General features: G+C 69.1%; 58 protein-coding genes and 1 pseudogene (2 of these 59 running past the window's edge). 30 read left to right on the top strand and 29 right to left on the bottom strand.

Annotated elements, in window-relative coordinates; all coding sequences use genetic code 11:
* On the top strand, window positions 1-540 hold the 3' portion of the coding sequence (locus OG817_RS17435; RefSeq protein WP_406055911.1) for an AAA family ATPase. 15 nt of this gene lie to the left of the window's left edge; 540 of the gene's 555 nt are visible here — the last part of the coding sequence; its start codon lies beyond the left edge, outside the window; it ends in the stop codon at window positions 538-540.
* A gap of 4 nt (window positions 541-544) precedes the next feature.
* Here the strand turns inward: OG817_RS17435 and def are convergent, their stop codons facing one another.
* Both def and OG817_RS17425 read right to left on the bottom strand, forming a co-directional pair.
* Complete coding sequence (gene def / locus OG817_RS17430; protein ID WP_360439385.1) at window positions 545-1,150, bottom strand: peptide deformylase; 606 nt, start codon at window positions 1,148-1,150, stop codon at window positions 545-547.
* Window positions 1,151-1,217: 67 nt separating this feature from the next.
* Window positions 1,218-2,033, bottom strand: a complete 816-nt coding sequence (locus tag OG817_RS17425) for an LLM class F420-dependent oxidoreductase (RefSeq protein WP_396389997.1) — start codon at window positions 2,031-2,033, stop codon at window positions 1,218-1,220.
* Between the two features lie 94 nt (window positions 2,034-2,127).
* Between OG817_RS17425 and OG817_RS17420 the strand changes: the two genes are divergently transcribed.
* Window positions 2,128-3,531 (top strand): AAA family ATPase, encoded by a 1,404-nt coding sequence (locus OG817_RS17420; RefSeq protein WP_406055908.1) that lies wholly within the window; start codon window positions 2,128-2,130, stop codon window positions 3,529-3,531.
* Between the two features lie 30 nt (window positions 3,532-3,561).
* Here OG817_RS17420 and OG817_RS17415 read toward each other — a convergent pair.
* Both OG817_RS17415 and OG817_RS17410 read right to left on the bottom strand, forming a co-directional pair.
* A pseudogene (locus OG817_RS17415) lies at window positions 3,562-3,930 on the bottom strand (SRPBCC domain-containing protein); the annotation flags it as partial.
* Complete coding sequence (locus OG817_RS17410) at window positions 3,843-4,187, bottom strand: winged helix-turn-helix transcriptional regulator (RefSeq protein WP_406057460.1); 345 nt, start codon at window positions 4,185-4,187, stop codon at window positions 3,843-3,845. The pseudogene OG817_RS17415 and the gene OG817_RS17410, both read right to left, overlap by 88 nt.
* Here OG817_RS17410 and OG817_RS17405 point away from each other — a divergent pair.
* On the top strand, window positions 4,077-4,388 hold the full coding sequence (locus OG817_RS17405) for a hypothetical protein (RefSeq protein WP_406057683.1): 312 nt from the start codon (window positions 4,077-4,079) through the stop codon (window positions 4,386-4,388). The genes OG817_RS17410 and OG817_RS17405 overlap by 111 nt on opposite strands.
* Here the strand turns inward: OG817_RS17405 and OG817_RS17400 are convergent.
* The 7 genes from OG817_RS17400 to tkt are packed head-to-tail and all read right to left on the bottom strand — an operon-like array spanning window position 4,376 to window position 13,604.
* Window positions 4,376-5,185, bottom strand: a complete 810-nt coding sequence (locus OG817_RS17400; RefSeq protein WP_406055906.1) for an oxaloacetate decarboxylase — start codon at window positions 5,183-5,185, stop codon at window positions 4,376-4,378. The two genes, OG817_RS17405 and OG817_RS17400, sit on opposite strands and share 13 nt — an antisense overlap.
* Window positions 5,182-5,925, bottom strand: coding sequence for a 6-phosphogluconolactonase (gene pgl, locus OG817_RS17395; protein ID WP_406055904.1), 744 nt, complete (start codon window positions 5,923-5,925; stop codon window positions 5,182-5,184). Before pgl ends, OG817_RS17400 begins: the two co-directional genes overlap by 4 nt.
* Window positions 5,922-7,127: a glucose-6-phosphate dehydrogenase assembly protein OpcA gene (locus tag OG817_RS17390; protein ID WP_406055902.1), complete on the bottom strand. Its 1,206-nt coding sequence runs from the start codon at window positions 7,125-7,127 to the stop codon at window positions 5,922-5,924. The genes pgl and OG817_RS17390 overlap by 4 nt, the downstream gene beginning before the upstream one ends.
* Window positions 7,124-8,674: a glucose-6-phosphate dehydrogenase gene (gene zwf / locus OG817_RS17385; protein WP_406055900.1), complete on the bottom strand. Its 1,551-nt coding sequence runs from the start codon at window positions 8,672-8,674 to the stop codon at window positions 7,124-7,126. Before zwf ends, OG817_RS17390 begins: the two co-directional genes overlap by 4 nt.
* Before the next feature lie 36 nt (window positions 8,675-8,710).
* A complete protein-coding gene (locus OG817_RS17380) occupies window positions 8,711-10,294 on the bottom strand; it encodes a glucose-6-phosphate isomerase (RefSeq protein WP_406055898.1) in 1,584 nt (527 codons plus the stop codon).
* Window positions 10,291-11,400, bottom strand: a complete 1,110-nt coding sequence (tal, locus tag OG817_RS17375; protein ID WP_406055896.1) for a transaldolase — start codon at window positions 11,398-11,400, stop codon at window positions 10,291-10,293. Before tal ends, OG817_RS17380 begins: the two co-directional genes overlap by 4 nt.
* Window positions 11,401-11,435: 35 nt before the next feature.
* Window positions 11,436-13,604: a transketolase gene (tkt, locus tag OG817_RS17370; RefSeq protein WP_406055894.1), complete on the bottom strand. Its 2,169-nt coding sequence runs from the start codon at window positions 13,602-13,604 to the stop codon at window positions 11,436-11,438.
* Window positions 13,605-13,978: 374 nt separating this feature from the next.
* Between tkt and OG817_RS17365 the strand changes: the two genes are divergently transcribed.
* Together OG817_RS17365 and OG817_RS17360 are read left to right on the top strand one after the other, a co-directional pair.
* Window positions 13,979-14,944 carry a heme o synthase gene (locus OG817_RS17365; RefSeq protein ID WP_396390012.1) on the top strand — a complete coding sequence of 322 codons (966 nt, stop codon included), beginning with the start codon at window positions 13,979-13,981 and terminating at the stop codon, window positions 14,942-14,944.
* Between the two features lie 226 nt (window positions 14,945-15,170).
* Entirely contained in the window at window positions 15,171-16,148 is a 978-nt protein-coding gene (locus OG817_RS17360) for a ScyD/ScyE family protein (RefSeq protein ID WP_406055892.1), read from the top strand.
* 34 nt (window positions 16,149-16,182) lie between these two features.
* On the opposite strand, the gene OG817_RS17355 is transcribed toward OG817_RS17360, so the two are convergent.
* Window positions 16,183-17,112 carry a LysR family transcriptional regulator gene (locus OG817_RS17355; RefSeq protein ID WP_406055890.1) on the bottom strand — a complete coding sequence of 310 codons (930 nt, stop codon included), beginning with the start codon at window positions 17,110-17,112 and terminating at the stop codon, window positions 16,183-16,185.
* Between the two features lie 122 nt (window positions 17,113-17,234).
* Between OG817_RS17355 and OG817_RS17350 the strand changes: the two genes are divergently transcribed.
* Both OG817_RS17350 and OG817_RS17345 read left to right on the top strand, forming a co-directional pair.
* Window positions 17,235-17,609, top strand: coding sequence for a DUF885 family protein (locus tag OG817_RS17350; RefSeq protein WP_406055888.1), 375 nt, complete (start codon window positions 17,235-17,237; stop codon window positions 17,607-17,609).
* Window positions 17,606-18,454 carry an NAD-dependent epimerase/dehydratase family protein gene (locus OG817_RS17345; RefSeq protein ID WP_406055886.1) on the top strand — a complete coding sequence of 283 codons (849 nt, stop codon included), beginning with the start codon at window positions 17,606-17,608 and terminating at the stop codon, window positions 18,452-18,454. The genes OG817_RS17350 and OG817_RS17345 overlap by 4 nt, the downstream gene beginning before the upstream one ends.
* Window positions 18,455-18,464: 10 nt before the next feature.
* Here the strand turns inward: OG817_RS17345 and OG817_RS17340 are convergent, their stop codons facing one another.
* From OG817_RS17340 to OG817_RS17330, 3 genes are read right to left on the bottom strand one after another with little or no spacing between them, the layout of a single operon-like run.
* Window positions 18,465-19,391, bottom strand: coding sequence for a COX15/CtaA family protein (locus tag OG817_RS17340; protein WP_406055884.1), 927 nt, complete (start codon window positions 19,389-19,391; stop codon window positions 18,465-18,467).
* Between the two features lie 28 nt (window positions 19,392-19,419).
* On the bottom strand, window positions 19,420-20,196 hold the full coding sequence (locus OG817_RS17335; RefSeq protein ID WP_406055882.1) for an ABC transporter permease: 777 nt from the start codon (window positions 20,194-20,196) through the stop codon (window positions 19,420-19,422).
* Complete coding sequence (locus OG817_RS17330; RefSeq protein ID WP_396390020.1) at window positions 20,193-20,918, bottom strand: ABC transporter ATP-binding protein; 726 nt, start codon at window positions 20,916-20,918, stop codon at window positions 20,193-20,195. Before OG817_RS17330 ends, OG817_RS17335 begins: the two co-directional genes overlap by 4 nt.
* Before the next feature lie 163 nt (window positions 20,919-21,081).
* Here OG817_RS17330 and OG817_RS17325 point away from each other — a divergent pair, with 163 nt between their 5' ends.
* The 10 genes from OG817_RS17325 to OG817_RS17280 all read left to right on the top strand — a co-directional run bounded on the left by OG817_RS17325 (window position 21,082) and on the right by OG817_RS17280 (window position 28,595).
* Window positions 21,082-21,828, top strand: coding sequence for a helix-turn-helix transcriptional regulator (locus tag OG817_RS17325; protein WP_406055880.1), 747 nt, complete (start codon window positions 21,082-21,084; stop codon window positions 21,826-21,828).
* Window positions 21,825-23,237 (top strand): Fe-S cluster assembly protein SufB, encoded by a 1,413-nt coding sequence (gene sufB, locus OG817_RS17320; RefSeq protein ID WP_396390023.1) that lies wholly within the window; start codon window positions 21,825-21,827, stop codon window positions 23,235-23,237. The genes OG817_RS17325 and sufB overlap by 4 nt, the downstream gene beginning before the upstream one ends.
* A complete protein-coding gene (gene sufD, locus OG817_RS17315) occupies window positions 23,237-24,439 on the top strand; it encodes a Fe-S cluster assembly protein SufD (RefSeq protein WP_406055878.1) in 1,203 nt (400 codons plus the stop codon). Before sufB ends, sufD begins: the two co-directional genes overlap by 1 nt.
* Window positions 24,436-24,774, top strand: coding sequence for a non-heme iron oxygenase ferredoxin subunit (locus OG817_RS17310; RefSeq protein WP_396390026.1), 339 nt, complete (start codon window positions 24,436-24,438; stop codon window positions 24,772-24,774). Before sufD ends, OG817_RS17310 begins: the two co-directional genes overlap by 4 nt.
* A gap of 23 nt (window positions 24,775-24,797) precedes the next feature.
* Window positions 24,798-25,559: a Fe-S cluster assembly ATPase SufC gene (sufC, locus tag OG817_RS17305; protein ID WP_393384706.1), complete on the top strand. Its 762-nt coding sequence runs from the start codon at window positions 24,798-24,800 to the stop codon at window positions 25,557-25,559.
* Window positions 25,556-26,815, top strand: coding sequence for a cysteine desulfurase (locus tag OG817_RS17300; protein WP_406055876.1), 1,260 nt, complete (start codon window positions 25,556-25,558; stop codon window positions 26,813-26,815). Before sufC ends, OG817_RS17300 begins: the two co-directional genes overlap by 4 nt.
* Window positions 26,816-26,821: 6 nt before the next feature.
* Complete coding sequence (gene sufU / locus OG817_RS17295; protein ID WP_406055874.1) at window positions 26,822-27,304, top strand: Fe-S cluster assembly sulfur transfer protein SufU; 483 nt, start codon at window positions 26,822-26,824, stop codon at window positions 27,302-27,304.
* Complete coding sequence (locus tag OG817_RS17290) at window positions 27,297-27,698, top strand: metal-sulfur cluster assembly factor (protein WP_360439300.1); 402 nt, start codon at window positions 27,297-27,299, stop codon at window positions 27,696-27,698. The genes sufU and OG817_RS17290 overlap by 8 nt, the downstream gene beginning before the upstream one ends.
* Window positions 27,695-28,324 carry an acVLRF1 family peptidyl-tRNA hydrolase gene (locus tag OG817_RS17285; protein ID WP_406055872.1) on the top strand — a complete coding sequence of 210 codons (630 nt, stop codon included), beginning with the start codon at window positions 27,695-27,697 and terminating at the stop codon, window positions 28,322-28,324. The genes OG817_RS17290 and OG817_RS17285 overlap by 4 nt, the downstream gene beginning before the upstream one ends.
* Window positions 28,325-28,391: 67 nt before the next feature.
* Complete coding sequence (locus tag OG817_RS17280) at window positions 28,392-28,595, top strand: hypothetical protein (protein ID WP_406055870.1); 204 nt, start codon at window positions 28,392-28,394, stop codon at window positions 28,593-28,595.
* Window positions 28,596-28,730: 135 nt separating this feature from the next.
* Here OG817_RS17280 and OG817_RS17275 read toward each other — a convergent pair whose 3' ends face one another.
* Window positions 28,731-29,633, bottom strand: a complete 903-nt coding sequence (locus tag OG817_RS17275; RefSeq protein WP_406055868.1) for a neutral zinc metallopeptidase — start codon at window positions 29,631-29,633, stop codon at window positions 28,731-28,733.
* 117 nt (window positions 29,634-29,750) lie between these two features.
* Between OG817_RS17275 and abc-f the strand changes: the two genes are divergently transcribed.
* On the top strand, window positions 29,751-31,349 hold the full coding sequence (abc-f, locus tag OG817_RS17270) for a ribosomal protection-like ABC-F family protein (RefSeq protein WP_360439288.1): 1,599 nt from the start codon (window positions 29,751-29,753) through the stop codon (window positions 31,347-31,349).
* A 25-nt stretch (window positions 31,350-31,374) separates the two neighbouring features.
* The gene (locus OG817_RS17265; RefSeq protein WP_406055865.1) at window positions 31,375-32,139 is read left to right on the top strand and encodes an enoyl-CoA hydratase/isomerase family protein; all 765 of its coding nucleotides are present in this window, start codon (window positions 31,375-31,377) and stop codon (window positions 32,137-32,139) included.
* On the opposite strand, the gene OG817_RS17260 is transcribed toward OG817_RS17265, so the two are convergent.
* From OG817_RS17260 to OG817_RS17250, 3 genes are read right to left on the bottom strand one after another with little or no spacing between them, the layout of a single operon-like run.
* On the bottom strand, window positions 32,136-32,582 hold the full coding sequence (locus tag OG817_RS17260) for an SRPBCC domain-containing protein (protein ID WP_406055863.1): 447 nt from the start codon (window positions 32,580-32,582) through the stop codon (window positions 32,136-32,138). The genes OG817_RS17265 and OG817_RS17260 overlap by 4 nt on opposite strands.
* 15 nt (window positions 32,583-32,597) lie before the next feature.
* The gene (locus OG817_RS17255; RefSeq protein WP_360439280.1) at window positions 32,598-32,927 is read right to left on the bottom strand and encodes a metalloregulator ArsR/SmtB family transcription factor; all 330 of its coding nucleotides are present in this window, start codon (window positions 32,925-32,927) and stop codon (window positions 32,598-32,600) included.
* Window positions 32,924-33,364, bottom strand: coding sequence for an SRPBCC domain-containing protein (locus OG817_RS17250; RefSeq protein ID WP_406055860.1), 441 nt, complete (start codon window positions 33,362-33,364; stop codon window positions 32,924-32,926). The genes OG817_RS17255 and OG817_RS17250 overlap by 4 nt, the downstream gene beginning before the upstream one ends.
* Before the next feature lie 153 nt (window positions 33,365-33,517).
* On the opposite strand from OG817_RS17250, the gene OG817_RS17245 reads away from it, so the two are divergent.
* The gene (locus OG817_RS17245) at window positions 33,518-35,407 is read left to right on the top strand and encodes an ABC transporter ATP-binding protein (protein WP_406055858.1); all 1,890 of its coding nucleotides are present in this window, start codon (window positions 33,518-33,520) and stop codon (window positions 35,405-35,407) included.
* Window positions 35,408-35,451: 44 nt separating this feature from the next.
* Entirely contained in the window at window positions 35,452-35,628 is a 177-nt protein-coding gene (locus OG817_RS17240) for a hypothetical protein (RefSeq protein WP_396390042.1), read from the top strand.
* Window positions 35,629-35,632: 4 nt separating this feature from the next.
* Here the strand turns inward: OG817_RS17240 and OG817_RS17235 are convergent, their stop codons facing one another.
* The 3 genes from OG817_RS17235 to OG817_RS17225 form a co-directional block, all read right to left on the bottom strand.
* Window positions 35,633-36,136 (bottom strand): hypothetical protein, encoded by a 504-nt coding sequence (locus OG817_RS17235; protein ID WP_396390044.1) that lies wholly within the window; start codon window positions 36,134-36,136, stop codon window positions 35,633-35,635.
* A gap of 94 nt (window positions 36,137-36,230) precedes the next feature.
* Window positions 36,231-36,995 carry a polyprenyl diphosphate synthase gene (gene uppS / locus OG817_RS17230; protein ID WP_396390046.1) on the bottom strand — a complete coding sequence of 255 codons (765 nt, stop codon included), beginning with the start codon at window positions 36,993-36,995 and terminating at the stop codon, window positions 36,231-36,233.
* Entirely contained in the window at window positions 36,995-38,071 is a 1,077-nt protein-coding gene (locus OG817_RS17225) for an ATP-dependent DNA ligase (protein ID WP_406055855.1), read from the bottom strand. The genes uppS and OG817_RS17225 overlap by 1 nt, the downstream gene beginning before the upstream one ends.
* A gap of 86 nt (window positions 38,072-38,157) precedes the next feature.
* Here OG817_RS17225 and OG817_RS17220 point away from each other — a divergent pair, with 86 nt between their 5' ends.
* From OG817_RS17220 to OG817_RS17205, 4 genes are all read left to right on the top strand, one after another.
* Entirely contained in the window at window positions 38,158-38,886 is a 729-nt protein-coding gene (locus OG817_RS17220) for a hypothetical protein (RefSeq protein ID WP_406055853.1), read from the top strand.
* 65 nt (window positions 38,887-38,951) lie between these two features.
* Window positions 38,952-39,641 carry an FHA domain-containing protein gene (locus tag OG817_RS17215; RefSeq protein WP_406055851.1) on the top strand — a complete coding sequence of 230 codons (690 nt, stop codon included), beginning with the start codon at window positions 38,952-38,954 and terminating at the stop codon, window positions 39,639-39,641.
* A 39-nt stretch (window positions 39,642-39,680) separates the two neighbouring features.
* Entirely contained in the window at window positions 39,681-39,995 is a 315-nt protein-coding gene (locus OG817_RS17210) for a hypothetical protein (RefSeq protein ID WP_406055849.1), read from the top strand.
* Window positions 39,992-40,327: a YnfA family protein gene (locus tag OG817_RS17205; RefSeq protein WP_360439252.1), complete on the top strand. Its 336-nt coding sequence runs from the start codon at window positions 39,992-39,994 to the stop codon at window positions 40,325-40,327. The genes OG817_RS17210 and OG817_RS17205 overlap by 4 nt, the downstream gene beginning before the upstream one ends.
* A gap of 3 nt (window positions 40,328-40,330) precedes the next feature.
* Here OG817_RS17205 and OG817_RS17200 read toward each other — a convergent pair whose 3' ends face one another.
* On the bottom strand, window positions 40,331-41,092 hold the full coding sequence (locus tag OG817_RS17200; protein ID WP_360439249.1) for a phytanoyl-CoA dioxygenase family protein: 762 nt from the start codon (window positions 41,090-41,092) through the stop codon (window positions 40,331-40,333).
* Window positions 41,093-41,207: 115 nt separating this feature from the next.
* Between OG817_RS17200 and OG817_RS17195 the strand changes: the two genes are divergently transcribed.
* Both OG817_RS17195 and OG817_RS17190 read left to right on the top strand, forming a co-directional pair.
* Entirely contained in the window at window positions 41,208-42,002 is a 795-nt protein-coding gene (locus tag OG817_RS17195; protein WP_406055847.1) for an AraC family transcriptional regulator, read from the top strand.
* A 77-nt stretch (window positions 42,003-42,079) separates the two neighbouring features.
* Complete coding sequence (locus tag OG817_RS17190) at window positions 42,080-43,891, top strand: GH39 family glycosyl hydrolase (protein ID WP_406055845.1); 1,812 nt, start codon at window positions 42,080-42,082, stop codon at window positions 43,889-43,891.
* A 21-nt stretch (window positions 43,892-43,912) separates the two neighbouring features.
* Here OG817_RS17190 and OG817_RS17185 read toward each other — a convergent pair whose 3' ends face one another.
* The 5 genes from OG817_RS17185 to OG817_RS17165 form a co-directional block, all read right to left on the bottom strand.
* Entirely contained in the window at window positions 43,913-45,763 is a 1,851-nt protein-coding gene (locus tag OG817_RS17185; protein WP_406055843.1) for an ABC transporter ATP-binding protein, read from the bottom strand.
* Between the two features lies 1 nt (window position 45,764).
* Window positions 45,765-46,679, bottom strand: a complete 915-nt coding sequence (locus tag OG817_RS17180) for an ABC transporter permease (RefSeq protein WP_406055841.1) — start codon at window positions 46,677-46,679, stop codon at window positions 45,765-45,767.
* Window positions 46,676-47,671, bottom strand: coding sequence for an ABC transporter permease (locus OG817_RS17175; RefSeq protein WP_393384755.1), 996 nt, complete (start codon window positions 47,669-47,671; stop codon window positions 46,676-46,678). Before OG817_RS17175 ends, OG817_RS17180 begins: the two co-directional genes overlap by 4 nt.
* 6 nt (window positions 47,672-47,677) lie before the next feature.
* Window positions 47,678-49,348, bottom strand: a complete 1,671-nt coding sequence (locus OG817_RS17170) for an ABC transporter substrate-binding protein (RefSeq protein WP_406055839.1) — start codon at window positions 49,346-49,348, stop codon at window positions 47,678-47,680.
* 93 nt (window positions 49,349-49,441) lie between these two features.
* Complete coding sequence (locus tag OG817_RS17165; RefSeq protein ID WP_406055837.1) at window positions 49,442-50,437, bottom strand: LacI family DNA-binding transcriptional regulator; 996 nt, start codon at window positions 50,435-50,437, stop codon at window positions 49,442-49,444.
* Window positions 50,438-50,567: 130 nt separating this feature from the next.
* On the opposite strand from OG817_RS17165, the gene OG817_RS17160 reads away from it, so the two are divergent.
* Together OG817_RS17160 and OG817_RS17155 are read left to right on the top strand one after the other, a co-directional pair.
* Window positions 50,568-53,030, top strand: coding sequence for a beta-galactosidase (locus OG817_RS17160; RefSeq protein ID WP_406055835.1), 2,463 nt, complete (start codon window positions 50,568-50,570; stop codon window positions 53,028-53,030).
* Window positions 53,031-53,047: 17 nt separating this feature from the next.
* Window positions 53,048-54,151: a Gfo/Idh/MocA family protein gene (locus OG817_RS17155; RefSeq protein WP_406055833.1), complete on the top strand. Its 1,104-nt coding sequence runs from the start codon at window positions 53,048-53,050 to the stop codon at window positions 54,149-54,151.
* Between the two features lie 30 nt (window positions 54,152-54,181).
* On the opposite strand, the gene OG817_RS17150 is transcribed toward OG817_RS17155, so the two are convergent.
* Window positions 54,182-55,156 (bottom strand): zinc-binding dehydrogenase, encoded by a 975-nt coding sequence (locus OG817_RS17150; RefSeq protein ID WP_406055831.1) that lies wholly within the window; start codon window positions 55,154-55,156, stop codon window positions 54,182-54,184.
* Window positions 55,157-55,251: 95 nt separating this feature from the next.
* Between OG817_RS17150 and OG817_RS17145 the strand changes: the two genes are divergently transcribed.
* Window positions 55,252-55,720: the 5' portion of an ROK family protein gene (locus tag OG817_RS17145; RefSeq protein ID WP_406055829.1), read on the top strand. Its footprint extends 752 nt past the window's final position; 469 of the gene's 1,221 nt are visible here — the first part of the coding sequence; its start codon is at window positions 55,252-55,254; its stop codon lies beyond the right edge, outside the window.

The raw sequence follows: 55,720 nt of genomic DNA, 5'->3' as shown, positions 1-55,720 counted from the left end.
CTCATCACGGGGATGCAGGCTGCGGGGAAGTCCACCATCGCGCCGCTGCTCGCCGCGCGGCTCGGGCCGCCGGCGGCGACGCTCGACGGGGATGTCTTCTACAAGGCGGTCGTCGCGGGCGCCGAGGTGATGACGCCGGACCCGTCGGCCGAGGCGGTCCGCCAGCTGGAGCTGCGGTACGACGCCTCGGCACTCGTGGCGCAGCACTACGCCGACGCCGGGTTCGACTTCGTCTGCAGCGACATCGTCATCGGGGAGCATGTCGAGAAGTGGTTCGCCGGGTTGCGTGGCGTGGAGACGTACCTGGTCGTGCTCTACCCGTCGGTGGAGTCGATCGTCGAACGGGAGATCGCGCGAGGAGGCAACAACTCCTACCGCGACTGGCAGGAACCTGGCGGCACCCTCGCGGACGCGGTTCGTGCCCTGCAGAAGGATCTGGACGCGATGCCGCGCCGGGGTCTGTGGCTCGACACCAGCGACCAGACGCCGGAGCAGTCGGTCGACGCGATCCTTGCGGATCTCCCGAAGGCCCGCTGGTAGAACCTCAGGTGGCCTGGGATTCCTGGTGGTGCTCGTCGTGCTCGATCATCGGTGAGACCGGCCAGTCCGACGGGTAGTCCGGCGCGAGCTCCTCGGCCTCGCCGAACAGGCGCTTGCGGTACTTGCGGGACAGCCGGTCGCCGAAAACAGTGCCCTGGGTGTGGTCGGTCTCGTGCTGCAGGCAGCGCGCCAGCAGGCCGTCGCCCTCGAAGCTGACCGGCTCGCCGTGCTGGTCGACGCCGGTGACGCGGGCGAAGTCCGGGCGGGCGCACTTGGTGAAGGCACCCGGCAGCGACAGGCAGCCTTCCTCACCCTCGTCCAGGCTGCGGTCCTTGCCCTCGGGGACCTCGACCACCGGGTTGCACACGACGCCCTGGACGTGGTTGCCGTCCTTGTCCGGGCAGTCGAACACGAACAGTTGCAGATCCACACCGACCTGGTTCGCGGCCAGGCCGACGCCGTCGGCCGCGCGCATCGTCGCGACCATGTCGGCGACGAGTGTCTGCAGGTCGTCACCGAAGTCGGTCACGGGCTGGTTGACCCGGTGCATGACGTCCTCGCCCCACCGGGTGATGGGTCGCACCGAACCGTTCGCAGGCAACGTAGACATGCGGGAAATCCTAGCTGCCTGCTCCGGCGCAGGTGGCCGAGGATGCGACCACCTGCGCCGGCAGGGACTACTTCGCGTTCAGCTCGTCCCGCCAGGCGACCCACTCGCGCAGCAGACCCAGGTCGTAGTCCGGGCCGGAGGTCGAGACGGTGAACAGGCGAGTGCCGACGTCCAGCAGGGACTTGCCGATCTGCTCGGGCGACTTGTCGCCGACAGCAGCCGAGCGCTCGATCTCGCCCGGGTCGCGGCCGATCGTCTTGCAGTGCTCGTCCAGTACGGCGTGCTTGTGCGCGAGCGTCTCGGCGTCGCCGAAGCCGTGCCAGATGTTGGCGTGCTTCGCGACCAGCTTCAGCGTCTTCTTCTCGCCGCCACCGCCGATCAGCACCGGGATGTCGCGGGTCGGCAGCGGGTTCAGCTTGGCCCACCGCTGCTCGATCCGCGGCAGCGCCTCGCCGAGCGCGTCGAGCCGGCCGCCCGCCGTACCGAACTCGTAGCCGTACTCGTCGTAGTCCTTCTCGAACCAGCCCGAGCCGATGCCGAAGATCAGCCGGCCGTCGCTGATGTGGTCGACCGTGCGGGCCATGTCGGCGAGCAGGTCGGGGTTGCGGTAGGAGTTGCAGGTGACCAGGGCACCGAACTGGATCCGCTCGGTCGCCTCGGCCCAGGCGGCCAGCATGGTCCAGCACTCGAAGTGCAGACCCTCCGGCTCACCCGACAGCGGGTAGAAGTGGTCCCAGTTGAACGCCACGTCGACGCCGATCTCCTCCGCCGCCGCGACAGTCCGCCGGATGTCGGCGTACTGCGCGTGCTGGGGCTGGACCTGGACGCCGATCCGTACCGGGAAGGCGGCGTACGGACGGTCGATGGACTCGGAATCTGTCATGGTGGAGATCCTATCGGCGTTGCGGAGGGCCCTCCGGATCGGCCCGGGGAATGGACCACGAAGGGGGTACGGCGGAATGCCGGACGAGGACAGGGTGGACGAGTTCGCGCGCCTGTTCAAGCGGTTCCTGGAGCGGATGCAGCACAGCGGCCCGGTCGGCCGGGAGAGCCTGCGGGACCGGTTGCGCGCCCATCTGGGGATCGATCCCGAGCAGGTGCCGGTGGTCACGGCGAGCTTCGCGCCGTACGACCTGCCGAACGTGCAGCGCGCGGTCGAGGCCTGGTTCGACGAGTTCGAGGTGCTCGGCCTGGCCGGGTCGAACCGTGGGCACCACACCCTCGGTGAGCTGCTGGAGCTGGCCGAGTACGACCGGTTCGGGATCGGCGCGGTCGACTACCAGCGGCTGCAGATCGACGTCGACGAGGAGATGGACTGCGTCGCCTTCGGCTTCTACCTCGGCGTCCAGGGCCCCGATCGGTACGTCGCTCTGTTGCGCGCGGCGAACCCGCAGTACGGGCGGATGTCGGTCGACCTGGAGGTGCTCTCGGTCGAGAAGGAGGCCGGCGATCGCTTCCTCGGGGCGCTGCCCGACCTGATCCGCGAGCACAACGTGTTCCGCGGCAAGGTGATCTCGTTCGAAGGACACGACTTCGGGCACGGGGTCGGTCCGTTCCGGCTGCACCCGCGGCCGGGAGTCGCTCGTACGGACGTGGTACTGCCGGACGGCGTGCTGGAGCGGGTCGAGCGTGAGGTGATCGGTATCGCGGAGCATCGGGAGACGCTCCTGACGGCCGGTCAGCACCTGCGTCGTGGGGTGTTGCTCTACGGGCCGCCCGGGACGGGGAAGACGCACACCGTGCGCTACCTGCTCTCGCGGTTGCCCGAGTTCACCGTCGTACTGCTCGCGGGGACCAGCATCAGGTACATCTCGGAGGCGTGTGCCCTGGCGCGACTGCTGCAGCCGGCGCTGGTCGTACTCGAGGACTGCGACCTGGTGGCGGAGGCCCGTGACTATACGAAGGGCATGGAGAATCCGCTGTTGTTCCAGGTCCTCAACGAGATGGACGGGCTGGCCGAGGACGCCGACGTCGCCTTCCTACTGACCACGAACCGCGCCGACCTGCTCGAGCCGGCGCTGATGCGGCGCCCTGGTCGCGTCGATCTGGCCGTCGAGGTGCCGCTGCCCGACGCCGACGGACGGACCCGGCTACTGAGCCTGTACGGCCCGAACCTGCAGCCCACAGCGGACGTTGTCGACGAGGTGATCAGCCGGACCGAGGGCACCACGGCTTCTTTCATGAAGGAACTCGTCCGCCGTACCGTCCTGCTGGCCGCCGAGTCCGGCGCAGCTCCTGACTCGAGCCACCTGCGGGCTGCTGTCGACGAGCTCCTGTCGTCTCGCGACGCGCTCACCCGCCGACTCCTCGGAGCCACCAACGGCGACGTACCGGACTATTCACCCGGCGAGCCGGCCCGCCCCGGCCTATACCCAGGCTGATCACTTGAAGGCCCATCACTTGAAGGCTGGTCACTTGAAGTACGTCGCCAGGCATCCGAGCATGTGTGCCACACCGGTCCGGACCTCATTCTCGTGTTCGGGCGCCAGCCCGGTGCTCCGGTAGTCCAGCCGCGTCCGTCCCTCACCGGCCTCCGTCAGCTCGACAGTGACCTCCTCGGGATCGTCGACGTACAGGACGACCTGCCGCGGCAGGTCCACCGAGCCGAAGCGGATGGTGAACGGCACCTCACTCGAGCCGTCGGCGCTGACGAAGACGGCCGAGATCAGCCCGCCGGGCCGGGCGTCGATGGTCACCCGGTCGGCCGGGGTGGTGAAGCCATCCGCGACGAACCACGCGGCGAACGGCTCGGGTTCGGTGAAGGCCCGGGCCACCTCGGTGGGCGGTGCGTCGACAGTCTGGCTGAGCGTGAACATGAGCGGGACCTCCTGGCTGGATCGACCTGACACCAGCACTGTGCCCGAGCAGTCTTACGGTTTCCTTCCGGTCGGTATCCGGTCCGCGTACGCCGCCGCCCAGTCACCGAGTGCGCGGATCGGAACCAGGAGGTGTCCTCACCGGGCTTGGTGAGCGAGTACTCGACCCGCGGCGGCGCCTCGGCGTACCGGTGGCGCTGGACGAGGCCGTTGTGTTCCAGGCGGCGCAGCCCGCGCTGGGGCAGGTCGGCCGGCTGGTCCGAGCACTCGGGTGTGAGCCCGTGCAAGCGGGCGGACTCGACCGTGCGAAGTTGCTGGAGGCAACTGCCGCTTTGGCCATCGGCATCTGGGTCACCGGCGGCGACGTACGGGCGATGTTCCCACCGCTGGAAGCCGCCTTCGGGTCAGTTCACCCGGGATGATTCGCGAAGAGCTGGTTGAGTTCGGCTTGGGGGATCTGGTCGGCGGCGAAGGTGATGGTGCCTTGCGTGGCGAGCTCTTGGGCGCTGCGGCGGATGAAACCCAGGGCAGCGCGGGCGATGCTGCCGCCGAGGCTGATCCGGGTCACGCCGGCGTCCTGCAGATCGCCGACGGTCAGGGTCGACGTCCCCAGGCCGATCACGACGTTGACCGGACCGTCGATCTCGCGCACCAAGGTGCGGATCGGGTCGAGGTCGTTCACGCCCGGCACGTAGAGGCAGTCGGCGCCGGCTGCCCGGAAGCGGTTGGCACGGTCGATCGAGTCGCTCAACGAGGTCGGCGTACGCAGCATCTGCCCGTCGGTGCGCGCCGTGAGCACGAAGTCCGGGCCGGCCGCCTCGCGGGCCGCGACGATCCGCTCCACCGCCAGCTCGACGTCGTACAGGTCGCGTCCGTCGAAGTCCTCGATGTTCCCGCCGGCCAGGCCGATCTCGCGGGCCAGCGTGATCGTCTCCGCGACCTTGGCCGGCTCAGCGCCGTACCCGTCCTCGAGATCCCCGTTCACCGGTACGGCGCTCGCGGCGGTGATCTCCCGCATCCGCGCGAACATGGCCTCCCGCGACACGGCGGGCGCGCCGTCGGGCAGCGTGTGATCGCCCTTCGCCATCGAGAACGCGATCCCGGCACTCGTTGTCGCGATCGCCGGGAACCCGGCCTCGGTCAGCAGCACCGCACTCCCGGCATCCCAGGCGTTCGGCATCACGAAGCGGCCGGCATGCAGCTCGCGGAACGTCGTCATGACCCCGGGAGCTCCTGCGCGGCGGCCTCGTCGACCAGCCACAGCGTGCGGTCCAGGCCTTTCGGCTGCGCCGCGGGTACGTCGCCGCCGCTCAACGCCTGACCAACCGCATGAGCCTTGTCGTCACCCGACACCACGAACCACACCTCGCGGGCCCGGTCGAGCGCCGGGAGCGTCAGCGAGACGCGGGTCGGCGGCGGCTTGGGCGAGTCGTGGACGGCAACGGCCGCGACGTCGGCGACCTTCAGCTGGGCGAACCCGGGGAAGAGCGACGCCACGTGTCCATCGGGCCCGACGCCGAGCATCAGTACGTCGAACGTCGGTACGCCGTCCTGATCGCCGGAACCCATCGCGGCCTTCAGCTCGGCGGCGTAGGCAGCTGCCGCAGCCTCCGCGCCCTGGCCGGCATCGGCCGGCATGGGGTGGATCCGGGCCGGATCCACGTCCACGCGGGAGAGCAGCGCCCCGCGGTTCTGCGTCTCGTTGCGCTCCGGGTCGCCGTCCGGCAGGAACCGCTCGTCGCCCCACCAGAACTCGACCCGCCGCCAGTCGATCGCATGCCGGGCGGGAGACTCGGCGACCGCGCGGTACACGACCGCTGCGACCCGGCCGCCGGTCAACACGACCTGGGCGACCCGGCCACTGCTCTGGACATCGACGAGGCGGGTGATGAACCGCGCCGCGACGGCGTGTGCCAGCCCCTCGGCGTCACGGTTCACCAGGACGGACGGGGCGCTCATGAGCGCCCCGCCACCCTCTTGCCCGTGCCCTTCTTCGCAGCAGTCTTCCTTGCCGGCGACTTCTTCACGGCAGCCGTCTTCTTGGCCGCGGTCTTCTTGGCAACGGCCTTCTTGGCAGCGCCGGCAGCGGCCGACGTACCGGCAGACTTCTTCGCTGTCGCCTTCCTCGCGAAGGACTTCTTCGCCGCCGTCTCCTGGACCGGAGTGCTCGCCACCGTCGCCTTCTTCGCAGCGGCAGACGCTCGCTCCGCCGCCGTCTTCCGCTGAACGGCGCCGACTTTCTTGACGTCCTCCGGCATCGCCTCCCGCTTGACCAGGCATTCCAGCGTCCGCGCGTACACGTCGTCCGGGTCGAGCCGGCGCAGTTCTTCACTGAGCAGCTCGGACGTCGTACGGCGCTTCAGAGCGACCGGCCGGTCCGGCTGGCCCGGGATACTGAACGTCGCCACCGCGCCATCCGGCCGGGTCAATGCGATCGGTCCGGCCGGCGTGAACATTCTCACGGCGGTCACACCCGGTCCGCGCGAGTTCTTCTGCTCCACTGGGACACCGAGCCGGCACTGCAGCCAGGCGGCCATCAGATCCGCACTGGGGTTGCCCTTCGCGGACACGACCTCGGCCGCGCTCACCTTGGTCGGGTACTGATCCAGGGCGGCCGCCATCAGCGCACGCCACGGCGTCAGCCGCGACCACGCGAAGTCGGTGTCGCCCGGCTCGTAGCCCTCGGCCCGCGCACTGAAGTCGACGGACGCCCGCCGGGTCGCGGCCGCATCGGTGACGCGGCGACGGCCCAGCTTGCCCAGCGGGTCGTCGGCGGGGACCTTCGGCCCGCCGCCCGGCCACCAGACGATGACGGGGGAGTCGGGCAGCAGCAGCGGGGTGATCACGGACTCGGGCACCTTGGCCAGCTCACCGTGCAGCCGAAGCAGCACCGCCTCGCCGGGAATGCCTTCACCCACCCGCACTTCGGCATCGAGCCCGGGTGCACCCCGGCCGGGCCGCAGGATCGCGACCAGGACGCGGGACGGGTGCTCGCGACCGGCCTCGTTCGCGGCCTTCATCGCGTCGTGGTGGGACGCCTCGTCGACGACCACCACGATGGTGCCGACCATGCCCATGGCCGGCGAGCCCGCGTTCCGGCGCGCCTTGAGCAGTGCCGACGCGATCTCGCTCGACGTCGTACCGGTGAGGTCGATGATCATGGCCGCCTCCAGGCGCGTCCGTCGCGGGCGAGCATCTCGTGCGCGGAGGCCGGGCCCCAGTCGCCGGACGCGTACTGCTCCGGCTTGCCGTGCTCGGCCCAGTACCCGATCACCGGGTCGAGGATCTTCCAGCCCAGCTCCACCTCGGTGTGCTGCGGGAACAGCGGCGGGTCGCCGAGCAGTACGTCGAGGATGAGCCGCTCGTACGCCTCCGGCGAGGACTCCGTGAACGAACCGCCGTACTGGAAGTCCATGTTCACGTCGCGGATCTCCATCATCGTGCCGGGCACCTTGGCGCCGAAGCGCATCGTGATGCCCTCGTCCGGCTGGATCCGCAGGACCAGTGCGTTCTGGCCCAGTTCCTCGGTCTCGGTCTTGGTGAACGGCAGGTGTGGTGCGCGCTTGAACATCACCGCGACCTCGGTCACCCGGCGGCCGAGCCGCTTGCCGGTGCGCAGATAGAACGGGACGCCGGCCCAGCGGCGGGTGTCGACGTCGACCCGGAGCGCCGCGAAGGTCTCCGTCGCCGACGACTGCGGGATGCCGTCCTCCTGCAGGTAGCCCTTCACCTTGACGCCGCCGGCCCAGCCGGCCGCGTACTGACCGCGGGCGGTGTGCAGGTCGAGGCGCTCCGGCAGCTTCACCGCCGCGAGCACCTTCTTCTTCTCCTGCCGCAGCGACCACGCGTCGAAGCTCACCGGCTCCTCCATCGCGACCAGCGCGAGCAGTTGGAGCAGGTGGTTCTGGATCACGTCGCGGGCCGCACCGATGCCGTCGTAGTACCCGGCCCGGCCGCCGATGCCGATGTCCTCGGCCATGGTGATCTGGACGTGGTCGACGTAGTGGCTGTTCCAGACCGGCTCGAACATGGAGTTGGCGAACCGCAGCGCCAGCATGTTCTGGACGGTCTCCTTGCCCAGGTAGTGGTCGATCCGGAAGACCGCCTCGGGCGGGAACACCGACTCGACCACCTGGTTCAGCTCACGGGCGCTCTTCAGGTCGTGGCCGAACGGCTTCTCGATCACCACCCGCCGCCACGAGCCTGGCATCTCCCTGGTCAGCCCGTGCTCGGAGAGCTGCTGCACGACCTGCGGGAACAGGCCCGGCGGGATGGACAGGTAGAACGCGTGGTTGCCGCCGGTGCCGCGGTTCACGTCCAGTTCGTCCACGGTCTCCCGCAGCCGCTCGAACGCCGCGTCGTCGGTCAGGTCACCCGGCACGAACCGGAAGCCCTCGGCCAGCTGCTGCCAGACCTCCTCGCGGAACGGGGTCCGGGCGTGCTCCTTGACCGAGTCGTGCACGATCTGCGCGAAGTCCTGGTTGGTGTAGTCGCGACGGGCGAACCCGACCAGGGCGAAACCGGGTGGCAGCAGCCCCCGGTTCGCCAGGTCGTAGACCGCCGGCATCAGCTTCTTGCGGGCCAGGTCACCGGTGACGCCGAAGATCACCAGGCTGCACGGCCCGGCGATCCTCGGGAGCCGCCGATCCTGCGGATCCCGTAGCGGGTTCACCGGACCGGACGACTCTTCGTCGAGCTGAGCGGTCATCAGCCGCTTCCCTCCGAGTTGTGGTTTCGAACAGGGCTAGTTTCCGAAGAGGGCGCGGAGCTGTTGTACGCCGCTCGCCGGATCGGTCAGGTGGAGCCGCAGTACCGGACGGCCGCGCTCGGCGAGCACGTTCGCGTCACCGGCCGCCTGGGCCGAGATCAGCGTGCCGAAGGTGAACGGCCGGTCGGGGATCTCCACGTCGGTCGGGTGCGCACCGGTGATCTGCAGGAACACGCCCTCCGGGTGGCCGCCCTTGTGGTACTGGCCGGTGGAGTGCAGGAACCGCGGACCCCAGCCGAAGGTCACCGGACGGCCCGTCCGGGTCGCCAGCGCCGGGCGTACCGAGGCCAGATCGGCGTCGCGCTCGGAGTCGAGGTAGGCCATGACGGCCAGGTACCCCTTCGCGTCGAGCTTGCCCAGCAGCGCGTCGACCGCACCCTGCAGCGAGTCCACGCCGTCCAGCAGCCCCTCGGAACCACGGACCTCGACGGAACCTTCGGTGAAGGCCGCCGCCTCCGGCTCGGGCTGTGCGTCGAGCAGGCCGCGGGCCGCCTTCTTCGCGCTCTCCACGTCCGGCTGGTCGAACGGGTTGATCGCGAGCAGGTAGCCGGCCACCGCCGTGGCCACCTCCCACAGCAGGAACTGACCGCCGAGCGAGCCCGAGGTCAGCGCCGTCGGCACACCACTCGCGGCCTTCTCGGCCAGCAGTGCGTTGGTGAGGTCGGCAGCCTCGCTCCGCAGCTCAGGAGCACCGACCTCGACCGCGACCGGCAGCACGCCGGTGCCGTTCTTGCCGGTGCTCTCGGCGATCAACTGCTCCGCCCAGTCCGGGAAGCCGACGATGTCCGAGCCCTCGGCCGTGATGATCGCCTTGTCCCGCCCCGCGCTGGCGGCGAGTACGGCGCCCAGCCACAGCGCCGGGTTGTCGGTCGAGTCGGCCTGCAGCTCCGGAGCGGCCTCGGCTGCCTGGTCCAGCAGTTCGGCGATGTCCGCGCCGGCCAGACCGGACGGAACCAGCCCGAAGGCGGTCAGCGCGCTGTAGCGACCGCCGATGTTCGGGTCGGCGAGGAACGTCTTGCGGTAGCCCTCGTCGGCCGACAGCTTCTCGAACGGCGAACCCGGGTCGGTCACCACGACGACCCGTGACGCGGCGTCGATGCCCGCGTCGGTGAACGCCTTGACGAACGTCCGCCGGTGGCTGTCGGTCTCCACCGTGCCACCGGACTTGCTCGACACCACGATGACCGTCTTCGACAGGTCGCCGCCCAGCGCCCGCGCGACCACGCTCGGATCGGTCGAGTCCAGTACGACGAGCTCCACGCCGGCGGTCCGGGTGATCACCTCGGGGGCCAGCGACGAGCCGCCCATGCCGGACAGCACGACCCGGTCCAGACTCTCGGACCGGAAGTCCGCCTGCAAGGCCTCGATCTCGGCCAGCAGCGGCCGGGAGGTCTCGTGCAGGTCGACCCAGCCGAGCCGGATCGAGGCCTCGGGCTCGGCCTCCGGCCCCCAGATCGTCGCGTCCTTCGCCGCGATCCGGGATGCGATCTTCTCCGACACCAGCCGGTCGACGACCTCGGCCCAGTCGCCGTTCTGCGTGCTCACCTTCGGTACGGTCACTTGGCAGCACCCTTCAGGGCCGCGGTGACGGTGTCCTGCAGGTCCGACCACGACGCGTCGAACTTGGCCACGCCCTCGTCCTCGAGCACCTGCACGACCTCGTCGTAGGAGATGCCCAGCCGCTCCAGGTCCGCGATCACCTTGCGGTCGGCGTCGTACTCGCCGCGGACCGTGTCACCGGCGAACTCGCTGTGCTCCTCGACCGCCTTGATGGTTGCCTCTGGCATCGTGTTGACGACGCCGCTGGTGACCAGGTTGTCGACGTACAGGGTGGGGGAGTACGACGGGTCCTTGGTGCCGGTCGACGCCCACAACGGGCGCTGCGGCTTGGCGCCGGCGGTCTCGATCTCGCGCCAGCGGTCGGTGTCGAAGATCGCCTCGTACGCCTCGAACGCGAGCCGGGCGTTGGCGATCGCGGCCTTGCCCTTCAGCGCCTTGGCCTGGTCCGTGCCGATCGCGTCCAGCCGCTTGTCCACCTCGGTGTCCACCCGGCTGACGAAGAACGACGCGACGCTGGCCAGCTTGGTCACGTCGTGACCGTTCTCGATCGCCTGCTCCAGGCCGGACAGGAACGCGTCCGCGACCGCCTTGTAGCGGTCCAGCGAGAAGATCAGCGTCACGTTCACGCTGATCCCGGCGGCCAGCGTCGCGGTGATCGCGGGCAGGCCCTCCTTGGTGGCCGGGATCTTCACGAACACGTTCTCCCGGCCGACGGCCTCCCACAGCTCCTTGGCCTGCCGGTTCGTCTTCTCGGTGTCGCGGGCCAGGCTCGGCTCCACCTCGATCGAGACCCGGCCGTCCTGGCCCTCGGTGTCGTCGTACACGGGCTTGAACAGGTCGGCGGCGTCGCGGACGTCGTCGGTGGTGATGACCCGGATCGCCTCGTCGGTGGAGACGCCCTCGGCGGCCAGCCGGGAGATCTTCTCGGCGTACGCGTCGGCGTCGGAGATCGCCTTGGCGAAGATGGTCGGGTTCGTCGTCACGCCGACCACGTGCTTGTCCTGGATCAGGTCGGCCAGGCTTCCGCTGGTCAGCCGCTCCCGGGAGAGGTCGTCGAGCCAGATGGACACACCCGCGTCGGCGAGTGCTTTCAAGCGATCGTTCATGTCCGGAGCCTTCCGAATGTTCTGTTGTGTGAGTGTCAGTTGGCGTCGGCGGGTCCGACCGGGCCGGCCGCGGCTCGCTTGGGCGGCACACCCGGGCCGCTGATCTGCGCGGCCGCGGCGATGCTGTCCTTGGCGGCCTGGACGACGGCGCCGGCGGTGATGCCGAACTCGTCGTACAGGGTCTGGTAGGCGGCCGAGGCGCCGTAGTGCTCGAGGCTGACGCTGCGGCCGGCGTCGCCGACGATGTCGTGCCAGCTCTGCGCGATGCCCGCCTCGACCGAGACCCGGGCGCGGACGCCGGCCGGGATGACGGACTCGCGGTACGCGTCGTCCTGCTCGTCGAACCACTCGCGGGAGACCATCGAGACGACTCGGGCCTTGACGCCCTCGCCCGCCAGCGTCTCGCGGGCCTCGACGGCCAGCTGCAGCTCAGAGCCGGTGGCGATCAGTACGACGTCCGGCGTGCCGTCGGTGTCGAGCAGCGTGTAGCCGCCCTTCTTGACGTTCTCAGTGGTGGCGTAGCCGTCGGTGCCACGCGGGAACGTCGGCACGTTCTGCCGGGTCAGCGCCAGGCCGGCCGGGCGGTCGGTGTGCTCCAGGATCGCGGCCCACGCGGCGGTGGTCTCGTTCGCGTCACCCGGACGTACGACGTCCAGGCCCGGAATCGCGCGCAGCGCCGACAGGTGCTCGACGGGCTGGTGGGTCGGGCCGTCCTCGCCGAGGCCGATGGAGTCGTGCGTCCACACGTAAGTGACCGGCAGCTTCATCAGCGCCGCCAGTCGGACCGCCGGGCGCATGTAGTCGCTGAAGACGAGGAACGTGCCGCCGTACGGGCGGGTCAGGCCGTGCAGGGTGATGCCGTTCAGCACCGAGCCCATGGCGTGCTCGCGGATGCCGAAGTGCAGGACGCGGCCGTACTCGTCGCCCTGGAACTCCTTGGTGGAGTACTCCGGCGGGATGAAGGACGGCTGGCCCTTCGGGGTGGTGTTGTTCGAGCCGGCCAGGTCGGCCGAACCACCCCAGAGTTCGGGCAGCTCCGGCGACAGCTTCGTCAGCACCTCACCGGACGCGGCGCGGGTGGCGACGCCCTTGGCGTCGGCCTCCCAGCTCGGCAGCGCGTCCTTCCAGCCGGACGGCAGCTCGCGCTTCGACAGCCGGTCGAGCAGCGCGGCACGCTCCGGGTTCGCCGACCGCCAGGCGTCGTACCTGACGTCCCAGTCGTCCTGGAGGGCCTTGCCGCGCTCGAGCGCCTGGCGGGTGTGCGCGATCACGTCGTCGGCGACCTGGAAGCTCTGCTCCGGGTCCCAGCCCAGCACCTTCTTGGTCGCGGCGACCTCGTCGGCGCCGAGGGCGGAGCCGTGGATCTTGCCGGTGTTCTGCTTGTTCGGGGCCGGCCAGCCGATGATCGTGTGCAGCCGGATGAAGCTCGGCTTGTCGGTCACCGCCTCGGCCGCCTGGATGGCGTCGTACAGGGCCTGGACGTTCTCCTCGTAGCCCGTGCCGCCGTTCGTCCAGTCGACGTCCTGGACGTGCCAGCCGTACGCCGCATAGCGCGCCGCCACGTCCTCGGAGAACGCGATGTCGGTGTCGTCCTCGATCGAGATCTTGTTCGCGTCGTAGATGACCGTCAGGTTGCCGAGCTTCTGGTGCCCGGCCAGCGAGGACGCCTCACCCGAGACGCCTTCCTCCAGGTCGCCGTCCGACGCGATCACGTAGATGTGGTGGTCGAACAGACCCTCGCCCTTCGGGGCGTCCGGGTCGAGCAGGCCGCGCTCGCGGCGGGCCGCCATCGCCATCCCGACCGCGTTGCCGACGCCCTGGCCGAGCGGGCCGGTGGTCGTCTCGACACCCTTGGTGTGCGCGTACTCCGGGTGGCCCGGGGTCTTGCTGCCCCAGGTCCGCAGCGCCTTCAGATCGTCCAGTTCGAGGCCGAAGCCGGCCAGGTAGAGCTGGATGTACAGGGTGAGGCTGGAGTGGCCGGCCGACAGCACGAACCGGTCCCGGCCGGCCCAGTGCGCGTCCGCCGGGTTGTGCCGCATCACCTTCTGGAACAGCAGGTACGCCGCCGGCGCCAGGCTCATCGCCGTACCGGGATGGCCGTTGCCGACCTTCTCCACCGCGTCCATCGCGAGCACCCGTACGGTGTCGACCGCGCGCTGGTCGAGGTCGGTCCATTCAAGCTTCGGGCTGGTCTTCTCCGTCACGCCGGCGGCGCTCCTCTCGATGGCTGCGTCAGGTCTTCCGGTCAGCGTCGAAGGGGATCGCGACCGGCCCCACCGGCCGGTTCGATCGCGCCCCCGCGCGTCACCGTGAGCGAGCCTACTCGCCCTGACCTTTCCTGCCTTCCACTGATCCGCAACCTGGTTCGTGGCGTCATTGTTCCCGGGGCGTTCCGGACGTCCGCGACATCACACCGGGACCCATTTCACGTCATCGGAATCACATCCGGATGAACACCGCCCCACACTTGTTCGTCGGACTCACCCGGGGGGTGAACGAACCCTCCTACGGGGCGTCGTAGACTGTCGAACCGTCAGCGCCGGAGCTCCGGCGTCAACCCACTCAGTTCGAGGTGTTCGTGACGGCCGTCGACCCGCGTCCAGCCGCGACGACGTCGTACCCGACGCCGCAGCCGGACGGTACTGCTGTTCTCAGTCCGTCGGTGCGCGACGTGGTGAAGGCGTACGTCGGTCTGACCAAGCCACGCATCATCGAGCTGCTGCTGATCACCACCGTGCCGGTGATGTTCCTGGCCGCCGGGGGAGTGCCCGGCCTCCAGGTCGTCGCCGCCACCCTGGTCGGCGGCATCCTGGCGGCCGGCAGCGCGAACACGATCAACTGTGTGCTCGACCGCGACATCGACGAGCAGATGCGCCGGACCCGCCGCCGCCCGCTGCCCCGGCACGCGGTCAGCCCGCGGTCGGCGACGATCTTCGGCATCGTGCTCGGCATCCTGGCCACCCTCGAGCTCGGCCTGCTGGTCAACTGGCTGTCGTCGGGGCTGGCCCTGGCCGCGAACGCGTTCTACGTCTTCGGCTACACGATGGTGCTGAAGCGCCGGACCGTGCAGAACATCGTCTGGGGCGGGATCGCGGGTTGCTTCCCGACGCTGATCGGCTGGACCGCGGTGACCAACGAGCTGGCCTGGACCCCGGTCGTGCTGTTCGGCGTGGTGTTCTTCTGGACGCCGCCGCACACCTGGTCGCTGGCGATGCGCTACCGCGAGGACTACGCGTCGGTCGACGTACCGATGCTGCCCGTCGTCGCCACTCCGGTCGCCACGGCCCGGCAGATCATGGCGTACTCCGTGGTCATGGTGATCACCTCGATCGCGCTGTGGCCCGTCGCGGGCACCGGTTTCGTCTACCCGCTGGCCGCGATCGTGCTCGGTTTCCTGTTCCTGCGCGAGGCTCGCGCGTTGTTGCTCCGGGCCCACACCGGCGCCGACGGAGCCGCGCTGCGGCCGATGCGGCTCTTCCACTTCTCGAACATCTACCTGGCCCTGCTGTTCATTGCCGCGGCCATCGATCCGCTCCTGCACTGAGCGTCGCCCCGCGGGCGCGGGGAGTTCTCCGGTTGACCTAATCGTGATCCGATGTTGCGATGTGGGGGTCTGCGGGGGGATCCGCACCTGGGGAGGCGTGACTTCAGGGGGTTTCGCAGTGGGGGTAAGAACACGCATTGCCGCAGTGGCGGCACTCGCCTTGGCCGGTTCCGTCCTGGTGGCAGGACAAGCCGACGCCGGTGGGCATTCCAGCAGTTTGAAGCCGGTGGCAACGGGTCTCGACGGCCCGCGCGGCGTCTCGACGTTCGGCAAGAAGGTCATCTACAGCGTCACGGACGGTTCGGTCTACGCGACCGACGGCAAGAAGACCTGGAAGCTCGGCCAGGTCCCGGGTGGGTTCGCACCGGCGATCGACACCAACAAATGGGGTGTCACGTATGCCCTGACCGGCGGTGGCGGACCCGAGGGCGCGATCCCGCCGGGTGGCGCGACGCTGTTCCGGCTCCGGCCGGGCAGGTCACCGGTGGCGGTGGCCGACATCGCGAAGTACCAGGCCAAGGACCCGGATCCGTACAACCAGGACGATCCGCCGACGGAGACCAACCCGTTCGGCGTCGCGGCCCTGAAGGACGGCACGGTGCTGGTAGCGGATGCCGCCGGCAACGACCTGCTCCGGGTCTGGCCGAACGGCAAGATCAAGACCGTCGCGCGGTTGAAGCCACGCACGGTCAAGGTTCCCGCCGGTCTCGGGCCGGACGCGCCACCCGCCGGGACGCCGTGGGTGGCCGAGGCTGTCGCCACGTCGGTGACGGTGGGATCGGACGGCTACTGGTACGTCGGTGAGCTGCGTGGCTTCCCGGCGACTCCGGGGACGTCGCAGATCTGGCGGATCAAGCCGGGCTCGGTGGGCGCGGTGTGCGATCCGGCCAAGCCGTACAAGGGCAAGTGCCAGCGGTATGCCGACGGTTACACGTCGATCGTCGACCTGGCCGGTGGCCCGCGTGGCACGCTCGCCGTCGTTCAGCTCGCCAGGGACAGCTGGCTGAAGTTCGAGATGGGCGGCTCGACCATCGGTTCGCTGTACCTGCAGTACCCGGGCAAGCACCACAAGGCCGGGTACAAGAAGGAACTGGTCCGCGGACAGCTCAACCTGCCGGGCGGCGCCGCGTTCAGCAAGTGGGGCGACCTGTACGTCGCAAGCCCGGTCTTCGGTCCTGGTGCGGTCTACAAGGTCCGTCACTGACAGTCGGTCGTAGTGCTCCTTCCGGTGGGACCGCCTAGGTCTCACCGGAAGGTGCCTGAACCTCGAATTCCCGGGTCGCTGTGCGCAGGCGGTCGAGGACGACATTCACGGCGGGGTGTCGCTCTCCGCCGTGGCGCGTGATGGCAAAGATGTGACGGCTGATCGGCCGCGCGAGCGGTCTCAAGACCACCCCCGGCGGAATGTTCCGGGCGCCCAGCACGGGCAGCAGAGTCACACCAGCTCCGGCGGCGATCAGTGCAAGCACCGCTGCGTATTCTCCGGTCTGCGCGACAAGCTGAGGCACGAAACCCGATGCTCCGCAGGCGCGTTGCAGCATCTGGTGACACGAGGTGTCGGAGGGAACCGACAGCCAGGCGTGGTCACTGAGAGCGGCAAGATCGACCGTCTCTCCGCCGAGGGCCACCGGGTCGGCCTCGGGCAGCGCGACGACCACCGGATCGGTCAACAGCTCATGGCGCTCGCACGTCGGCGGGACCGTGAACGGCAACAGGTCATAAGAGTGCGCCACCGCGATCTCGACCTCGCCGCGGGAGAGAGCGGGCAGGCTCTCCTCCGGTTCCATGCCCACCAGCCGTAGCTTCAGCCGGCCGCCCTCCGCGTCGAGCGTGCGCCAGGCCGATGCGACAAAAGTTGCCGCGGCCGAGGCGAAAGCGCCGATCCGCACCGTTCCCGCGACCTCGGAACGAAGCGCCAGCAGGTCCGACTCGGCTGCCGCCAGCTGGTCGAGCAGTACGTCGGTGTGCGCGACGAGCACCCGGCCCGCCTCGGTGAGAGTCAAGCGGCGCCCCTGTCGCTGCAACAGACGAACGCCGGCCTCGCGCTCCAGTGTCGCGAGCTGCTGGGAAACCGCCGGGCCTGTCAGATGGAGCGCCTCGGCCGCCGCGCTGACCGTCCCGTACCCGGCCAGAGCGTGTAGCAGCCGGAGTCGCCGAAGATCCAACACAATAGCTCAGCTTATAGATTCTCAAAGGATTCGTAAATAGACGTTTTCGATCCAGCTCGGCAGACTGTTCTCTGCCGAGCCTGAGCCGCCCGGCATCCGTCAGCGAGTGGGAGGCAGACCCGATGTCGAGCGAACGACGTCCGGCCACCGGGGTCGACCAGGTGATGGATCGATTCGTGGCGGACTTCGTCGCCCTCGACCCGATCGCGGCGACCGGAGCCGGCATCACTGGGCACCAGACCGGCCTTCCGGATCTGTCGCCCGACGGCAAAGCCGAGATCTCGGCCCTGCGATCGCGGACGCTGACCGCGTTGGCGGCTGCCGTACCTGTCGACTCGGAGCGTGCCTGGCTGTTGCTGCGCGACGAGGTGCGTGCCAGGGAAGGAAGTGGGTTCGAGCTCAAGTCCTTCCACCGCCGCGCGCTCGATCTCGGGAGCGTCGGTCTCGACGTGCTGAGGTCCGCCGTACTCGGTGAGTTCGAAGGGGGTTCACGGTGAAGGCGGCAGTCATCGGTGCGAGCGGCTACATCGGTACGGCGGTCGCCGAGCGCTTGACGGGTGCCGGCTACGAGGTCGTTGCGGTGTCTCGGCGCGGGACCGTCGCGGACTACCCGACCGTGCCGGGCGACCTCACCCGCCCAGAGACACTGCGCTCGGCGCTCGCCGCCGTCCGACCGGACGTCGTCGTACACGCCGGCAATCCCAGCGGCGACCTCGACGTCGACCTGGCGTCCACCGCCGCGCTCCTCGATCACGGTGTTCCGCTCATCTACATCAGCGGCATCTGGTGGTTGGGCGCGGTGGGCGAGACGCCGTTCACCGAGGATCCACCGGGCGGCGACACGCCGCGTGCACAGATCGAACGGGCCGTCCTCGCCGCGGCCGGCCGGGTCCGCACCGTCGTGATCCGGCCCGGGGTCGTGTACGGACGTGGCGGTGGCATTCCCGCTGAGATGGTCGGGTGGGCACGCAAGTACGGCGTCGGCCGCTACGTGGGCGCCCCCGGAACTCGCTGGCCGACGGTGCAGGTCGACGATCTCGCAGACCTGGTTCTGCTGGCGATCGACCAAGCCCGATCAGGTGCTGTTCTGCACGGAGTACGCGATGAGGCCGTCGAGGTCAGCGCGATCGCGGCCGCCGCGGACCTGGCGGCCGGCGGGACCGGGCGAGCCGAAGCCTGGCCGGTCGCGTCCGCGGCCGAGGAGTTGGGTGAGCAGTACGCCCGCTGGCTGGCGCTGGACCAAGCGATCAGCAGCACACGGACTCGGGCCGAGCTCGGCTGGCGACCGAGCCGCCCGGCGATCGTCGAGGATCTCACCAGCGGGTCCTACGTTCGGCGATGAGCGCAGGGTCCTAGGTTGCGGGTGTGCCGCGTTCGCCGTAGACCGCGGTGACGAGTGCGATCAGCAGGCCGGCGAAGAACATGTGCACCAGGACCAGGCCCCACGGGAGGCCGGTGAAGTACTGCGTGAAGCCGACGGCGCCCTGCAGGAATTCCATCGCGAGCAGCCAGGCGGCCAGCTTCCGCAAGGTCCGTGACGTCGCGGTCACCCGGGTCGCGATCACCAGCGCGATCGAGATCCCGAGCAGTCCGAACACGACATCCGCGTGCAGCTGACTGATCAGTTCCTCGTTGAACCCGTTCCGCCCGGTGTCCGGGTCGCCCGAGTGCGGGCCGGCGCCGGTCACCAAGGTGCCGAGAGCAACGGTCAGCCAGACCGCCACCACACAGGCGGTCGCGAGCGCCCGGACCACCGGGGGAGTGTGCGGGTAGGGGCTGGTCCGGGACCGCCGCACCATCGACACCGTCAGAGTGATGATCACCGGTGAGACCAGGAAGTGCGCCGAGACGATCCACGGATTCAGTCCGGTCAGCACGCTGATGCCGCCGATCACAGCCTGCAGCGGTACGCCGAGCGCGGCCGCGGTCGCGAGCCGGCGCAGGTCCCGGCGGATCGGGCGGTACCGCATCACCACGAGCCAGGTGCAGATCGCGACGACCGCGACCACGAAGCCGAGCATCCGGTTGCCGAACTCGATCGCGCCGTGGATGCCGAGGGCGGCGTGCGGCACGTACGACTCGTCGGTGCACTGCGGCCAGGTCGGGCAGCCGAGACCGGAGCCGGTCAGCCGGACCAGTCCGCCGGTCACCACGATGCCGATGTTCGCCACCACCGACGCCCAGCCCCAGCGCCGGACGACATCCAGGCTCGGCTCGGGTACCAGCCGCCAGAAGGCGTTGACTGGTTCGGTCTCTTGCGGCGGGGTCTCCGTGCTCATCACCGGCACACTCTAGAGAAAGGTCTGCTCAGTCCCAGCGGAAGGTCCTGGACACCAGGTATCCGAGCACCCCGGCCCATAGCGCGAGGGACAGTGCGGCGGCCCACGGGATCACACCCTCGATGGTCGAGTTCGCCAGCCCGTTGGCCAGCGCGGCGCTCGGCAGCAGCCGGACGACACCCTGCATGCCGGCCGGGTACTCGTCGACCGGTGTCATCACCGCACCGCCGACCAGCAACAGCAGATAGAGCAGGTTGGCCGCGGCCAGGGTGGCCTCGGCCCGGAGTACGCCGGCCATCAGCAGTCCGAGGGACGCGAAGGCCGCCGTACCGCACAGGACCATCAGGATCACCCCGAACACGGCGTCGAAACCGCCGGCCGGGTCCCACCCGAGGGCGAAGCCGGTCCCGATCAGGATGGCGAGCTGGATCACCTGCACGACCAGGACAGCGCCGATCTTCCCGGCCAGCAGTCCGGTCCGGGACAGGGGAGAGGCGCCGAGCCGCTTGATCACGCCGTACCGACGCTCGAAGCCGGTCGCGATCGCGAGCGAGGTGAAGGACGAGGACAGTACGGCGAGCGCGAGCACCCGCGGTACGGCGTCGTCGATCGCCCGCCCGTCGCCGAGCGGCAACCGGTCGCCGAGTCCGGTGCCACCCAGAAGCAAGAGGATCCCGAGTGGGATGACGAGCGCCAGCAGCAACTGCTCGCCGTTGCGGATCAGGAGCCGGAACTCCATCCGTGAGTGCGCAAGCACCTTCCGCGGCCACGGCGCACTTCCCGGCCGGGGCGCATAGGTGCTCATGAGTGCTCCCGCTTGGGTGGTGCCGTCAACGCGAGGTAGACGTCCTCCAGGGACTTCGCACCGTGCTCGGTCAGCGCGTCCGGAGTGCCGGATGCGATCACCTTGCCCGCGGACACCACGTGGACCTGGTCCGACAACTGCTCGGCCTCGTCCATCCCGTGCGTGGTGAGTACGACGGTCACGCCGTCGTCGCGCAGGTCGCGGATCAGCTGCCAGATCTCCCGTCGGCCGTGCGGATCGAGCCCGGTCGTCGGCTCGTCGAGGAACGCGACCTCCGGCCGCCCGACGATCGCCAGCGCGAACGACAGCCGCTGCTTCTGCCCGCCGGACAGCCGCCGGTACGGCGTCCGGCCGCAGCTACCCAGGTCGAGGCGCTCGACCAGGGCCGGGATCTCCAGCGGGTGCGAGTGCAGGGTGGCGACGTACTTCAGCATCTCGACGGCGCGGACGCCGGACCAGGCGCCGCCCTCCTGGAGCATCACGCCGATCCGCGGCATCAATTCGTCGTGGTCCGCGATCGGGTCCAGCCCGAGCACCCGGACCCGCCCGGACTCGGGCCGCCGGAACCCCTCACAGCTCTCCACGGTGGTGGTCTTGCCGGCGCCGTTGGGGCCGAGCACCGACGTCACCGTGCCGACGGTTACGGTGAGACTGAGACCGTCGACCGCGGCCTTCTCGCCGTACCGCACGACGAGGTTGTCGATCTCCACCGCGACTGGCACGGATGAAGTCTAGGACCGGGCTGCCCGGCCTTCGGCCCGGGTCGGGAGCGGAGCCGAGCAGCGTGACGCTGGTCACGATCGACTCCCGGGCCCCGCGTACGCGCGGGACGCGGTTAGGGGAGCCTTATTTGAAGGCCTCCGGGAATTACGCGACACTGATGTTGTGAAAACTCCTGCGACTACCGGAACCGCGCCCACCGGCGCGGTTGTGGCGCGGGACGAGTCCACCCGGGACCGGGTCGCACGCTCGATCCTGACCAACGGTCCGTCCAGCGCCGCGGTGCTCGCCGAGCGCCTCGAGCTGACGCCGGCGGCGGTTCGCCGGCATCTCGACCACCTGCTCGAGGACGGCCTGGTCGAGTCCCGCGAGGAGCGCGTCTACGGCCCGCGTGGCCGCGGCCGCCCCGCGAAGGTCTTCGTGCTGACCGACACCGGCCGGCACGCGTTCCACCAGGCGTACGACGACCTGGCGGCCACCGCGCTGAAGTTCATCGCCGAGGCCGGCGGTGACGAGGCGGTCGCGGAGTTCGCCCGCGGCCGGGTCGCCGAGGTGGAGCAGCGGTACCGGGAGCTGATCGACGCCGCCCCCGAGAGCGACAAGGCGGAGGCACTCGCGCGGGCCCTGACCACGGACGGGTACGCCGCGTCCACGGCGAAGGCCGCGCACGGCGAGCAGCTCTGCCAGCACCACTGCCCGGTCGCGCACGTGGCCGAGCAGTTCCCCCAGTTGTGCGAGGCCGAGACCGAGGTGTTCTCCCGGTTGCTCGGCCGGCACGTCCAGAGACTGGCCACCATCGCCCACGGCGACGGTGTCTGCACCACACATATTCCCGGACACGTCCCGGCCCCCCAGGTCGTGCCCGGTCCTGCCCCTGTATCCGACGGCGAATCTGCGAGGACTGCACGATGACGCAAACCGCTCACCCCGAACTGGAAGGCCTCGGCAACTACCAGTACGGCTGGGCCGACTCCGACGCCGCCGGCGCGGTCGCACAGCGCGGCCTGTCCGCCGACGTGGTGCGGGGCATCTCCACCCTCAAGAACGAGCCGGAGTGGATGCTCGACCTGCGCCTGAAGGGCCTGAAACTCTTCGACCGCAAGCCGATGCCGTCGTGGGGTGCGGATCTGTCCGGGATCGACTTCGACAACATCAAGTACTTCGTCCGGTCGACCGAGAAGCAGGCGTCCAGCTGGGAAGAGCTGCCCGAGGACATCAAGAACACCTACGACAAGCTCGGCATCCCGGAGGCGGAGAAACAGCGCCTGGTCGCCGGCGTCGCGGCGCAGTACGAGTCCGAGGTCGTCTACCACCAGATCCGCGAGGACCTGGAGGCCCAGGGCGTCCTCTTCCTGGACACCGACACCGGGCTGCGCGAGCACCCGGAGATCTTCCAGGAGTACTTCGGCTCGGTCATCCCGGTCGGCGACAACAAGTTCGCCTCGCTGAACACGGCGGTCTGGTCCGGCGGCTCGTTCATCTACGTGCCCAAGGGCGTCAAGGTGGACATCCCGCTGCAGGCCTACTTCCGGATCAACACCGAGAACATGGGCCAGTTCGAGCGGACCCTGATCATCGTCGACGAGGACGCCTACGTGCACTACGTCGAGGGCTGTACGGCGCCGATCTACAAGTCGGACTCGCTGCACTCCGCGGTGGTCGAGATCATCGTGAAGAAGGGCGCCCGCTGCCGCTACACGACGATCCAGAACTGGTCGAACAACGTCTACAACCTGGTCACCAAGCGCGCCACCTGCGAAGAGGGCGCCACGATGGAGTGGATCGACGGCAACATCGGCTCCAAGGTGACGATGAAGTACCCGGCCGTCTACCTGATGGGCGAGCACGCCAAGGGCGAGACCCTGTCGGTCGCGTTCGCGGGCGAGGGCCAGCACCAGGACGCCGGGTCGAAGATGGTCCACAACGCGCCGTACACCTCCAGCTCGATCGTGTCGAAGTCGGTGGCCCGCGGTGGCGGCCGGACGTCGTACCGGGGCCTGGTCGAGGTGGCGCCGGGGTCGCACCACAGCAAGTCCACGGTGCGCTGTGACGCGCTGCTGGTCGACACCATCAGCCGTTCGGACACCTACCCGTACGTCGACGTCCGCGAGGACGACGTGGCGATGGGACACGAGGCGACCGTGTCCAAGGTCAGCGACGACCAGCTCTTCTACCTGATGAGCCGGGGCATGGCCGAGGACGAGGCGATGGCGATGATCGTCCGCGGCTTCATCGAGCCGATCGCCCGCGAGCTCCCGATGGAGTACGCGCTGGAACTGAACCGCTTGATCGAGCTGCAGATGGAAGGGGCCGTCGGCTGATGTCCGCCGCTGAAACCCTGGTCGCCACCGGCAACCGGGCGCACTCCCACGGGCCGGGTTCCCCGGTCCCGCTCCAGGCCCGGAGCGAGCGGCCGACGTCGTACGACGTCGCCGACTTCCCGGTGCCGAACGGGCGCGAGGAGGAGTGGCGCTTCACCCCGGTCAAGGCGCTCAAGGCGCTGTTCGCCGACGAGGCCGGCACCGAGACCCCCAAGGTCGACGCGTCCGGTCCCGACGGTGTGGTGTTCGAGACCGTCGCCGCGGACTCGCTGAAGGTCGGTACGCCGCAGGACCGCTCCGCGGCCATCGCCTGGAACCAGGCGGGCGAGGCGCTGGCGGTGCGGATCCCGGTCGAGGCCGAGCTGACCGAGGCGGTGCACGTGAACGTCGCGAGCCTCGGTGCCCGCGGCTTCAGCCACCTGATCGTGGACGCCGGCCGGCACAGCCGCGCGATCGTGATCATCGATCACACCGGCGCGGGTGAGCTCGGCAGCAACGTCGAGATCGTCGTCGGCGACGGCGCCGAGCTGCGCGTGGTCAGCATCCAGCAGGGCGATCACGAGTCGATCCACCTCGGCCAGCACGACGCGCTGATCGGGCGGGACGCGAAGCTCCACCACGTCGTCGTCACCCTCGGCGGCAAGGTCGTCCGGATCGCCACGAACGTCCGGTACGCCGGGCCTGGCGGCGACGCGGAGCTCCTCGGTGTGTACTTCGCCGAGTCGGGCCAGCACCACGAGAACCGGCTGTTCGTCGATCACGAGGCCACCAACTGCAAGAGCAACGTGCTCTACAAGGGCGCGCTGGCCGGTGACAAGGCCCGCTCGGTGTGGATCGGCGACGTGCTGATCCGGGCCGCGGCCGAGGGCACCGACACGTTCGAGCTGAACCGCAACCTGGTCCTGACCGACGGCGCCCGCGCCGACTCGGTCCCGAACCTGGAGATCGAGACCGGTGAGATCGAGGGCGCCGGGCACGCATCCGCGACCGGCCGGTTCGACGACGAGCAGCTGTTCTACCTGCAGGCCCGCGGCATCCCCGAGGACGAGGCCCGGCGGCTGGTGGTGTCCGGCTTCTTCAACGACATCATCGCCAAGATCGGCGTTCCCGAGGTCACCGAGCACCTGCACGACGTGATCGAGCAGAAGCTGGCGCGGGCCGCGGAGTTGAGCGCATCGGCCAAGGCAGTTGTCGGGCAGTGAGCGACAGCTTCGAGCGCGCCTGCGCTGCCGCCGACGTACCGGATGAGGGAGTCATCCCGGTCGAGGTCGGCGGCGTGGAGGTCGCGGTCGTGAAGAGCGAGGGGCAGTACTTCGCGGTGCGGGACGAGTGCTCGCACGCGCAGATCCAGCTGTCCGAGGGTGACGTCGGCGAGTGCCAGATCGAGTGCTGGCTGCACGGATCCCGCTTCGACCTGCGCACCGGCGAGCCGACCAGCCTGCCCGCGTACGACCCGGTACCGATCTACCCGGTCCGGCTGGACGGCGACGACCTGCTCGTCGACGTCAAGAACCCCCTGAATCAGGCATCCCTGTAAAGCGACGGAGATAGAAGATCCTCATGGCGACACTCGAGATCCGCGACCTGCACGTGTCGGTCGACACCGAGAACGGCCCGAAGCAGATCCTGCGCGGCGTCGACCTGACCATCGCCGGCGGTCAGACGCACGCGATCATGGGCCCGAACGGTTCCGGCAAGTCGACGCTGGCGTACTCGATCGCCGGCCACCCGAAGTACAAGATCACCAGCGGCACGGTCACGCTCGACGGCGAGGACGTGCTGGCCATGGCCGTCGACGAGCGGGCCCGGGCCGGCCTGTTCCTGGCGATGCAGTACCCGGTCGAGGTGCCGGGTGTGTCGGTGGCGAACTTCCTGCGCACTGCGAAGACCGCGATCGACGGCGAGGCGCCGAAGCTGCGGACCTGGGTCAAGGACGTCAACAAGGCGCTCGGTGATCTCGAGATGGACCCGGACTTCGGCACCCGCAACGTGAACGAGGGCTTCTCCGGTGGTGAGAAGAAGCGGCACGAGATCGTCCAGCTGGAGCTGCTGAACCCGAAGATCGCGATCCTCGACGAGACCGACTCCGGCCTCGACATCGACGCGCTGAAGGTCGTCTCCACCGGCGTCAACCGGTTCGCGGAGCAGGGCGACAAGGGCATCCTGCTGATCACCCACTACACCCGGATCCTGCGCTACATCACGCCGGACTTCGTGCACGTGTTCGTCGACGGCCGGGTCGCCGAGGAAGGCGGACCGGAGCTGGCCGAAGAGCTCGAGGCCAACGGGTACGAGCGGTTCCTCAAGGCAGGCGCGAAGTGACTGACGCCCGGACCACATTCAGCAGTCCGCTGGACCTCCAGTCGGTCCGGGCGGACTTCCCGATCCTGTCGCGCGAGCTCGCCGGCGGGTTGCCGCTGGTCTACCTGGACTCGGCGAACTCCTCGCAGAAGCCCCGCCAGGTGGTGCAGGCGATGGAGGACCACTACCTGAAGCACAACGCGAACGTCGCCCGCGCCATGCACCAGCTCGGTGCCGAAGCGACCGCGGCATACGAAGGTGCCCGGGACAAGATCGCGGACTTCATCGGCGCGCCCGACCGCAACGAGATCGTGTTCACGAAGAACATCTCCGAGGCGCTGAACCTGGTGGCGCACACGGCCGGCGGCTCGCTGAAGCCGGGTGACGAGGTGGTCATCTCCGAGATGGAGCACCACTCGAACATCGTGCCGTGGCAGATGGTCTGTGAGCGGACCGGGGCGACGCTGAAGTGGTTCGGCGTGACCGACGACGGCCGGCTGGACCTGAGCAACGCCGACGAGCTGATCAACGAGCGCACCAAGATCGTCTCGCTCACCTGGGTGTCGAACGCACTCGGCACCATCAACCCGATCAAGGAGCTCGCCGCCAAGGCGCACGCGGTCGGCGCTCTGATGGTGGTGGACGCCGCGCAGGCAGTGCCCCAGCTGCCGGTGAACGTGGCGGAGCTCGGTGCCGACCTGGTCGGCTTCACCGGGCACAAGGTGGTCGGGCCGACCGGGGTCGGTGTGCTCTGGGGCCGGTACGACCTGCTCGCCTCGCTGCCGCCGTTCCTTGGTGGCGGTGAGATGATCGAGGTCGTGCGGATGACGGGTTCGACATACGCCCCGCCGCCGGCCCGGTTCGAGGCCGGTACGCCGCCGATCGCACAGGCCGTCGGGCTCGGTGCGGCCGTCGACTACCTGTCCGGGATCGGGATGGACAAGATCGCGGCGCACGAGCACGCGATCGTGGAGTACGCGCTCGAAGGGCTGAAGACGGTGCCGGGGCTGACGATCCTCGGTCCGACCGAGGCCAAGGACCACGGTGGCGCGATCAGTTTCGAGCTGGACGGCGTGCACCCGCACGACGTGGCGACCGTGCTGGACACCCGCGGGATCGCGGTACGGGCCGGGCACCACTGTGCGCGGCCGGTGCACGAGCGGTTCGGCGTACAGTCCTCGACGCGGGCGTCGTTCTACCTCTACACGACGCCGGAGGAGATCGAGGCGCTGGTCGACGGCCTCGGGTTCGTCCGTTCTTTCTTCAAGGTGGCCTGACGTCTCATGCAGCTTGACTCGCTGTACCAGGAGATCATCCTGGATCACTACCGCAGCCCGCACCACGCGGGGCTGGCGGATCCGTACGACGTGGAAGTGCACCACGTGAACCCGTCCTGCGGGGACGAGGTGACGCTGCGCGTGGAGCTGGACGGCGACACCGTCACCGGCGTCACGCACGAGAGCGTCGGCTGCTCGATCAGTCAGGCCGCGACCTCGGTGATGTCCGATCTGGTGATCGGCAAGCCGGTCGCCGACGGGATGGCGACGTACGAGAAGTTCCTCGAGCTGATGCAGGGCCGGGGGAATGTCGAGCCGGACGAAGAGGTTCTGGAGGACGGCGTCGCGTTCGCGGGCGTCGCGCAGTTCCCGGCCCGGGTGAAGTGTGCGCTGCTGGGCTGGTCGGCCTGGCGGGACGCGACCGCCCGGGCGCTGGCGCAGAACGAGTCCCAGGACGCCGCACAGCAAGAAGGAGTGAGCAATGCCTGACCAGACCGACGAGAAGATCGAGCTGCCCGAGGTCGACCTGCAGGCGGCGGCGCAGGCGTCCCAGGCATCACAGCCCGGCACCAGCCCGGCCGCGGTCGAGGACGTGACCGAGGCGCTCAAGGATGTCGTCGACCCCGAGCTCGGCATCAACGTGGTCGACCTGGGCCTGATCTACGGGATCACCGTGGACGACACCAGTACGGCGATCATCGACATGACGCTGACGTCGGCGGCCTGCCCGCTGACCGACGTGATCGAGGACCAGACCCGGATGGCGCTGGACGGCCTGGTCAACGACTTCCGGATCAACTGGGTCTGGATGCCGCCGTGGGGCCCGGAGAAGATCACCGACGACGGCCGCGACCAGCTGCGGGCGCTCGGCTTCAACGTGTGACCCGAACGGTGTCGGTGGCACCGGAGCGGCTGGACAGGTGGCTGGCCGGCTTCGGTGACCGCCACGGCGCAGTGACGTACGACGTGACGCCGACGCTCTTCACTGCCTCCGCGTCGGACGGTTCCGTCGCCGTCGTCGAGGTGCCGTTCGCACCACTGGAGGAGTTGTCGAAAGACGGGCTCCTCGCTCATGTGCTGCGCGAGTGGCGCCTGGGTGTGCTGCTTGTCCGGCGCGGTGGCTACGGCGCCGGAGTGTTTGCCGGGGGCAAGCTTGTCGACTCCAAGGTCGGATCACGCCACGTGCAGGGGACGACCAAAGCGGGTGGCTGGTCGCAGCAGCGGTATGCGCGGCGGCGGGACAACCAGGCCCGGGAGGCGTTCGCCGCCGCGACCGAGGTTGCGGTGCGGATCCTCGGGTCAGCCCGGCTGGAAGCGCTCGTGTGCGGAGGAGACCGCCGGGCGGTCGACACGGTGCTGGAGGATCCGCGACTGAAGGACCTGGCCGGACTCGTGCGGCCGCCGTTCCTCGGCGTACCCGATCCGAAACAGAGGGTCCTCGAGCAGGCCGGCGCCGACGCCCGGGCGATCCGGATCGAGCTGACCGACCCTCCGGACGATTCGCGCTGAGGCGTGAACGTCCTCCCATGTGGGCATACTCAGGTCCTCGCGGCCATCGCACAGGGGAGGACAGCGGTTGAACTCGGAACTGCAGTTCTGGCGTGCCATGGCCGGCTATGCGCTGGCGAGGGCCCGCGCCCAGCGTGCCCGCAGGGCCTGGACCCAGTTCGGCGCGTCCTCGCTCGAATGGGCGATCATCTCGGCCATCCTGGTCGCCGCCGCGCTGGCGGTCGGCCTGATCGTCCGCCGCGTCGTCGACAAACGCTCCGGCGCCGACTGACCCCCTCCCATCTGACCCTCTCCCCATCTGGCTGGCTGACCATCCAGGTTGTGGGTTTGCCACCGGTGTGCGGGTGGCAAACCCACACTTTCGCTGGTCAGCCAGCCAGATGGGGATCGGTGGGGCAGGCTGGGGTCAGAGCGGGTTGGCTGACCAGGTGTCGCAGGCGTTCATGTCGCCGGAGTCCATCCCGGCCTTGAACCACCGCATCCGCTGCTCGGCGGTGCCGTGGCTGAAGCTCTCCGGGGTCACCTGACCCTGGGTCTTCTGCTGGATCCGGTCGTCACCGACGGCGGCTGCCGCGTCCAGGCCGCGGGCGATGTCGTCCTCGGTCAGGCCGCTGATGAACGTGTCGCCGTCCTTGTCGGGCACGGTCGTCGCGTGGTTGGTCCAGATCCCGGCCAGGCAGTCGGCCTGCAGCTCGGACCGGACCGAGTCCGACGTCGGGCCGTTGCGGGTCTTGATCCGGCCGAGGATGCCGTACAGGTTCTGGATGTGGTGGCCGTACTCGTGGGCCACGACGTACGCCTCGGCGAAGTTGCCGCCCTTCGCGCCCAGTTCGGACTGGAGCGTCTGGAAGAACCCGAGGTCCAGGTAGACCCGCTTGTCCGGCGGGCAGTAGAACGGCCCGACCGCGCTGGTCGCCGGTCCGCAGCCGGTGTTGACCGAGCCGTCGAAGACCCGCATCGGCGCCCGGGTGTACTTCTTGCCCCGGCGCGGCAGTTCCGCGGCCCAGAAGCCCTCGATCGAGTTCTGGTAGAACACGAACCGGCAGTCGGGGTTGTCCTGCAGATCGGTGCCCTTCTTGCACGAGTCCAGATTGCCGGCCGCGGTGTTGCGGACGCTCGGCTCCTGGCTGCCGCCGTCGCCGCCCGGCAGACCGCCGTTCAGCAGCAGAATGACGACCAGCAGGATGATGCCGCCGATGCCACCGCCCACCGGGATCATCCCGCCGGGCAGCCCGCCGCCGCCTCCGCCGCTCCCACGGGTGTCCTCGACCCCACTGGTGTCGAGATCCGCGTCCGGGTTGAATTTCACAGCACATAGACTAGTCCCGAGAGCGGGGGCCTTTGGCGTGTCGTGACGCTGCGCCGCCGACCCGCTACCGCCCGCCCCCTGCCTTGACTCCCGACCCTGAGGACGCCTGCCACCGCGATGATCACTGTCTCCAACCTCGAGGTCCGCGTCGGTGCCAGGCAGTTGCTCGCGCCCGCCTCGTTCCGGGTCGGGCCCGGCGACAAGGTGGGTCTGGTCGGGCGCAACGGCGCCGGCAAGACCACGCTGACCAAGATCCTGGCCGGTGAGGGTCTGCCGGCCAGCGGCTCGGTGTCCACCTCCGGTGAGATCGGCTACCTCCCGCAGGACCCGCGGACCGGGGATCTGGAGATCCTGGCCCGGGACCGGATCCTGTCCGCCCGCGGCCTGGACGACGTCGTACGCCGGTTACGCAGCGCGGAGAAGTCGATGGCCAGCGCAGACGAGAAGACCCGCGCGAAGGGGATGCGGCGCTACGAGCGGGCCGAGGCCGACCTGCACGCGGCCGGCGGGTACGCCGCCGAGTCGGAGGCGGCCCGGATCGCGGCGAACCTCGGGCTGCCGGATCGGGTGCTGGGGCAACCCCTGGGCACACTGTCAGGCGGTCAGCGCCGACGGGTGGAGCTGGCCCGGATCCTGTTCGCCCAGGCGGAGACGCTGCTGCTGGACGAGCCGACCAACCACCTCGACGCCGACTCGATCGTCTGGCTGCGCGACTTCCTCAAGTCGTACCCCGGCGGCGTGATCATGATCAGCCACGACGTGAACCTGCTCGAGGAGACCGTCACCCGGGTGTTCCACCTGGACGCGAACCGGGCCGAGATCGACGTCTACAACGTCGGCTGGAAGGCGTACCTGACGCAGCGCGAGGCCGACGAGCGGCGGCGCAAGCGCGAGCGGGCGAACGCGGAGAAGAAGGCGACCCAGCTGGTCGACCAGGCGAACAAGATGCGCGCCAAGGCGACCAAGGCGACCGCGGCCCAGCAGATGCTGCGGCGGGCCGAGCAGTTGATGTCCTCGCTCGAGGACGAGCGCAAGACCGACCGCGTGGCCAAGATCGCCTTCCCGACGCCGGCGCCGTGCGGCAAGACGCCGTTGATGGCGCGCGAACTGTCGAAGTCGTACGGCTCACTGGAGATCTTCACCGACGTCGACCTCGCGATCGACCGCGGCTCGCGGGTCGTGGTGCTGGGCCTGAACGGCGCCGGCAAGACGACGCTGCTGCGGGTGCTGTCCGGGCTGGAGAAGTCGGACACCGGCGAGGTGATCGACGGGCACGGGCTCAAGCTCGGGTACTACGCGCAGGAGCACGAGACGCTCGACGTGAACCGGACCGTGCTGGAGAACATGAAGTCCGCAGCCCCGGATCTGAACGAGACGCAGGCGCGCAGCGTGCTCGGCTCGTTCCTGTTCACCGGCGACGACGCGGACAAGCCGGCCCGGGTGCTGTCCGGTGGTGAGAAGACCCGACTCGCCCTGGCGACACTGGTGGTCTCGGCCGCGAACGTGCTGCTGCTCGACGAGCCGACCAACAACCTGGACCCCGCCTCGCGTGCCGAGGTGCTGAACGCGATCCGGTCGTACGCCGGTGCGATCGTGCTGGTCACCCACGACGAGGGCGCGGTCGAGGCTCTCGAACCAGAGCGCGTCCTCCTGCTCCCGGACGGCGTCGAAGACCTGTGGACCAACGACTACGCCGACCTGGTGTCGCTCGCCTAAGTTAATCGCGAGTAATGTTCCTCGCATGAAGGAACTGCGGTTGAGCGTGGAAGGCCCGGTCGCACGGGTGGTGCTGGACCGGCCCGAGGTGCGCAACGCACAGACCCCGGCGATGTGGCGGACGCTGGCCGACTTCGGTACGTCGCTGCCGGCCGACGTTCGCGTGGTCGTTGTGTCGGGGGAGGGGCCGTCGTTCTCGGCGGGACTCGACCGGCGGCTGATGATGGGTGAGGCTGTCGACGGCCAGGAGGCGTTGCTCACGCTCGGGGCGAAGCCCACCGCCGAGGTGCACGAGCTGATCGCCGGTTTCCAGGCGGGATTCTCCTGGTTGAGGCGGCCGGAGATCATCAGCATCGCCGCGGTGCAGGGTCACGCCATCGGCGCCGGCTTCCAACTGGCCCTGGCCTGCGACCTCCGTGTCGTCACCCCGGACGTCCGCTTCAGCATGCGCGAGACCGCGCTCGGCCTGGTTCCCGACCTCGGCGGCACCCAACCACTCGTCCAGCTCGTCGGGTACTCACGGGCGCTGGAGCTCTGCGCGACCACCCGCTGGGTGGAGGCGGACGAGGCGAAGGAGCTCGGTCTGGCGAACATCGTCGTACCGCCGGAGGAGCTCGCCGGGACGGTCAAGGATCTGACCGAGGCACTGCTGTCGCCGCTGCCAGGAGCGATCCGCGAGACCAAGGCATTGCTCCTCGGTGCCGCGGACCGTTCCTACCAGGACCAGCTGAAGGCCGAGCGGGAGGCCCAGGAGCGCCGGCTGAAGGAGCTCCTGGCAACCCTCGCCTAGTGCCAGTTGCTGATCTGCACGTCGCGCGGAGCGGGGTCGCCCGTACCGGTCTCGACGTACTTCTTCAGGCTCAGCAGGTACGAGCCCCACTTGGTGCTGCAGTGGTACATGAACTCGACCGGCTCCTTCCAGCCCTCGTGCTTGAACAGGACGATCGTGTAGTCGTCGGCCGTGCTGAGGTCGAAGCGGACCTCGGTGCCGATCCACTCCTCGGGACCGTGCACGACCTCCCAGCGGACGAGCTCGCCGGGCTTGGTCTCGAGCACCTTCATGCCGAACGAACCGCCGGCGACGGGGAAGTGGAAGTCGATCACGCCGCCGACCGAGTCGTCGCCCTGCGTGTCGTCGGTCCACCAGCCTGCGAGGCCAGGGATCGTGGTGAGGGCCTTGGAGACGTCCTCGGGGGACGCCGTGATTCCGATGCGATGCAAGATGTCAACCATGGGAGTGCCTCTCGTTCAGGTGTCTGTACTGCGTTGAATGGTTTCGGCGATCCGCTTGATGCGCTGGAGTCGGCGGTCCCAGGCGTCACTGACCGAGGTCAGTTGCGCGATCGCACGGGAAAGCTGTGATTCGTCCACGGTGTAACGCCGTTCGCGCCCCGACGGCTTGGCGTGCACCAGGCCGACCCGCTCGAGGACGGCGAGATGTTTGGCGACGGCCTGCCGGGTGACCGGCAGTTGATCGCTCAGGCCGGTCGCGGTCCCGCCGCCGTTCGCGAGCAGCAGGTCGAGCATCCGTCGCCGGGTCGGATCGCCGACCGCCGACCAGAGCCCGTCGTCGATCACGGCGCGGACACCAGCCGGTCGACGTACGGGACGAGGCGGGGGAGGAAGTAGTTCCAGCCGTTGATGTGATCGCGGTACTGCGCGTCGGAGGCCTCGTCGAACCCGGTCTCGGCGAAGCGAAGTACCGTGCCCGTGCCGGCGGCGACGAGGTCGAACGTCACCAGCAGTGAGTTGGCCTCGGTGGCTGTCTCGCCGTCGGGATAGTCCCACCGGAAGGCGAACCGTCGCGGCGGATCGGCCTCGATGACCGTGAGCGAAACGACCTTCCCGTCCGGCTTCTCGCCGAAGGACACGGTCCCGGTGGCGCCGGCGACCGGCTCGAGGTCCGCGTCGTCCGGCCACCACTCGCGCAGGTGCTTCGGCGAGCTGATCACCTCGTAGACCACCTCGGGCGCCGCCTCCACCCTGATCTCCCGCTCGATGGTCCGGTCCGCCATCTCACTCACCATCCTTTCGCAACCTTTGGTTGCCTATGACTGTAGAGCACTCTCATCGCATCCGCAACCATTGGTTGCATGACGGTGAGTGGGAACATTGTGATGACCTGAACTGTTGTGAAGCTTCACGACACAGGAGCGGGGAGGAACCGTATGTCCTCAGGGATGGCACGCGCCGGCATGGGCGCCTACGGCTGGCGGCGTCAGGATTCGTCCGTGGCCGGGCAGAAGCTCGCCAAGGGCACGCTGCGCCGGATCGCGCGGTTCGCGAAGCCGTACCGCTGGTACATCTCGGTGTTCCTGGTGCTCGTCATCCTGTCGGCGTTCATGGTCATCGCCTCGCCGCTGCTGTTCAAGAAGATCGTCGACGACGGCATCACCAAGGGGAACGCCGGACTCGTCACCGCGCTCGCGCTGGTGGTGGCACTGCTCGCCGTGGTCGAGGCCGCCCTGGGGCTGATGCAGCGCTGGTTCTCGGCGCGGATCGGTGAGGGGCTGATCTTCGACCTGCGGACCAAGGTCTTCGGGCATGTGCAGCGGATGCCGGTCGCGTTCTTCACCCGGACGCAGACCGGCGCCTTGGTGTCCAGGCTCAACAACGACGTGATCGGCGCACAGCAGGCGTTCACCTCGACGCTGTCCGGCGTGGTGTCGAACATCATCAGCCTGATCCTCGTGGTCGGCGCGATGCTCGTGCTGAGCTGGCAGTTGACGGTGGTGGCGATCCTGCTACTGCCGGTGTTCCTGATCCCGGCGCGGATCCTGGGTCGCCGGCTGGCCACATTGACGCGCGAGCAGATGAACCTCAACGCCGAGATGTCGACGGCGATGACCGAGCGGTTCAGCGTCGGGGGAGCGCTGCTGGTCACGCTGTTCGGTACGCCCTCGATCGAGAACCGGGAGTTCGGTGAGCGGGCCGGACGGGTCCGCGACCTGGGCATCCGGATCGCGATGCTCGGCCGGGTGTTCTTCACGGCGCTCACGCTGGTCGCCGCGCTGGCCACCGCCTTGGTGTACGGCGTCGGCGGCAACCTGGCCGTCCGCGAGGCGCTGACCGTCGGGACCCTGCTGGCACTGGTCGCCTTGCTCGGCCGGCTGTACGGCCCGCTGACCGCACTGTCGAACGTGCGGGTCGACGTGATGACCGCGCTGGTGTCGTTCGAGCGCGTCTTCGAGGTGCTCGACCTCGAGCCGATGATCAAGGACGCCCCGGACGCCCAGGAACTGCGCAGTGAGCGAGCCGGGGTCGAGTTCGACCACGTGGCGTTCGCCTACCCGACGGCTGAGCAGGTCTCCCTCGCGAGCCTGGAGTCGGTCGCTGTGCTCGACAAGCGGGTGTCCTCGCAGGTGCTCGAGGATGTGAACTTCGTGGTCCAGCCCGGTCAGATGGTTGCGCTCGTCGGCCCGTCCGGCGCCGGCAAGACCACGATCACCAACCTGGTGGCCCGCCTGTACGACGTGACCGGCGGAGCCGTGCGGGTCGGCGGGCAGGACGTACGCGAGGTGACGCTGCAGTCGCTGCACGACACGATCGGGTACGTCACGCAGGACGCGCACATGTTCCACGACACGATCCGGGCGAACCTCGCCTACGCGAAGCCGGACGCCACCGACGACGAGATGATCGAGGCACTGAAGGCCGCGCAGGTGTGGGAGTTGGTGTCGTCCCTGCCTGATGGTCTCGAGACCGTGGTGGGGGACCGTGGCCACCGGCTGTCCGGCGGCGAACGGCAGCGCCTGGCGATCGCGCGTTTGTTGCTGAAGGCACCGCAGATCGTCGTACTCGACGAAGCGACGGCGCACCTGGATTCCGAGTCCGAGGTCGCCGTACAGCGGGCACTCGACACCGCGCTGGAAGGGCGTACGTCGCTGGTGATCGCGCACCGGTTGTCGACGGTGCGGAACGCCGACCTGATCCTGGTCGTTGACCGCGGCAACATTGTCGAGCGGGGTACGCACGAGCAGTTGCTCGCCCAGGGCGGGGAGTACGCAGACCTGTATCACACGCAGTTCGCCGAGACCGGAACCGCCGCCGGCGTCTGAGCGAGCTACCTTGGTTCTGAGGGGTAGTGGGGGGAGAGCAGACGATGATCAAACTGGCCTTGGCACTCGCCGCGGGCTACGCCGGCTACAAGCTCGCGTACAACTCCGAGGACGGCCGTCACTACGGCGAGACCGGCGACCGAACGATCCGCACCACGGTGTCGCTGCTGATGGCCGCCCTCGCGGTTGGCGTCACCTATGCAGTCATGCTCCGGTTCTGACCCGCTACGAGGCGGAGGCCTTCTGTGGGTCGTGCTCCAGAAGGTGCAGGACCGGTACGCCGAGGTGGCGGCGGGCTGAGTTGGTCCAGTCCAGGTGGAAGAACTCGGCCACCACGTGCGGCCGGGTCAGGATGATGACCTCCTGGCCCTGCACGTGCTCCACCGTGGCGATCAGTGCGTCGATCGGACGGTCGTGCGAGATGCCGCCCTCCGCGTGGTGCCCGAGGTCTCGCAGCCGCTGGACGCTGCGTCCGCTGCAGCCCTTCGCCTCGGTGTCGATCGCCTTCTGCGCCTCGGCGAGATCCTGGCGCTGAGTGGCCAGCCCTGGACCGTACAGATCCGCGGTACCCAGCGCGCTGATCGAGGCCTCCACACCGGCCTCGGCGTTGTGGCACGGCACGAGCACGTGGTACGTGACGGACTCGGGCATGTCCTGGTGCAGTTCAACGACGCGTCTCGCGTCCGGCGCCGACAGTTCCTGTTCGACGAGCAGTACGACGTCGTACATCGCAACCTCCGGTTCCTACCAGTCGGTATGCCTCCATAGTGCCCCCAAGGCGGCCCGATGTGTTCGCTCCTGGCCGAGGTACCTGCTCAAATGATCAACTGGATCGTTCCAGCCGCCGCCGCCCGTAGGTGCGGAGCGCCCGCAGCAGGTCGACCTGCCGGAACGCGGGCCAGTAGAGGTCGCAGAACTCGACCTCCGAGCGCGTCGCCTGCCACAGCAGGAAGTCCGACATCCGGAGCTCCCCACTCGTCCGGATCACCAGGTCGGGATCCGGCAGTTCGGGCAGATAGAGGTGTCGACCGATCACGTCCTCGCTCAGCTCGTCAGCCACATCCTCCAGCGAACGCCCCGCGACCGCAGCCTCGTCCAGCACAGCCCGGACGGCGTCCACCACCTCGAGCCGGCCCGAGTACCCGATGGCGAGCGTCAGGTCACCCGCATCCGTCCGGTCACGCGTCGCCTCGACGGCCTCCTTCAGCGCACGGGCAGTTGTGTCAGGCAACAAATCCAGCTGGCCCGCGACGTGGAGCCGCCACCGGTGGTCGCGCCGTACATGCTCGGCCAGGACTGTCTCGGTGAGCTGCATGAGGTAGTCGACCTCGGCCGAGTCGCGGCGCCGGATGTTGTCGGCCGACGCCACCCACGCGGTCACGCACTGGACGCCTGCCTCGGAACACCAACGCAGGAACAGCTCCAGATGCTCCGCCCCGAACCGGTGGCCGACCCGCACGTCGTCGTACCCGGCTCGTCGTGCCCAGCGGCGGTTGCCGTCCATCGCGATCGCGATGTGCCGTGGCATCGGCAGTCCGGCCAGTTGGCGTCGCAGGATCCTGGCGTAGACGTCGTACAGGACCTTCATCAGCGTTGGGCGCTGGACAGTACGTCGGCCAGGTCGAACTTGATTGGCTCTTCCAGTTGCTCGTAGGTGCAGGACTCGGGGGTGCGGTCGGGGCGCCAGCGGACGAACTGTGCGGTGTGGCGGAAGCGGATGCCCTCCATGTGGTCGTAGCGAACCTCGACCACGAGCTCCGGCCGCAACGGCACGAACGACAGATCCTTGCCCGCCTGCCACCGGCTGCCCTCCGCGTTGCGCGGCGTACGGACGCCTTCCTCCTGCTTCGCCCACGCCCACGGGTGATCGTCGAACGTGGTGACCAGCGGCTGCATCTCCTGGAAGAGCTCCTTGCGCCGCTCGAGCGGGAACGCACCGATCACACCGACGCTCGCCAGCGTGCCGTCGTCGCTGTAGAGCCCGAGCAGCAGCGATCCGATCCGGTCCGGGCCGCTCTTGTGCACGCGGTAGCCGGCGACCACGCAGTCCGCGGTGCGCTCCGGCTTGACCTTGAACATCACCCGCTTGTCCGGCTGGTAGGTGACGTCCAACGGCTTCGCGATCAGCCCGTCCAGGCCGGCACCCTCGAACTGCTCGAACCACTCCGCGGCAGTGTCGCGGTTGGTCGTCGCCGGCGTGACGTGGATCGGCGCCTTCACATCGGCCAGCGCATCGATCAGCGCGGTACGCCGTTCCGCGAACGGACGCTCCATGTAGTCGTCGTCACCGAGCGCCAGGAGGTCGAACGCGACGAACCGGGCCGGCGTCTTCTCCGACAGCATGTTCACCCGGCTGGCGGCGGGGTGGATGCGCTGCTGCAGCACCTCGAAGTCCAGCCGGTCGCCGGACGCGCCGATCACGATGATCTCGCCGTCGATCGCGCACCGCTCGGGCAGGTTCGCCTTCACCGCCTCGACCAGCTCGGGGAAGTAGCGCGTCATCGGCTTCTCGTTCCGGCTGCCGATCTCCACCTCGTCCCCGTCCCGGAAGATGATCGAGCGGAACCCGTCCCACTTGGGCTCGTAGCTCATCTCCCCGCGTGGGATCTCCTTCACGGGCTTGGCGAGCATCGGCTTGACCGGTGGCATCACAGGCAGTCGCATCCCGTCATTCTCACCCACGGCCAACTCGTGGGCGATCGGGCGCGTCGAACCAGTGAGGACGAAATGACCAACTCGGGAGGTTGATCATGAAGATCAAGGGTCTATCCAAGGCCGGTGGGATGGCGGCCGCGCTCGCGGTTGCTGCCCCGCTCGTGCTCGGCGGTTCGGCGGCTCCGGCCGTTGCGGCCGGTGCCCAGACGGCCGCCTCGTGCGGTGCGTCGGTCGCTCGGCTGGATGCGGTCACCTACGCGGATCGAGTGGTCCGCGCCTGGGGTCGCGGTGACACGAGAACGACAGCTTGTTACGGCACGGCCGAAGTCACGCGTGCTCTGTTCGCGCAGGCGTCGCCGGGTGGGATCCACTGGCGCCGGACTTCCGCGGAAGGCGCGGTCGGGACGATCTACGTGACGTACCACGACGACGCCCGCGGCGGGAATCTCACCCTCGGGGTGGCGAACGCCGCGCCGGAGCTGCGTGGGCCGGACGGCTGGCACGCTGCGAAAGTCGTGAGCTTCGCCAACGAACCGCGTGCCTGGAGCGCGGTGCAGTGGTCCGACAACCTGGTCCGCGCGTGGGGCCGTGGCGACACGAAGTGGATGTCGTACTACGCGACGCCCGCGGTGACGAAGGCGTTGACACAGATCTCCGCATCCGGCGGACCGTCCTGGCGCCGGATCGCGACTGAAGGTGCGGCAGGTACGACGTACCTGACGTACCGGAACGACGCCAACGGTCACCAGTTGGTCGTCGGGATCTCGAACATCGGGCTCTCGCAGGGTGACGCGCACGTCGCCTACCGGATTCAGTACCGCTGACCTGGCCCCCGGCCGCCCCCGGGAGGCGGTGGACAGTGAACCGGACCGGACCGGACAATGCAGGGATGACATCGGTTCCGGCGGAGGGGACGCGTCCGTCGGACGCCGAGCGGGATCGTGCCCTGGCCATCCTGCGCGAGGGCGCCGGGACCGGGCGGCTGTCACACGACACCTTCGTCCGCCGGATGAACTTCGTCCTGCGTGCGCAGAGCCGCGGCGAACTGGCCGACGCCATCCGCGACCTGCCTCGCGAGGAGCCCCACGTCACCCGCCGTCTCCGGGACTTCCGTACCCGGCTTCCCCGGCTGGAAGTCATCCGCAGCCCCAGCCCGACCCGGCCACCAGCGCGGGTTGAGGGCTCGCCGGGTGCCGGGACCTCTGGGCGGCCGAGCGGTGTCGTCGGTGCCTGGTACGGGTTCCTCGAGCGGCTCGGATCCCTTCCGCGGGTTGGAGTCGTGCAGAAGACGCCCGCTCTGCCGCCGCCCGGGCTCGCGTTGCCGGCGCCAGGATCGCCGACGGTCCGGATCGGACGCGGGCCTGGCGCGTCGCTGCGGTTGGCCGACCTGTCCGTGTCCCGGTGCCACGCGGAGCTCCGGTATGTGAAAGACGGATGGATGCTGCGCGATCTCGGCTCGATGAACGGGACCCAGGTCAACGGCCTCCGGCTCACCACTGCGGTCCGGGTCCGGCCGGGCGACCAGGTCCGATTCGGCGGGGTGGCGTACGTACTCACCTGGACCGATCAGCCCGAATAGTTGCATCCGGTACCTGGGTACAGGTTTACCGTCGATCTCATGACCGATCACCTCGCCTGGGCTCCGGCCGCGTGCACCCTGCCGACCGCGGAGCAACCACTCCGGGTCGCGGAGTTCGACCAGCTCTTCGCCGACCACCTCCGCAGCGCCCACCGCGTCGACCCCCAGACACTCGACCTGACGCTCGCGGCCGAAGCCCGCGACGCCACCGCAGCCCTGACCGCCCGCGAGTCCGAGTGCTGCTCGTTCTTCACCTTCACCCTCACCGACCCAACCAACAACCAATTCCACCTACACATCGGCGTACCCCCCACCCAGACCGCGGTCCTGGACGCCCTGGCCGATCGCCTGTGACCGTGGTGCGGTCTGCGGGGCTCTTCGTGTTGGCCGCGCTGGCGGAGATTGGTGGTGCCTGGCTGGTCTGGCAGGGATGGCGTGAGCATCGTGGTCTGTGGTGGATCGCGGGTGGCGTCATCGCGCTCGGCGCCTACGGGTTCGTCGCGACGTTCCAGCCGGATCCGAACTTCGGCCGCATCCTCGCGGCCTACGGCGGTGTGTTCGTGGCCGGCTCGCTCGCGTGGGGAATGGTGGTCGACGGCTTCCGCCCGGACCGCTGGGATCTCCTCGGCGCCGCGATCTGCCTCGTCGGCGTCGTCGTCATCATGTACGCGCCGCGCAACTCCTGACCGTCAGCGATCGGCGATGATGCGGCCGCCGTCGAGGAACGGGTCGAACGCCCCGTGCGCCGTGGTACCGTCCTTGGCCGGGATGACCTCCTTGGAGTACTGCGCGATGTACACGCGCCGGTTCCGGTCGGTCAGGTTCGCCCCGCTGCGGTGGATGACGACGCTGGAGAAGACCACGATCGAGCCGGCCTTCGCGGTCATCGGGATGCCGGGATCGGAGCCGAAGTAGCAGACCATGTCGTTGAGCTCCGGGTCCTGGATGTGCTTGATGTACGACTTGATACCGGACCGCGAGTACGGCAGCAGGTAGACCGAGCCGTTCTCCTCGGTGACGTCGTCGAGGGCGATCCAGCAGGTGAGGTAGGGGTCGTGGTCCTCGTGCACATAGCCGGAGTCCTGGTGCCAGGCGAACGCCGTGTTCGGGTCGCCGGCCTTGATCACGTACTGCTCCCAGAACAGGAAGGCGTCGTCGCCCAGCGTCGCCCGGCAGATCTCGGCCATCGTGTCGCTGAACAGGAACTGCCGCAGCTCGGGCCGGTCCTGGTAGATCATGCTGCTGAAGTACCGCTTGCCCCGGTGGTTGATGCCGAGCGAGTCGGTGCCGGCTTCGTCCATGGCGGCGTCGAGCTTGTCGATCGAGTACTGCGCTCCGCCGCGCAGCAGCTCGAGTTGCTCGTCGGTGAGCACGCTGTCCAGCACGAAGTAGCCCTCGTCGCGGAACTGGGCCAGGTGCTGGGGCGTGATCAGGTCGGTCGAGGTCGTCATGCGGTCCTCCGGTCGGTCGGCTCGTTTCTGCCCTCCAAACGCTAGGGCGGCAGGGACCGGTAAAGAATGTCTCGGCGCGACCGTGGCATGAACATTTTGGCGTACCGTGGCTGCCATGGCGGAGCGGACGGTCGTCGCGATCTCCGACGGGCCGGTGACCAGGCTCGGTCAGATCGTGCTCGCGGGCGAGCTGGTCGACGACGAGCCGATCATGCCGTCGACGCTGCGGGTGATGGACGCTTACGTGCTGTCGGTGCTGATCGGGGGCGAGGGCAACTATCGCGACGCCGACGGGCGGGACGAGCGGATCAGGCCGGGCGCGCACACGATCGTGCCGCCCGGGTTCCCGCACACGTACGGCACCGATGCGGGCGAGCGGTGGACGGAGTTGTTCGTCGTGTTCACCGGACCGCTGTTCGACTCGCTGGCCCACCTGGCCGGCGCCGGACCGCGGTACCCGGTGCCGCCGCCGTCGATCGAGGCGCTGCGCACCGTACTGCGTTCGCCGCCGCGGACGCGCCGGGTCGCGGAGCATCAGTTGCTGGCGCTGGCCGCCTGGCTGATCGACACCGACGACACCGCGGACAGTCCCGAACTGAGCATGGAGATCGTGGACGCGATGGGCCGGCTGGCCGACGACCTCACCGCGAGCACGGACCTGGCGACCGTTGCCGCTGAGTCGGGGCTGAGCTACGACACGTTCCGGCGCCGGTTCGCGGAACAGGTCGGTCAGACGCCGGCGGCGTACCGGAGTGTGCGTCGGCTCCAGGCCGCGGCCACGCTGCTGCGGCTGACCGACCTGACCCACCGGGAGATCGCGCGGACCCTCGGGTTCGCGGACGAATTCCACCTGTCGCGCCGGTTCCGGTCCCACTTCGGTGTGTCGCCGCGCGAATACCGACGGTCCTGAAATCCGCCTTGACACCTCGCCGGTAGTGAGATGGGGTGGTCTGAAACCGGTTTCAGACCAAACGCCCTGGAGGACTGATGAGCACCGGAACCACCGCCCGCGAGGACTGGGAGCAACGCATCGCGAGTCGTTCCGACGAGCGCGAGGCCGTCCCCGTGCCGGAGCTGCCACCGCCCGCCGGCCTGACCGCCGTCGAGGGCCTCGGACACGTGACGCTGCGCTGGGAGCCGGTGGACGGCGCGATCGGCTACCTCGTGCACCGTGCGCCGGCCGGTTCGCCGCACGCGGACCTGGCACCCGTCGACCACCTCGGTGGTGACGTCCTGTCGGTCCCGGAGACGTGGTACGTCGACACCACCGGCGAGCCCGGTACCGCCTACGACTACGCCGTCGCCTCGGTGCCGACCGTGACCGAGCACGGCGAGGTGGGCGAGCCGGTCACCGCCACCGCGAAGCCCGCAGGCGGAAGCGTCCCAGTGGTCGACCTGACCGTCGCCACGGCAGCGGACGGTACGCCGCTCGCGAAGCCCTGGCAGCCGATGATCGGCAGCGAGCGGCTGAGCCAGCTGCTGTGCACCGACACCTCCGGCGGCCAGGTGATCGGGACCGAGCTGGAAGCCGCGCTGCGTCGGGTCCACGACGAGATCGGCGTCTCGACCGTGCGGGCGCACGCGATCCTGCACGACGACCTCGGCGTCTACCGGGAGGTCGACGGCGAACCGGCGTACGACTTCAGCCGGATCGACGAGGTGTACGACAAGCTGCTCGCGATCGGCCTGCGCCCGTGCGTCGAGCTCGGCTTCATGCCGCGCGACCTGGCCAGCGACCCGGACCGAACGGTCTTCGAGTACTCCGGCATCATCTCGCCGCCGAAGGACTGGGATCGCTGGTCGGACCTGATCGGCTCGCTGGTGCGGCACCTGATCGACCGGTACGGCGCGGACGAAGTACTGCACTGGGACTTCGAGGTGTGGAACGAGGCCAACCTCGAGGTCTTCTGGTCCAGCTCCCGCGACGAGTGGATGCGGCTGTACGACGTGACGGCCGCCGCGGTGAAGGCGGTCGACCCGCGGCTCGCGGTGGGCGGACCGTCCTCGGCGGCCGCCGGCTGGGTGGACGAGCTGCTGGAGCACACCAGCCGATCCGGAGCGCCGGTCGACTTCGTCAGCACTCACACCTACGGCAACTCGCCGCTCGACCTGCGGCCGACGCTGGCCCGGTACGGCAGTACGGCGCGGATCCTGTGGACCGAATGGGGCGTCACCCCGACGCACTTCAATCCCGTCAACGACAGCGTCTCCTCGGCGACGTTCCTGCTGCACGGGATGCGTTCGGCGTCGGGCCGGCTGGACGCGCTGTCCTACTGGGTGGCGAGCGACCACTTCGAAGAGCTCGGCCGGCCGCCGCGACTGCTGCACGGCGGGTTCGGGCTCATCACTGTCGGCGGGATCGCCAAGGCGCGCTACCACGCGCTGCATCTGCTGTCCCGGCTCGGCGACACCGAGCTGCCGGTCACGGCGTCAGGCGACGGCGCCGACGGACTGGTGCAGGCCTGGGCCTCACGCCATGACGACGGCAGCCTGAGCATCCTGGTCTGGAACCACACGCTGGACCAGGGCAAGGCCAGTGGCGATTCGGCCCTCCGTCGTACCGTCCGGCTGCACGTCCAGGACGGCGGTACGGCGCGAGTCACCCGGCTGGACGCGGACCACGGCGACATCGCGACCCTTGCCGACCGGATCGGCGTACAGGACTGGCCGACGGACGAGCAGTGGGACGAACTGCGTCGAGCCGACCAGCTGGTTGCCGAGCCCGTCGAACTCACCGCCGGAGTCCTCGAGCTCGACCTGCCACAGCCGTCGGCAGTCCTGATCCAGGTCACTGTCTGATCCCGTTCCCGGGCGCGTGGTTCAGGCGATGTCTCGCGCGCCCGGGCGGGGGATGGCGGCCAGTAGCTTGCGGGTGTAGGGGTCCTTGGCCTGGCCGATGACATCGAGCGTCGGGCCGCGCTCCACCATCACGCCCTGGTTCAGCACCATCACATCGTCGGCGAGTAGCCGGGCGCTGAGCAGGTCGTGGGTGATGTAGAGCATGGCGATGCCGCGGTCGCGAACCAGCTTGTCGAGCAGCGCGATGATCTCGGCGCGGATGGACACGTCGAGCATCGAGATCGGCTCGTCGGCGACGACCACCTCGGGCTCGGGTGCCAGCGCCCGTGCGATGACCACGCGCTGACGCTGGCCGCCGGACAACTGGTGCGGCAGCTTGTCCAGGTACTGCTCCGCCGGGCTCAACCCGACCGTCTCCAGCAGCTCGGCCGCCCGCGCGCGTGCCTGGGCGCCATCCAGACCTAGGTGGTTGCGCAGCGGCCGGCTGAGGGCGTACGCCACGGTCCGCGTCGGGTTAAGCGCGGAGAAGGGGTCCTGGAAGACCAGCTGGACGTGCCGCCGGTACTTCCGCAGTGCACCACGGCCCAGGTGGTCGACCGGCTCGTCCTTGAACCGGATCGATCCGGCGGTCGGGCGCTCCACGCCGGTGAGGATGCGGGCGATCGTCGTCTTGCCCGAACCGCTCTGGCCGACCAGCGCCGTGACCCGGCCCGGTCGCAGCGCGAACGACACGTCGTCGACGGCCTGGGTGACAGTCGTGTTCAGCCCGCGCCTGCTCTTGTAGACCTTGCTGAGGCCGTCCACGACGAGCACCGGCTCCGCGTCGATCCGCTCCGACAAGCCGGCGGCGAACACCTGATCTCGGCGGCGCAGCTCCGCTGCCTTCTCCAGTACGACGCGGGCGTCGCCGGACTGCTCGACGAGCAGGCACCGCACCTGGCCGAGACTCGCGGGCAGCAGTTCGGGGTGCACGGTCCGGCAGGCGTCCACCGCCACCGGACAGCGCAGCTGGAACAAGCAGCCGGCGTGCGACTGCGACAGGTCCGGCGGCCGGCCCGGGATGAACTCGACCTCGACGACCTGGTCCCGCGGGTCGGCGTACGAACCGAGCAGACCGGCACTGTACGGGTGCAGGTGGCGCGTCACCATCTCCGCGGCCGGCTGGTCCTCGACGATCTCCCCGGCGTACATCACCATCACCCGGTCGGCCAGCTCCATCACCGTCCCGAGGTCGTGGCTGATGAACAGTACGGCGAAGCCCAGCCGTGCCTGCAGCTCGCGGAGCCGGTCGAGTATGTCGCGCTGCACCACGACATCCAGCCCTGTGGTCGGCTCGTCGAGCAGCACGAACCGCGGCTCGAGAGCCAGCGCCAGCGCGAGTGCGACCCGCTGCTTCATGCCGCCGGACAGCTCGTGCGGGAACCGGCTCAGCACGGAGCGGTCCAGCGACACCATCTCGAGCAGCTCGGTGGCGCGGGCGTCGCCGTCCAGGTCGTTGCCCAGGGCATCAGAGTGTGCCTCGAACGTGTCGGCGAACTGGCGCCGCACGGTGATCACCGGGTTGAGCGAGTTCATGCTCGACTGGAAGACCGTGGACAGGTCGACCCAGCGCAGCGACCGCAGTTCGTCCTCGGGCGTCGTGGTCACGTCCCGTCCGTCGAACCTGATCGTCCCGCCGGTGATCGCGGCCGGCCGGTCGAGCAGCCGCAGTACGGCGTTGCCGAGCGTCGACTTGCCGCAGCCGGACTCGCCGAGCAGGCCGACGAACTCGCCGTCGTGAACTTCGAAACTGACCCGGTCCACCGCCCGGACGGCGGCGGAGTCGCGCGGGCTGTACGTGACGCTCAGGTCGCTGACCTCGAGCAGAGCCATGTCAGTCCTCCCTCAGGTGCGGGTTGCTCAGCGCGTCGATGCCGAAGTTCATCAGCGTGAACGAGGTGATCAGCAGGGCCAGTACGAGTCCGGGCGCCACCAGCCAGGCCCACTGGCCGGTGGTCAACGCGCCACCGAGGCTGGCCTGGTTGAGCATGGTGCCCCAACTGACGGTCTGCGGATCGCCGAGCCCGAGGAAGGCCAGACCGGCCTCCGCGCCGATCGCGCCGAGCGCGGCGCCCATGAAGCCGACCACGATCAGCGAGATCATGTTCGGCACGATCTCGAACGCGATGATCCGGGCCGTGCTGTCGCCGGCGAACTTCGCCGCGGTGATGTAGTCCCTGGTCCGCAACGTGATGATCTGGGCGCGTTTGATCCGGGCGCCGTACGCCCAGCCGGTCACGGTGATGACGATGATGATCAGCCCGAGACCCTTCACCGGGGCATAGCCGGCCAGCACGATCATCAGCGGCAGCACCGGTACCACCAGGCCGAGGTTGATGAAGAACGAGAGCACCTCGTCCACCACACCTCGCAGGTATCCGGCGGTGAGACCGACGGCCATCGCGATGAGCGTGCTGAGCACGCCGGCCACCAGCCCGACGATGAGCGACGTGCGAGCGCCGTACACGAGTTGGGAGAACACGTCCTCACCACGTGCCGTGGTGCCCAGCCAGTGCGCGGCGGTCGGCCCCTCGGACGCGCCGAACTCGTCGAGCCGCGGGCCGTACGGCGCGATCACCGGAGCGAATACGGCGATCACGATGAACGCCGCCAGCATCAGCATGCCCACCCGGCATTTCCCGTTGCGCCACAGGATGACGAACCACCCAGGCAACCGACTGGACGCGTCGGCGTCCAGCGCGGTAACCCGCAAGGCCTCTGTGTCGATGGTTTCCTGAGTGGTCGTCATACTGCCTCCGCTCGTCTCACTCGCGGATCGAGGAATCCGTACGTCACGTCGGCCAGGAAGTTCGCGGTCAGTACGCCGATCGTGGTGAACAGGAACAGCGCCTGCATCAGCGGATAGTCCTTGTTCGACACCGCCTCCAGCAGCAGCCGGCCGAGCCCGGGGTAGTTGAAGATCGTCTCGACCAGCACAGTCCCGCCGAGCAGGCTGCCGAGTGCGATCGCGAACCCGGTGACGTTCGGCAGGATCGCGATCCGGGCGCCGTACGTCAGCGCGATCCGCCGCCGCGGCAGTCCCTTCGCCCGGGCCAGCCGCGCGTAGTCCTCGCCGAGGGTCTGGACCATGTTGTTGCGCATCCCGATGATCCAGCCGATCGGCCCGGTGATCAGCAGCGCCACAGCCGGCAGCACACTGTGCTGGAACGCGTCGGAGACGAACAGCCAGGTCCAGCTCGGACTGCTGCCGCCGCCGTACCCGCCGCCGTCGGGGAACCAGTTCAGCGTGATGGCGAACACGAAGATCAGCAGCAGCGCGAGCCAGAAGAACGGCAGCGTGCCGACGAACGTCGACCCGAGCGTGATGACCGAGTCGACCCGCGAGTTCCGCCGGTACGCCGCCCAGGCGCCGAGCAACGTGCCGATCGCGAACGACAGCAACTGCGTGACACCGACCAGGATCAGCGTCCACGGCAGTGCACTGCTGATCATGGCCGTCACCGTGTAGGGAAAGTACGAGTACGACACCCCGAAATGCCCGGTACAGATGGCGCCCAGATAGTCCCAGTACTGCGACAGCAGGTTGCCGTCCGGAGTCCCGAGCAGTTTGCGGATGGCCTCGAGCTGGGCTGGGTTGACCGCCGTGGTCTCACCCTGCAGGCGGTTCAGCAACGCCTGGGCCGGATCCCCCGGCTGGAGCCGGGGGATCAGGAAGTTCAGCGTCACCGCCGCCCACAGGGTGGCCAGGAAGAACCCGGCCCGCCGGACGAAGTACAGCATCGGCGGTCAGCTCCCGGACGACGGGACGAGGTGGGTCAGCACGACCAGCCCGTTGCCACCGTCGGCGTACGGGTCCTGCTCGTTCGGCCAGCCCTCGGCCTTCTTGGTGTCGTACTGGAACCACTTGGCGCCGTACCAGATCGGGATCATCGGGACCTGGTTCATCATGATGTCGACCAGTCCGGCGACGGCCTGCTTCTGGGTGCCCTCGTCCGGCGAGGTCTCCAGCTGGCCGAGCAGCTCGTCGGTCTTCGGGTCCTGCCAGCGGATCTCGTTGCTGTCGGCCTTCTTGCCGATCGGCGCGGTGCGGGCACTGTTCAGCGGGTCGCTGAAGTTGGCGTACATGTTGCAGCCGCCGCCGTGGACGCCGAACATCATGTCGTAGTTGCCGGTGGCCCGTTCCTGGTCGTGTGCCTCCGGCGTCGGGGTGTCCTTGGTGACGTTGAAGCCGAGCGCGGTGAGGTTCTTGATCAGGATGTCAGCGGCCGCGACCCAGTCGACGTACGAGCCGGGCACCTTGAAGCTGAACGAGATCGGCTTGCCGTCCTTGCCGAGCCGGTGGCCCTTGGAGTCCTTGGCGTAGCCGGCGTCGGTGAGCGCCTTGTCGGCGGCCGCCGGGTCGTACTTGATCCGGCCGTCGTCGGCGAGACCCTGCGGCAGCCAGTCCTTCTGGCCCGGTACGACGAGGCCGCTCTGGCTGGCCTGGGTGACGTAGCCGAGCTGGGCCCGGTCGATGACCTGCTGGTGGTTGAACGCCGTGGTCAGCGCCTTGCGGAACGCCACATCGTTGAACGGCGTCTCGGTCAGGTTCATGTACACGCTGATCACGCCGCCCGGCGCGTACCAGTAGTGGTGGTTCTTCGGGTCGCGGTCGACGTAGGCCTTCTTGATGTCCTGGACGAACATCGCATTGGTGTCGTACTCGCCCCGGCTGAGCTTGAGCTGCTCGACCTGGCCACCGGCGTCGGCCTTGTTGAACCGCAGTTCCTTGACCTTGATCTTGTCGGCCTGCCAGTAGTCCGGGTTCCGCTCGACGACGAGCTGGCGTGGGTTGAACGACTTCAGCTTCATCGGCCCGGTGCCGACCGGGGCGGTCGCGTTCGTGAACGTCGTCGGGTCCGCGACCTTCGACCACACGTGCTCCGGCACGATCCGTACGTCACTCACCAGGGTGAATACGGAGGCGGCCGGCTTCTTGAACGACATCGTCACCTTGGCGCCGTCGGCCTTCACCGTCGACAGGTACGTCCACACGCCCCTGAGGTCCAGGGCGGGGTACTTCTTGATCATGTTGAAGGTGAAGGCGACGTCGGCCGCGGAGAACGGCTTGCCGTCGTTCCACTTCACGCCGTCGCGAACCGTGTAGACGAGCGTCTGCGGGTCGGTCCACTGGAACGACGTGGCCAGCCAGGGGAGTGCCTTGCAGCTGTAGCCCTCGACATACATCAGCGGCTCGTAGATGTAGTCCGCCGCGCTGAGCTTGGTGGTTTCGAGATACGGGTTGTAGTTGGGCTTCGGTGCGGCGCCGCCGCCGAAGTCGCCGTAGTTGAGGAAGTCGACCATCCCGTCGCCGGAACTGGCCGTTGTCTGGCCTTCGGTACCGGTACAGCCGGCGAGTAGCAGGCTGACGCTTGCCACTGCGGCGATGAGGGTTTTCAGCCGTGCTCGTCTCGTCATCGGGAGTCCTCCTCAGGGTGTGTCCGGCCAGGGCCGGACGTTGGCGGTTTCCCCCCTCGATCCCCGTACCTCGATCCCCTCAGCTCGGCAGGATCAGGGCACACCCCCGCAGCCGCACGAGCTGCGCAGCACCAGCTCGGTCGGTAGCATGATGTCGCCGGCCGGCTGGTCGAGCGGGTCGGCCAGCAGCCGGGCCGTGGTCGCGGCCAATTCGCGGATCGGCTGCCGGATCGTCGTCAGTGCCGGCCGCACCAGGGCGGCCATCGGCATGTCGTCGAAGCCGGTGATCGCGACGTCCTGCGGCACCCGCAGCCCTCGGCCGAGCGCGCTCAGCAGGAGACCGAGCGCCGTTTCGTCGTTCGCGCAGACCACCGCATCGGGCCGGTCGTCGCGATCGAGCAACTGCTCCGCGGCGATCGCGCCGTCGGACTGTTGCAGTCCGACCCGGATCGGCTCGGCCGGCGGTTTGCGTCGGGCCGCCTTGTGCGCGGCGAGGAACGCCTGCCAGCGGGCTGTCACGTCGGGGGAGCCGTCCGGCGTGCCGACGAAGGCCAGCCGGCGATAGCCGTGGTCGACCAGCAAGTGCCGCGTAAGGTCCTTCACGGTGTCGTTGGCGGCGCTGACCGAGGCCTGCGCCGGACCGGCCTCGCTGGCCATCACCACGACACGGATCTGCTCGGCCACCTTGGCGATCGTGTCGGTCGACACCGTCCCGCCGTGGATGGCCATGCCGTCCACCCGGTCGGCCAGGTCGAGCACGGTGGCGTCGGTGTCGGCGCGCGAATGCGACGCCAGCACCAGCACGCTGTCGCCCGTCTCCAGCGCCTCAGCCTCGAAGCCCTGGATCAGCTCGGAGAAGTACGGCCCGGACAGGCCCGGAAACACCAGCCCCAAGGCGCCGTGCCGGCGCTCGGCCAGCGCACGCCCGAAGTGGCTAGGTTTGTACCCGTGCTCCTCGATCACCCGCAGGACCCGGTCGCGGACCTCGGGGGAGACCGGGGTCGTGCCCCTGGAGACGCGCGACACGGTCGCGGGGGAGACGCCCGCGATCTCGGCGACCCGGCGGAGCGTCACACGGCTGTTGCCCATCGGCTGAACTCCCGTTACGGTTGAAACCGGTTTCATGAGACCGGTTTCACGACCATAACCACGACCGCGCCTCCAGGCAACAGGTCGGCGCGGCGACCCGGAACGATCGAGACCCGGCGAGGACGTGACTGTGACGACATCTGCCCAATCCCCATCGATACCGCCCCGATCGATACGGCTGGAACGACGCCGCATCCTGGTGGACGGCGTACCGCGGATCTTGATGGCAGGCGAGGTGCACTACTTCCGGCTGCACCGCGAGGACTGGGCCGACCGGCTCGACAAACTCGCCGCCGCAGGCTGCGACGCGGTGGCCAGTTACATGCCGTGGATCGTGCATGAGACCGCATCCGGCGAGGTCGACCTGACCGGCGCCACCAGTGAGTACCGCGACCTGATCGGGTTCCTCGACCTGGCCGCCGAGCGTGACCTGCTGGTGATCGCCCGGCCGGGCCCGTTAGTGATGGCCGAGTTGAAGAACGAAGGCGTGCCGTTCCGGATCTACCGCGACCACCCGGACGCCGTACCGCTGGGATGGGACGGCAAGCCGGCCAGTACGGCGACCCTGGACTACCTCGAGCCCGGGTACCTCGCCGAGGCCGAGCGGTGGTACGCAGCGATCATGCCGGTACTCGCGGAACGCCTTGTCAGCAAGGGCGGACCGGTCGCCGCGGTCCAGCTGGACAACGAGGTCGGCATGCTCTCGTGGGTCACGAACACGCCGGAGCTGACCGACCGTACGCTGGCCGACCTTGCTACCTGGGCCGAGCAGACCTGGGGCCGCGAGAGCAGCGTTGATCGGTACGGCGTCGACCCTGGCGACACCGAGCGTTGGGCGGAGTGGTGGCGCGCCGGCGGCACCGGCGGTGGTACGGAGAGCCAGCAGCTCGCGGTGCACTACGACCTCGGTGCGCATCACCGCGACCGCTATGCGCGGTACCTGCTGCGGCTGCGCGACGTCGCCCTGCAGCACGGCGTCGACGGCGTACCGTTCATGGTCAATCTCCACGGCACGTACGCCGGACGCGGCCGGCACTTCCCGATCGGCATCAGCCAGCTCTCGAAGGCGTATGCCGGAGTGCCGCAGACGACCTCGGGTTCCGATCACTACATGGGCGAACTGACCGTCGAGAAGGTGCCGGACCTGTATGTCATGAATGCCTTCATGGCCGCGGTCCACGACGCCGACCAGCCGATCACGTCGCTCGAATTCGAGGCGGGGACGGGCGACTACGGCGAGGACCTGAGCTCGCTGACCAGCCCGGAGACCGCCGAGCTGAAGACGCGGCTGTGCGTTGCCCAGGGCAACCGGTTGATCAACTACTACCTCTTCGCCGGCGGGCACAACCCACCCCTGGACGAACCGGTTGGCGACGGCAACGACCGGATCGCGTTCACCGGCGAGCGGCACGGCTTCGCGGCGCCGGTCGACCCGGAGGGCCGGCTGAGCCAGACCTACGCGGGTACGGCGAGCGCCGTGCGCGCGGTCCATGGTGCCAAGCACCTGCTGGCCGACATGGACGAGGAGTACGACGACGTCGTCCTCGGCTACGTGCCGGACCACTACCTGACCGAGTACCACCACCCGGACTCCGCCGTACGCCGTGACCAGGTAGTCGAGCTGGAGCGATACCGAGGGATGGGGCCGCGCGACATCCTCGTCCGCGCCCTGCTGCTCGGCGGCTACTCCTTCGGCGCGGTCGACCTGTCCGGTACGCCGACCTCGGCCGGCGCGGATCTGGATCCGGCGGGAGCGGCGGTCGCGCTGGCGACGCCGCCGGTCCTGAGTCGGGCGATCCAGGAGCGTCTGGCCGCATACGTCCGGGCCGGCGGCAGGCTGCTGCTGCACGGCCGGATCCCGGTCACCGACGACGACGGTACGCCGTGCACGGTGCTCGCCGACGAGCTCGGTGTAAAGGTCGACGGCACCGTCCAGGGCACCCCGCACTTCTTCCCGTCGGTGCGTGCGACCGCGTGGGCCGGCGACCAGCCAGAGGTCCGGGTCGGGATGATGGAGCACCTGGTTGCGCCGGACGCCGAGCCACTGGCCGTCGATGTCGCGACCGGTGCGCCGGTCGCGGTGGCGCTCGCCGGTGGACGGGTCGTGGTGATGGCCTGCGACTATCCGTCCCACCTGGACTTCTGGCGGCTGGTGTGGGAGCGGATCGGCGTCCGCCGCCGAATCATTGCCGAGGGCAACACCCCTGGTCTGGTGACGACGAGCACGGCCGATGCGACCGGTCAGCGGCTGGTGCATCTGATCAACGTCGCGCCTGTGCCTCAGACGTTCACGCTGACCGTGGACGACGTACCCCTCGAGCTCCAGCTCGGCGCTCGCGAAGGGCTGATCCTGCCGCTCGGCGTACGGCTCGACGACGCGGTACTGCGCTGGTCCACCGCCGAGCTGGACGGGCCCGGCGACGGGTCGACCTTGTTGTTGCGGCGTCCGGCCGGCCCGGGCCGCGCGCTGATCGAGACCACTCGGAATGTCTCTGTCGACGGCGATGCCGCGGTGAGCCGGACCGCGGAGGGCTGGCTCATCACCTGGCCCGCCGGCCCGGCCGGCGATCGCCTGACCGTGCGCCTCTCCTAGGAAGGGAACCCGCCACGATGACTTTGTCCATCGGTGTGCTCGGACTCGGAAGTGTGTTCTCCGGCCCGTACGCCTCCCTGATCACCAAGCTCGAGCAGGAAGGACGCGTGCGGCTGACCGCGGGCTACGACCCCGATCCGGACAAGCGGACCCTGGCCGCGGACCGGTTCGGGATCGATACGTCGGCCGACCGGCCCGAGGACCTGATCGGCCGCGACGACCTCGACATCGTGCTGGTTCTCACCAGCATGAATCAGCACGGCTCACTGGCGCGCGCGGCCCTCGAGGCCGGCAAGCACGTACTCGTCGAGAAGCCGATGTCCACGTCCCTCGACGATGCTCAGGTCCTGCTCGAGGCCGCCGCCGTCGCACCGGGGCAGCTGGTGTGTGCTCCGCACATCGTCCTGTCGCCGACGTACCGGGAGATGCATCGGCGGGTCCGCGGCGGCGAGATCGGCGACCTCCACCTGGCCCGGGCCCGGTACGGCTGGTCAGGCCCGTGGTGGGGCCGGTGGTTCTACGAGGCCGGCGGCGGTGCGCTGTTCGACCTCGGCGTGTACAACCTGACCAGTCTGTGCGGGTTCTTCGGCCCGGTCCGGCGAGTCACCGCCATGGTCGGCACCGCCATACCGAAGCGCGAGATCAACGGCGAGCTCGTGACGGTCCGCGCCGACGACAACGCGCAGATCACGCTCGACTTCGGCAACGCCCGCTTCGCCACGATCACGACCGGGTTCACCATGCAGCAGTACCGGTCGCCGGCGATCGAGCTGTACGGCGGCACCGGCGTACTGCAGATGCTCGGCGACGACTGGGCCCCGAACGGGTTCGAGCAGTGGTCGAACGACCGTGGATCCTGGGAGGTGTTCGGCGAACGCGACCCGAACTGGCCCTGGACCGACGGCCTGCGGCATCTCGTCGAGAGCGTCGAGAACAGTACGCCGACCGTCAGCCGGCCCGAGCACGCCTTCCACGCACTCGAGGTGATGCTCGCCGCCAAGCGCTCCGCCGAGGAGGGCCGGGTGATCGACGTGACGAGCCCCTTCCCGGACCTCGACTACGACACCCCAACCTGCCCCTCCGGCGACGCCCACGCCAACCACGACCCCCGCACCAGCTGAGGCGCTGCCCCCGAGGGCCTCAGCCGCTGCTCAGGGGATCAGCACGACCTTGCCGGTGGTCGACCGGGACTCGAGAGCGCGGTGTGCCGCGGCGGCCTCGGACAGTGGGAACGTCGTCGTGACCGCTTTCCAGCGTCCGGAGACGGTCTCCTCCAACGCCGCCTTCTCGAGCTCCCGGAGCCGGGGTGTCAGCTTCGGCCCGATCGCCCAGGTCGCGGTCAGCCCGCGGTTCATCAGATCCTCGGTGGTGAGCCGGATCGGCCCACCTCCGGACCACCCGAACATCAGCACCCGCCCGCCGACCCCGAGCAGCTCGAACGCCCGCTGGCCGCTCTCACCGCCGACCCCGTCGAGCAGCGCCGTCACGGCTCGGTCGCCGAGCTCCGCCTGGAGAGCACTCACCCAGTCCGGATCGCGGTAGTCGACCGCGTAGTGCGCCCCGAGATCCCGGACCAGCCGTACCTTGGCCGGCCCACCCGCCAGGCCGATCACAGTCGCCCCCACGTTGCGGGCAGCCTGGATCAGGTAGCTCCCAATCCCACCGGCGGCTGCAGTAATCAGTACGACGTCGTCCGCGGTCAACTGCGCCTGTGCGAGGATCCCGGCCGTCGTTCGCCCGGTCCCGATCGCGGCGACGGCCTGTACGCCGTCCACGTGGTCGGGGAGCTCGTACAGCGACTCCACCTTGGCGACCGCGAGTTCGGCGTACCCGCCGGGGACCATGCCGAGGTGCACCACGACCCGCTTGCCGATCCACCCGGCGTCGACCTCGGACCCGACCGCCTCGACCCGGCCGGCGACCTCACGGCCGGGGGTCATGGGTAGCTCGGGCACTGGGATCGGGCCACCGCCGGCCGCGCCGGACCGGAGCATCGTGTCGACCAGGTGGACACCGGCGGCCTCCACCCGGATCAGGACCGTCCCGGGGCCTTGAACCGGATCCGGTGCCTCCTCGTAGCGCAGGTTCTCCGGCGGACCGAACTCGTGCAGCGTAATCGTCTTCACAACTACCAGAACCTAGAACCTCAACGGCTCTTGAGGTCAACTGGTCCCACTTTCTTACGTTGTGTATTAAAGTGCGCGGTAAGGGAGGGTCTCACGTGGCGAGGATTCTGAAGGGCGCGACCGCGCAGGAGACGCACAGCGCGATCCTGGACCTGATCCGCTCCAGTGGCACTGTCACCCGCGTCGACCTGGCCGAACGGTCCGGCCTGACCGGTGCGTCGATCTCCCGGGTGGTCAAGCAGTTGCTCGCCGACGGCCTGATCATCGAGACCGGCCTGGGCGACCCGACCGGCGGCAAACGCGCCACCCTGCTGCAGTTCAACCCCCGCGCCCGGCACGCCGTGGGCATCTCGATCGACACGCCCAGTACGACGTACGTCATCACCGACATGGGCGGGCGGGTGATCGAGCAGGTGTCGTCGCGGGGCATCGGCCGCGACGCGCCCGCGACCGCGGTCAAGCGGATCACCGCCGAGCTCGAGGACCTGATCGTCAAGGCGGACGTCGAGCCGTCCTCGCTGATCGGCGTCGGGGTCGCGCTGGCCGGCCGGCAGGGCGGGGGAG

Source organism: Kribbella sp. NBC_00889 (genome assembly GCF_045207705.1).
Lineage (GTDB): Bacteria > Actinomycetota > Actinomycetes > Propionibacteriales > Kribbellaceae > Kribbella.
The sequence above is the reverse complement of the archived record's forward strand: the minus strand, read 5'-3'. Positions and strand labels throughout refer to the sequence as shown.

Bases quoted from the DNA above. Each gene is read 5' to 3' on its own strand.
- zwf (WP_406055900.1), bottom strand. From the start codon at position 8,674: ATGACCGCTCAGCTCGACGAAGAGTCGTCCGGTCCGGTGAACCCGCTA.
- sufU (WP_406055874.1), top strand. From the start codon at position 26,822: ATGCAGCTTGACTCGCTGTACCAGGAGATCATCCTGGATCACTACCGC.
- pgl (WP_406055904.1), bottom strand. From the start codon at position 5,925: ATGAGCGCCCCGTCCGTCCTGGTGAACCGTGACGCCGAGGGGCTGGCA.
- OG817_RS17175 (WP_393384755.1), bottom strand. From the start codon at position 47,671: ATGCTGTACTTCGTCCGGCGGGCCGGGTTCTTCCTGGCCACCCTGTGG.
- uppS (WP_396390046.1), bottom strand. From the start codon at position 36,995: ATGAAGGTCCTGTACGACGTCTACGCCAGGATCCTGCGACGCCAACTG.
- sufD (WP_406055878.1), top strand. From the start codon at position 23,237: ATGTCCGCCGCTGAAACCCTGGTCGCCACCGGCAACCGGGCGCACTCC.
- OG817_RS17400 (WP_406055906.1), bottom strand. From the start codon at position 5,185: ATGACGACGTTCCGCGAGCTGCATGCCGGCCGCTTCGTGATGCCGAAC.
- OG817_RS17185 (WP_406055843.1), bottom strand. From the start codon at position 45,763: ATGGCTCTGCTCGAGGTCAGCGACCTGAGCGTCACGTACAGCCCGCGC.
- OG817_RS17220 (WP_406055853.1), top strand. From the start codon at position 38,158: ATGAAGATCAAGGGTCTATCCAAGGCCGGTGGGATGGCGGCCGCGCTC.
- OG817_RS17200 (WP_360439249.1), bottom strand. From the start codon at position 41,092: ATGACGACCTCGACCGACCTGATCACGCCCCAGCACCTGGCCCAGTTC.
- OG817_RS17390 (WP_406055902.1), bottom strand. From the start codon at position 7,127: ATGATCATCGACCTCACCGGTACGACGTCGAGCGAGATCGCGTCGGCA.
- OG817_RS17165 (WP_406055837.1), bottom strand. From the start codon at position 50,437: ATGGGCAACAGCCGTGTGACGCTCCGCCGGGTCGCCGAGATCGCGGGC.
- OG817_RS17265 (WP_406055865.1), top strand. From the start codon at position 31,375: ATGAAGGAACTGCGGTTGAGCGTGGAAGGCCCGGTCGCACGGGTGGTG.
- OG817_RS17180 (WP_406055841.1), bottom strand. From the start codon at position 46,679: ATGACGACCACTCAGGAAACCATCGACACAGAGGCCTTGCGGGTTACC.
- OG817_RS17155 (WP_406055833.1), top strand. From the start codon at position 53,048: ATGACTTTGTCCATCGGTGTGCTCGGACTCGGAAGTGTGTTCTCCGGC.
- OG817_RS17235 (WP_396390044.1), bottom strand. From the start codon at position 36,136: ATGTACGACGTCGTACTGCTCGTCGAACAGGAACTGTCGGCGCCGGAC.
- OG817_RS17225 (WP_406055855.1), bottom strand. From the start codon at position 38,071: ATGCGACTGCCTGTGATGCCACCGGTCAAGCCGATGCTCGCCAAGCCC.
- OG817_RS17340 (WP_406055884.1), bottom strand. From the start codon at position 19,391: ATGAGCACGGAGACCCCGCCGCAAGAGACCGAACCAGTCAACGCCTTC.
- OG817_RS17425 (WP_396389997.1), bottom strand. From the start codon at position 2,033: ATGACAGATTCCGAGTCCATCGACCGTCCGTACGCCGCCTTCCCGGTA.
- OG817_RS17170 (WP_406055839.1), bottom strand. From the start codon at position 49,348: ATGACGAGACGAGCACGGCTGAAAACCCTCATCGCCGCAGTGGCAAGC.
- OG817_RS17260 (WP_406055863.1), bottom strand. From the start codon at position 32,582: ATGGTTGACATCTTGCATCGCATCGGAATCACGGCGTCCCCCGAGGAC.
- sufB (WP_396390023.1), top strand. From the start codon at position 21,825: ATGACGCAAACCGCTCACCCCGAACTGGAAGGCCTCGGCAACTACCAG.
- OG817_RS17245 (WP_406055858.1), top strand. From the start codon at position 33,518: ATGTCCTCAGGGATGGCACGCGCCGGCATGGGCGCCTACGGCTGGCGG.
- OG817_RS17335 (WP_406055882.1), bottom strand. From the start codon at position 20,196: ATGAGCACCTATGCGCCCCGGCCGGGAAGTGCGCCGTGGCCGCGGAAG.
- OG817_RS17195 (WP_406055847.1), top strand. From the start codon at position 41,208: ATGGCGGAGCGGACGGTCGTCGCGATCTCCGACGGGCCGGTGACCAGG.
- def (WP_360439385.1), bottom strand. From the start codon at position 1,150: ATGTCTACGTTGCCTGCGAACGGTTCGGTGCGACCCATCACCCGGTGG.
- sufC (WP_393384706.1), top strand. From the start codon at position 24,798: ATGGCGACACTCGAGATCCGCGACCTGCACGTGTCGGTCGACACCGAG.
- tal (WP_406055896.1), bottom strand. From the start codon at position 11,400: ATGAACGATCGCTTGAAAGCACTCGCCGACGCGGGTGTGTCCATCTGG.
- OG817_RS17240 (WP_396390042.1), top strand. From the start codon at position 35,452: ATGATCAAACTGGCCTTGGCACTCGCCGCGGGCTACGCCGGCTACAAG.
- OG817_RS17350 (WP_406055888.1), top strand. From the start codon at position 17,235: ATGTCGAGCGAACGACGTCCGGCCACCGGGGTCGACCAGGTGATGGAT.
- OG817_RS17210 (WP_406055849.1), top strand. From the start codon at position 39,681: ATGACCGATCACCTCGCCTGGGCTCCGGCCGCGTGCACCCTGCCGACC.
- abc-f (WP_360439288.1), top strand. From the start codon at position 29,751: ATGATCACTGTCTCCAACCTCGAGGTCCGCGTCGGTGCCAGGCAGTTG.
- OG817_RS17290 (WP_360439300.1), top strand. From the start codon at position 27,297: ATGCCTGACCAGACCGACGAGAAGATCGAGCTGCCCGAGGTCGACCTG.
- OG817_RS17215 (WP_406055851.1), top strand. From the start codon at position 38,952: ATGACATCGGTTCCGGCGGAGGGGACGCGTCCGTCGGACGCCGAGCGG.
- OG817_RS17250 (WP_406055860.1), bottom strand. From the start codon at position 33,364: ATGGCGGACCGGACCATCGAGCGGGAGATCAGGGTGGAGGCGGCGCCC.
- OG817_RS17190 (WP_406055845.1), top strand. From the start codon at position 42,080: ATGAGCACCGGAACCACCGCCCGCGAGGACTGGGAGCAACGCATCGCG.